The sequence below is a fragment of the Nonomuraea sp. ATR24 genome (genome assembly GCF_041950485.1).
Taxonomy (GTDB): domain Bacteria; phylum Actinomycetota; class Actinomycetes; order Streptosporangiales; family Streptosporangiaceae; genus Nonomuraea; species Nonomuraea ceibae.
This window is the reverse complement of sequence record NZ_JBGNUU010000032.1, coordinates 1-56,063: the sequence shown is the minus strand read 5'-3', so window position 1 is coordinate 56,063 and position 56,063 is coordinate 1. Positions and strand designations below refer to the sequence as shown.

The 56,063-nt window shown below is 72.8% G+C and carries 51 protein-coding genes (1 of these 51 running past the window's edge); 24 read left to right on the top strand and 27 right to left on the bottom strand.

Annotated elements, in window-relative coordinates:
- On the bottom strand, window positions 1-353 hold the beginning of the coding sequence (locus ACBI99_RS42945; RefSeq protein WP_375075090.1) for a SulP family inorganic anion transporter. The gene continues 1,429 nt to the left of window position 1, outside the view; 353 of the gene's 1,782 nt are visible here — the first part of the coding sequence; the start codon lies at window positions 351-353; its stop codon lies off the left edge, out of view.
- A 105-nt stretch (window positions 354-458) separates the two neighbouring features.
- Between ACBI99_RS42945 and ACBI99_RS42940 the strand changes: the two genes are divergently transcribed.
- Genes ACBI99_RS42940 through ACBI99_RS42930 form a run of 3 tightly spaced genes read left to right on the top strand, consistent with a single transcriptional unit; the run spans window position 459 to window position 3,966 of the window.
- Window positions 459-1,118 carry a GAP family protein gene (locus ACBI99_RS42940; RefSeq protein WP_375075089.1) on the top strand — a complete coding sequence of 220 codons (660 nt, stop codon included), beginning with the start codon at window positions 459-461 and terminating at the stop codon, window positions 1,116-1,118.
- Window positions 1,115-2,755: a SulP family inorganic anion transporter gene (locus ACBI99_RS42935; protein ID WP_219508372.1), complete on the top strand. Its 1,641-nt coding sequence runs from the start codon at window positions 1,115-1,117 to the stop codon at window positions 2,753-2,755. Before ACBI99_RS42940 ends, ACBI99_RS42935 begins: the two co-directional genes overlap by 4 nt.
- A gap of 20 nt (window positions 2,756-2,775) precedes the next feature.
- Window positions 2,776-3,966, top strand: a complete 1,191-nt coding sequence (locus tag ACBI99_RS42930; protein WP_357583898.1) for a DUF2254 family protein — start codon at window positions 2,776-2,778, stop codon at window positions 3,964-3,966.
- A gap of 3 nt (window positions 3,967-3,969) precedes the next feature.
- On the opposite strand, the gene ACBI99_RS42925 is transcribed toward ACBI99_RS42930, so the two are convergent.
- The 3 genes from ACBI99_RS42925 to ACBI99_RS42915 all read right to left on the bottom strand — a co-directional run bounded on the left by ACBI99_RS42925 (window position 3,970) and on the right by ACBI99_RS42915 (window position 8,042).
- Window positions 3,970-5,769: an alkyl/aryl-sulfatase gene (locus ACBI99_RS42925; RefSeq protein WP_375075088.1), complete on the bottom strand. Its 1,800-nt coding sequence runs from the start codon at window positions 5,767-5,769 to the stop codon at window positions 3,970-3,972.
- Window positions 5,770-5,820: 51 nt separating this feature from the next.
- On the bottom strand, window positions 5,821-6,936 hold the full coding sequence (locus ACBI99_RS42920) for an AI-2E family transporter (RefSeq protein ID WP_246645645.1): 1,116 nt from the start codon (window positions 6,934-6,936) through the stop codon (window positions 5,821-5,823).
- 98 nt (window positions 6,937-7,034) lie between these two features.
- Window positions 7,035-8,042: a DUF389 domain-containing protein gene (locus ACBI99_RS42915; RefSeq protein WP_375075087.1), complete on the bottom strand. Its 1,008-nt coding sequence runs from the start codon at window positions 8,040-8,042 to the stop codon at window positions 7,035-7,037.
- A gap of 63 nt (window positions 8,043-8,105) precedes the next feature.
- On the opposite strand from ACBI99_RS42915, the gene ACBI99_RS42910 reads away from it, so the two are divergent.
- From ACBI99_RS42910 to ACBI99_RS42895, 4 genes are all read left to right on the top strand, one after another.
- Window positions 8,106-8,396 carry a hypothetical protein gene (locus ACBI99_RS42910; protein WP_375075086.1) on the top strand — a complete coding sequence of 97 codons (291 nt, stop codon included), beginning with the start codon at window positions 8,106-8,108 and terminating at the stop codon, window positions 8,394-8,396.
- A 47-nt stretch (window positions 8,397-8,443) separates the two neighbouring features.
- The gene (locus tag ACBI99_RS42905; protein ID WP_375075085.1) at window positions 8,444-11,197 is read left to right on the top strand and encodes an FAD-binding and (Fe-S)-binding domain-containing protein; all 2,754 of its coding nucleotides are present in this window, start codon (window positions 8,444-8,446) and stop codon (window positions 11,195-11,197) included.
- A 70-nt stretch (window positions 11,198-11,267) separates the two neighbouring features.
- A complete protein-coding gene (locus tag ACBI99_RS42900) occupies window positions 11,268-11,543 on the top strand; it encodes a hypothetical protein (protein WP_375075084.1) in 276 nt (91 codons plus the stop codon).
- Window positions 11,509-13,281, top strand: a complete 1,773-nt coding sequence (locus ACBI99_RS42895) for a hypothetical protein (protein ID WP_375075083.1) — start codon at window positions 11,509-11,511, stop codon at window positions 13,279-13,281. The genes ACBI99_RS42900 and ACBI99_RS42895 overlap by 35 nt, the downstream gene beginning before the upstream one ends.
- A 4-nt stretch (window positions 13,282-13,285) precedes the next feature.
- Here ACBI99_RS42895 and ACBI99_RS42890 read toward each other — a convergent pair whose 3' ends face one another.
- Complete coding sequence (locus ACBI99_RS42890; protein ID WP_375075082.1) at window positions 13,286-14,458, bottom strand: alpha/beta hydrolase family protein; 1,173 nt, start codon at window positions 14,456-14,458, stop codon at window positions 13,286-13,288.
- 96 nt (window positions 14,459-14,554) lie between these two features.
- Window positions 14,555-15,196, bottom strand: coding sequence for a TetR-like C-terminal domain-containing protein (locus tag ACBI99_RS42885; RefSeq protein WP_219508381.1), 642 nt, complete (start codon window positions 15,194-15,196; stop codon window positions 14,555-14,557).
- Between the two features lie 83 nt (window positions 15,197-15,279).
- On the opposite strand from ACBI99_RS42885, the gene ACBI99_RS42880 reads away from it, so the two are divergent.
- Complete coding sequence (locus tag ACBI99_RS42880) at window positions 15,280-16,458, top strand: DUF418 domain-containing protein (protein ID WP_375075081.1); 1,179 nt, start codon at window positions 15,280-15,282, stop codon at window positions 16,456-16,458.
- 5 nt (window positions 16,459-16,463) lie between these two features.
- Here ACBI99_RS42880 and ACBI99_RS42875 read toward each other — a convergent pair whose 3' ends face one another.
- The 4 genes from ACBI99_RS42875 to ACBI99_RS42860 all read right to left on the bottom strand — a co-directional run bounded on the left by ACBI99_RS42875 (window position 16,464) and on the right by ACBI99_RS42860 (window position 20,259).
- Window positions 16,464-16,967, bottom strand: coding sequence for an MBL fold metallo-hydrolase (locus tag ACBI99_RS42875; RefSeq protein ID WP_375075080.1), 504 nt, complete (start codon window positions 16,965-16,967; stop codon window positions 16,464-16,466).
- Window positions 16,967-17,296 carry a hypothetical protein gene (locus ACBI99_RS42870; protein ID WP_375075079.1) on the bottom strand — a complete coding sequence of 110 codons (330 nt, stop codon included), beginning with the start codon at window positions 17,294-17,296 and terminating at the stop codon, window positions 16,967-16,969. Before ACBI99_RS42870 ends, ACBI99_RS42875 begins: the two co-directional genes overlap by 1 nt.
- A gap of 19 nt (window positions 17,297-17,315) precedes the next feature.
- Window positions 17,316-18,857, bottom strand: coding sequence for a beta-N-acetylhexosaminidase (locus ACBI99_RS42865; RefSeq protein ID WP_375075078.1), 1,542 nt, complete (start codon window positions 18,855-18,857; stop codon window positions 17,316-17,318).
- A 97-nt stretch (window positions 18,858-18,954) separates the two neighbouring features.
- Entirely contained in the window at window positions 18,955-20,259 is a 1,305-nt protein-coding gene (locus tag ACBI99_RS42860; protein WP_375075077.1) for an MFS transporter, read from the bottom strand.
- Window positions 20,260-20,328: 69 nt separating this feature from the next.
- Between ACBI99_RS42860 and ACBI99_RS42855 the strand changes: the two genes are divergently transcribed.
- On the top strand, window positions 20,329-21,561 hold the full coding sequence (locus ACBI99_RS42855; RefSeq protein WP_357583879.1) for a hypothetical protein: 1,233 nt from the start codon (window positions 20,329-20,331) through the stop codon (window positions 21,559-21,561).
- Window positions 21,562-21,598: 37 nt separating this feature from the next.
- Here ACBI99_RS42855 and ACBI99_RS42850 read toward each other — a convergent pair whose 3' ends face one another.
- The gene (locus ACBI99_RS42850; protein WP_375075076.1) at window positions 21,599-22,429 is read right to left on the bottom strand and encodes an MBL fold metallo-hydrolase; all 831 of its coding nucleotides are present in this window, start codon (window positions 22,427-22,429) and stop codon (window positions 21,599-21,601) included.
- 46 nt (window positions 22,430-22,475) lie between these two features.
- Here ACBI99_RS42850 and ACBI99_RS42845 point away from each other — a divergent pair, with 46 nt between their 5' ends.
- Window positions 22,476-22,904, top strand: coding sequence for a MerR family transcriptional regulator (locus tag ACBI99_RS42845; RefSeq protein ID WP_219508386.1), 429 nt, complete (start codon window positions 22,476-22,478; stop codon window positions 22,902-22,904).
- Here the strand turns inward: ACBI99_RS42845 and ACBI99_RS42840 are convergent.
- Window positions 22,871-23,746 (bottom strand): siderophore-interacting protein, encoded by an 876-nt coding sequence (locus ACBI99_RS42840; RefSeq protein WP_375075075.1) that lies wholly within the window; start codon window positions 23,744-23,746, stop codon window positions 22,871-22,873. The genes ACBI99_RS42845 and ACBI99_RS42840 overlap by 34 nt on opposite strands.
- A gap of 42 nt (window positions 23,747-23,788) precedes the next feature.
- A complete protein-coding gene (locus ACBI99_RS42835; RefSeq protein WP_375075074.1) occupies window positions 23,789-24,172 on the bottom strand; it encodes a hypothetical protein in 384 nt (127 codons plus the stop codon).
- Window positions 24,173-24,258: 86 nt separating this feature from the next.
- Here ACBI99_RS42835 and ACBI99_RS42830 point away from each other — a divergent pair, with 86 nt between their 5' ends.
- The 4 genes from ACBI99_RS42830 to ACBI99_RS42815 are packed head-to-tail and all read left to right on the top strand — an operon-like array spanning window position 24,259 to window position 27,636.
- Window positions 24,259-25,491: a serine hydrolase domain-containing protein gene (locus ACBI99_RS42830; RefSeq protein ID WP_375075073.1), complete on the top strand. Its 1,233-nt coding sequence runs from the start codon at window positions 24,259-24,261 to the stop codon at window positions 25,489-25,491.
- A gap of 9 nt (window positions 25,492-25,500) precedes the next feature.
- A complete protein-coding gene (locus ACBI99_RS42825; protein WP_375075072.1) occupies window positions 25,501-26,238 on the top strand; it encodes a class I SAM-dependent methyltransferase in 738 nt (245 codons plus the stop codon).
- Window positions 26,239-26,296: 58 nt separating this feature from the next.
- Window positions 26,297-27,031 carry a MerR family transcriptional regulator gene (locus ACBI99_RS42820; protein ID WP_219508391.1) on the top strand — a complete coding sequence of 245 codons (735 nt, stop codon included), beginning with the start codon at window positions 26,297-26,299 and terminating at the stop codon, window positions 27,029-27,031.
- Window positions 27,031-27,636 (top strand): hypothetical protein, encoded by a 606-nt coding sequence (locus tag ACBI99_RS42815; protein ID WP_375075071.1) that lies wholly within the window; start codon window positions 27,031-27,033, stop codon window positions 27,634-27,636. Before ACBI99_RS42820 ends, ACBI99_RS42815 begins: the two co-directional genes overlap by 1 nt.
- Here ACBI99_RS42815 and ACBI99_RS42810 read toward each other — a convergent pair.
- The 8 genes from ACBI99_RS42810 to ACBI99_RS42775 all read right to left on the bottom strand — a co-directional run bounded on the left by ACBI99_RS42810 (window position 27,633) and on the right by ACBI99_RS42775 (window position 38,687).
- Window positions 27,633-30,158: a glycoside hydrolase family 9 protein gene (locus tag ACBI99_RS42810; RefSeq protein WP_375075070.1), complete on the bottom strand. Its 2,526-nt coding sequence runs from the start codon at window positions 30,156-30,158 to the stop codon at window positions 27,633-27,635. The genes ACBI99_RS42815 and ACBI99_RS42810 overlap by 4 nt on opposite strands.
- Window positions 30,159-30,297: 139 nt before the next feature.
- The gene (locus ACBI99_RS42805; protein WP_375075069.1) at window positions 30,298-31,449 is read right to left on the bottom strand and encodes a macrolide family glycosyltransferase; all 1,152 of its coding nucleotides are present in this window, start codon (window positions 31,447-31,449) and stop codon (window positions 30,298-30,300) included.
- Window positions 31,450-31,500: 51 nt separating this feature from the next.
- Window positions 31,501-32,001, bottom strand: coding sequence for a hypothetical protein (locus ACBI99_RS42800; RefSeq protein WP_219508394.1), 501 nt, complete (start codon window positions 31,999-32,001; stop codon window positions 31,501-31,503).
- Between the two features lie 52 nt (window positions 32,002-32,053).
- Entirely contained in the window at window positions 32,054-33,277 is a 1,224-nt protein-coding gene (locus tag ACBI99_RS42795) for an acyl-CoA dehydrogenase family protein (protein WP_219508395.1), read from the bottom strand.
- A gap of 9 nt (window positions 33,278-33,286) precedes the next feature.
- A complete protein-coding gene (locus ACBI99_RS42790; protein ID WP_219508396.1) occupies window positions 33,287-34,264 on the bottom strand; it encodes an ABC transporter ATP-binding protein in 978 nt (325 codons plus the stop codon).
- Window positions 34,254-36,131 (bottom strand): dipeptide/oligopeptide/nickel ABC transporter permease/ATP-binding protein, encoded by a 1,878-nt coding sequence (locus ACBI99_RS42785; protein ID WP_308125903.1) that lies wholly within the window; start codon window positions 36,129-36,131, stop codon window positions 34,254-34,256. Before ACBI99_RS42785 ends, ACBI99_RS42790 begins: the two co-directional genes overlap by 11 nt.
- A complete protein-coding gene (locus ACBI99_RS42780; protein ID WP_357583861.1) occupies window positions 36,124-37,062 on the bottom strand; it encodes an ABC transporter permease in 939 nt (312 codons plus the stop codon). The genes ACBI99_RS42785 and ACBI99_RS42780 overlap by 8 nt, the downstream gene beginning before the upstream one ends.
- Entirely contained in the window at window positions 37,059-38,687 is a 1,629-nt protein-coding gene (locus ACBI99_RS42775) for an ABC transporter substrate-binding protein (protein WP_219508398.1), read from the bottom strand. Before ACBI99_RS42775 ends, ACBI99_RS42780 begins: the two co-directional genes overlap by 4 nt.
- A 102-nt stretch (window positions 38,688-38,789) precedes the next feature.
- On the opposite strand from ACBI99_RS42775, the gene ACBI99_RS42770 reads away from it, so the two are divergent.
- Window positions 38,790-39,416, top strand: a complete 627-nt coding sequence (locus ACBI99_RS42770) for a TetR family transcriptional regulator (protein ID WP_219508399.1) — start codon at window positions 38,790-38,792, stop codon at window positions 39,414-39,416.
- Here ACBI99_RS42770 and ACBI99_RS42765 read toward each other — a convergent pair.
- From ACBI99_RS42765 to ACBI99_RS42755, 3 genes are read right to left on the bottom strand one after another with little or no spacing between them, the layout of a single operon-like run.
- A complete protein-coding gene (locus ACBI99_RS42765; protein WP_219508400.1) occupies window positions 39,413-40,327 on the bottom strand; it encodes a rhamnogalacturonan acetylesterase in 915 nt (304 codons plus the stop codon). The two genes, ACBI99_RS42770 and ACBI99_RS42765, sit on opposite strands and share 4 nt — an antisense overlap.
- A gap of 10 nt (window positions 40,328-40,337) precedes the next feature.
- The gene (locus tag ACBI99_RS42760) at window positions 40,338-41,825 is read right to left on the bottom strand and encodes a long-chain fatty acid--CoA ligase (RefSeq protein WP_375075068.1); all 1,488 of its coding nucleotides are present in this window, start codon (window positions 41,823-41,825) and stop codon (window positions 40,338-40,340) included.
- Window positions 41,822-43,192, bottom strand: coding sequence for a CdaR family transcriptional regulator (locus ACBI99_RS42755; protein ID WP_246645652.1), 1,371 nt, complete (start codon window positions 43,190-43,192; stop codon window positions 41,822-41,824). Before ACBI99_RS42755 ends, ACBI99_RS42760 begins: the two co-directional genes overlap by 4 nt.
- Window positions 43,193-43,383: 191 nt before the next feature.
- On the opposite strand from ACBI99_RS42755, the gene ACBI99_RS42750 reads away from it, so the two are divergent.
- From ACBI99_RS42750 to ACBI99_RS42730, 5 genes are read left to right on the top strand one after another with little or no spacing between them, the layout of a single operon-like run.
- Window positions 43,384-44,142 carry an ABC transporter ATP-binding protein gene (locus ACBI99_RS42750; protein WP_219508402.1) on the top strand — a complete coding sequence of 253 codons (759 nt, stop codon included), beginning with the start codon at window positions 43,384-43,386 and terminating at the stop codon, window positions 44,140-44,142.
- Window positions 44,139-44,849, top strand: a complete 711-nt coding sequence (locus ACBI99_RS42745) for an ABC transporter ATP-binding protein (protein ID WP_375075067.1) — start codon at window positions 44,139-44,141, stop codon at window positions 44,847-44,849. The genes ACBI99_RS42750 and ACBI99_RS42745 overlap by 4 nt, the downstream gene beginning before the upstream one ends.
- Before the next feature lie 2 nt (window positions 44,850-44,851).
- Window positions 44,852-45,733 carry a branched-chain amino acid ABC transporter permease gene (locus tag ACBI99_RS42740; RefSeq protein ID WP_219508404.1) on the top strand — a complete coding sequence of 294 codons (882 nt, stop codon included), beginning with the start codon at window positions 44,852-44,854 and terminating at the stop codon, window positions 45,731-45,733.
- A complete protein-coding gene (locus ACBI99_RS42735) occupies window positions 45,730-46,749 on the top strand; it encodes a branched-chain amino acid ABC transporter permease (protein WP_375075066.1) in 1,020 nt (339 codons plus the stop codon). The genes ACBI99_RS42740 and ACBI99_RS42735 overlap by 4 nt, the downstream gene beginning before the upstream one ends.
- Before the next feature lie 4 nt (window positions 46,750-46,753).
- The gene (locus tag ACBI99_RS42730) at window positions 46,754-48,040 is read left to right on the top strand and encodes an ABC transporter substrate-binding protein (protein ID WP_375075065.1); all 1,287 of its coding nucleotides are present in this window, start codon (window positions 46,754-46,756) and stop codon (window positions 48,038-48,040) included.
- Window positions 48,041-48,162: 122 nt separating this feature from the next.
- On the opposite strand, the gene ACBI99_RS42725 is transcribed toward ACBI99_RS42730, so the two are convergent.
- Window positions 48,163-48,432: a MerR family transcriptional regulator gene (locus ACBI99_RS42725; protein ID WP_219508417.1), complete on the bottom strand. Its 270-nt coding sequence runs from the start codon at window positions 48,430-48,432 to the stop codon at window positions 48,163-48,165.
- Window positions 48,433-49,126: 694 nt separating this feature from the next.
- On the opposite strand from ACBI99_RS42725, the gene ACBI99_RS42720 reads away from it, so the two are divergent.
- From ACBI99_RS42720 to ACBI99_RS42710, 3 genes are all read left to right on the top strand, one after another.
- On the top strand, window positions 49,127-49,465 hold the full coding sequence (locus ACBI99_RS42720) for a YciI family protein (protein WP_219508407.1): 339 nt from the start codon (window positions 49,127-49,129) through the stop codon (window positions 49,463-49,465).
- A 37-nt stretch (window positions 49,466-49,502) separates the two neighbouring features.
- Window positions 49,503-50,669, top strand: coding sequence for a sigma-70 family RNA polymerase sigma factor (locus tag ACBI99_RS42715; protein WP_308125904.1), 1,167 nt, complete (start codon window positions 49,503-49,505; stop codon window positions 50,667-50,669).
- Between the two features lie 116 nt (window positions 50,670-50,785).
- Window positions 50,786-51,217, top strand: a complete 432-nt coding sequence (locus tag ACBI99_RS42710; protein ID WP_219508408.1) for an ester cyclase — start codon at window positions 50,786-50,788, stop codon at window positions 51,215-51,217.
- Between the two features lie 57 nt (window positions 51,218-51,274).
- Here ACBI99_RS42710 and ACBI99_RS42705 read toward each other — a convergent pair whose 3' ends face one another.
- Together ACBI99_RS42705 and ACBI99_RS42700 are read right to left on the bottom strand one after the other, a co-directional pair.
- Window positions 51,275-52,774, bottom strand: a complete 1,500-nt coding sequence (locus ACBI99_RS42705) for a M28 family metallopeptidase (RefSeq protein ID WP_375075064.1) — start codon at window positions 52,772-52,774, stop codon at window positions 51,275-51,277.
- A 162-nt stretch (window positions 52,775-52,936) separates the two neighbouring features.
- Window positions 52,937-54,406: an alkaline phosphatase PhoX gene (locus ACBI99_RS42700; protein WP_357583848.1), complete on the bottom strand. Its 1,470-nt coding sequence runs from the start codon at window positions 54,404-54,406 to the stop codon at window positions 52,937-52,939.
- Window positions 54,407-54,496: 90 nt separating this feature from the next.
- On the opposite strand from ACBI99_RS42700, the gene ACBI99_RS42695 reads away from it, so the two are divergent.
- Window positions 54,497-56,063, top strand: a 1,567-nt coding sequence (locus ACBI99_RS42695) for a DUF4434 domain-containing protein (protein WP_375075063.1), incomplete at its 3' end; no start/stop codon positions are given.

The following is a 56,063-nucleotide window of genomic DNA, read 5'->3' as shown; positions in this document are numbered from 1 at the left end:
CGGATCGCGTACCCGATCGTGAGGAAGGCGGCGATCAGCAGGGCGAGCTGGGCGGACACGAGGGCGGGGTCGCCGCCGGGCACGGTGGCGAGCGCGCCGGCGACGACGATGGCGACGGACGACTCGGGGCCGACGTTCAGGAAGCGGGCGCCGCCGAAGAGCGCGTAGCCGATCATCGCGCCGAGCGCGGTGTAGAGGCCGGCGGCGGCGGGCAGGCCGGCGAGCTGGGCGTAGGCGAACGCCTGGGGCACGAGCACCGCCCACAGCGACAGGGCAGCGAGCAGGTCCGGGCGCAGCCAGGCCCGCCGGTAGCCGCGCAGGGCGGCCCAGCCGGGCATGACGGACAGGTTCACCCGGTTCCTCCCCCTGGTCGGGCTCCCCTGGTTCCTTGCCAACGGCAGGGCAAGGGAAAGCCTGGGAGAGCATCGTTCCTGCTCAAAAGGGGTACGCCAGGCCGCATGGGTGGGGTGCTGGGGGAGTTGCTGCCACTCGCGCTGGCCGTGGCGATCAGCCCGGTGCCGATCATGGCGGTGATCCTGATGCTGCTGGCGCCGCGCGCGGGCGGCACGAGCGCGGGGTTCCTGGCGGGCTGGGTGGGCGGGATCGCGGTGGCGACGGGGGTGTTCGTCGTGCTGGCGCGCACGGTGGGGCTGTCGGCAGGCTCGGGGGAGCCGTCGGCGGCGGTCTCGTGGATCAAGCTGGTGCTCGGCGTGCTCATGCTGGGACTGGCCGGCAAGCAGTGGCGCTCGCGCGGGCGGCCCGGCCTGCCGGGCTGGATGAAGGCCGTCGACAGGCTCACGCCGGTGAAGGCGGCCGGGCTGGCCGCCGCGCTGGCGGCGGTCAACCCGAAGAACCTGATGATGTGCGTGGCCGCCGGCGTCACCATCGCGCAGGGTGCGGTCCATGAGATGGCGCTGCTCGTCGTGTTCACGCTGCTGGCCGCGTGCAGCGTGGCGGTCCCGGTCGTCGTGTACGCGGTCGCGGCCGAGCGGATGCGGGCGCCGCTGGACCGGCTCAAGAGCTGGCTGGAGCGGGACAACGCGACGGTGATGTTCGTGCTGCTGCTGGTCATCGGCGTGGTGCTGATCGGCAAGGGCCTGGGCGGGCTGCTGCCGTGACGTGGTTCGCCGCGGGCATCAGCCGGCCGCTGGACTGGCCGAAGGAGATCACCGCCGGGGTCACGCTGGCGGCGCTGGCCATCCCGCTCAACATCGGCTACGCGCAGATCGCGGGACTGCCGCCGGTCGTCGGCCTGTACGCGGCGATCGTGCCGATGCTGGTGTTCGCGCTGTTCTGCTCCTCGCGGCAGCTCGTGGCCAGCCCGGACGCGCCGATCGCGGCGCTCATCGCGTCGCTGCTGGCGGCGATGGCGGTCCGGCCGGGCAGCGCGCAGTACGTCGAGCTGGCCTACGCCCAGGCGCTCGTGTGCGCCGGGGTGTTCCTGCTGTTCTTCGTGTTCAGGCTCGGGTTCCTGGCCGACTTCCTGTCCGAGCCGGTGCTGGTCGGGTTCATCGCCGGGCTGGCCGTGGAGATCCTCACCAGCCAGGTCGAGAAGATCCTCGGCGTCCACACCACGGCCGACCGGTTCTTCCCGGAGCTGTGGGAGATCATCACGAGGATTCCGCAGGCCGAGAAGTGGAGCGTGGTCATCGGCCTGGCGACGGTGGCGGTGATCGTCGTGCTGCGCAGGTTCGCGCCGGCGCTGCCCGGGCCGCTGGTCGCGCTGGTGGCAGCGACGGCGGTGGTGGCCTGGGCCGGGCTGGACAAGCGCGGCGTGTCGGTGCTCGGCGACGTGCCGTCCGGGCTGCCGCTGCCGCACTGGCCGTCGATCACGCTCGGGCAGTGGGCGGGGCTCGTCCCCGGCGCCATCGCGATCGCCGCCGTCACCCTGGCCGACGGCCTGCTCACCGCCCGCCGCTACGCCGAACAGCGCGGCTACCGGCTCGACGCCAACCAGGAGCTGCGCGCGTTCGGCCTGGCCAACGTCGCCGCCGGGCTCACCCAGTCGATGACGGTCGGCTCCAGCGCCTCGCGCACCGCCGCCATGGACGCCACCGGCTCCCGTTCCCAGGTGCCCAGCGTGGTGTGCGCGCTCGTGGTGGCCGTCCTGGTCGCGTTCTTCTCCGGGGTGCTCGCGTACCTGCCCAACACCGCCCTGGCGGGCATCGTGGCCGTCGCCGTCGTCCGGCTCATCGACGTGCGCAAGCTGGCCGAGCTGTGGCGGCTGCGCCGCTCGGAGTTCTGGATCGCCGTCGTCTGCCTGCTCGGCGTCCCGGTGCTCGGCTCGCTCACCGCCGTCGTCATCGCCTTCCTGCTGTCGGCCGTGGACGTCGTACGGCGGGCCGCCCGCCCCAGCACGGCCGTCCTGCGTCCCGGCGAGCAGGGCCGGTACGTGCGCGAGGAGGATCACCGGGACGGGGACGGCGAGGCCGGGCCGCTGACCGTCTACCGGTTCGAGAGCCAGCTCTTCTTCGCCAACGCCGCCACCTTCAAGGCCGACGTCGAACGCCTCGCCGAGCGGGGCGCCCGGTGGATCGTGCTGGACGCCGAGGCCATCCCCGACGTCGACACCACCGGCGCGCAGGCCCTGCGGGACACCGTCGCCCTGCTGGGCGAGCGCGGCGTCACCTTCGCCGTCTCCCGCGCCACCGCCGGGCTGCGCCGCCTGCTCACCCACTACGGCCTGACCGAGCTGACCTACTACGACTCCAACGAGGCCGCGGCCGACGCCTTCCGGGAGAGCTCAGCCCCATGAGGTCGCCGGAGAGTCCCGCAGTGCTCACACGCAAGGGGGAACGCGTGCCCCCGGCCCTCTTCCGGCGTCCCCGGCGGCGGCTGCGGGCCGGCGTGGTCCAGGTCGGCTGCGCAGGGGCCGGGCTCGCCGCCGGGCTGATCCTGCCGAACCTGCCCCCCACGGTGCCACTGCCCACCAAGGACGCCACCGGGGCGCTGTTCACCATCGGGTTCGGCGTGCTCGGCCTGGCCAGCGTGATCTTCTCGCTGCTGTTCCTGGTCATGCAGTTCGCCGCGGGCACCTTCAGCCTGCGGCTCACCCTGTTCCGCGACGATCCGACCGTCTGGCGCACCTTCGCCTTCGCCGTCGGCGTCTTCGTCTACACGATCACCGCGGCCCTCGCCGTCGCTCACCGAGGCGCGGTCTCGCTCAGCGTGCCCCTGCTGGCCGTGCTGCTCGCGCTCGTCGCCGCGCTGCTCATGCGCACGGTGCAGATCCGCGCCTTCATCTCCATCCAGCTCGCCCCCTGCCTGAACGTGATCAACCGGCGTACGCGCCGGGTCGTCGACGTCGTCTACCGCAGCCCCTACCGGGCAGACCGCGAGCCGCTCGACCTGCCCGCCCCGGTGTCGTCGATCCTCTGGCGGGGCAGGCCGGCCCGGCTCCAGGAGGTCGACGTGGCCGCGCTCGTCGCCCTCGCCGCCCGGCGCGAGGCCGTCATCGTGCTGCGTGCCCCCATCGGCGCGCAGCTCTTCGACGGCGACCCGCTCGCCGACGTGCACCACCACGCCGTGCCCGAACGGCTGCTGCTGCGCCACGTGCTCACCGGGCCCGAACGCGCCTTCGCGCAGGACGCCGCGTTCGGGTTCCGGCTGCTGGCCGACATCGCGCTCCGGGCGCTCTCGGCGGCGGTCAACGACCCGGTCACCGCCGTGCAGGCCCTCGACCACGCCGAGGACCTGCTGCGCCGCATCGTGGGCAAGGCGCTCGACGTGGGGTCGGCGGCCGACGCCCGCGGCCGGGTCCGCGTGGTGATCCCGCTGCCCTCCTGGGAGGACTACCTGCGGATCACGTTCGACGAGCTCATCGCCACCGCGCGCAGCCCCATGGTCCTGCTGCGGCTGCGCGAGCTGCTGCGCGGGCTGCAAGAGGAGGCGCCGCGCCCCCGCAGGGACGCGGTCGCCGCCCGCCTGAGCCGCGTCGAGGCGCGCCTCAGGCGGCGGAGCGGCTGACGCTCACGGCGTCACGATCGCGAACGCCGGAGTCGGGTCGTCCAGTACGGCGGTCAGGCGGTTCAGCGCGTTCAGGTCGCCCTCGTGCCGGATGCCGTCGGCCGGCCCGCCGGTCAGCAGGCCCAGCAGGTCCCGCTTGGTGAGCGTGAGCGTCAGGTCCACCGGCCGGGACGGCGGATCGGCCTGGTGGATGAGCACGCCGTTGGACAGCGCGGTCCGGTGCCGCCGGTCCAGGTCCGTCAGGTGCCAGTCGATCGCCAGGCTCTCGTTCCACGCCTTCGGCCCGTCGACGCGGATGGCGATGGAGTCGAAGACCTGCTCCAGCGACAGGGCCTGGAGCATCTCCGGCGAGGTGGTGTCGAGGTCGGGCGGCACCACGCCGGAGGTCAGCTCCCGGGCGGCGACCAGGTAGAAGTTTCGCCAGGTGCCGTTCTCGGAGCCGTGGCCGAGCCGGGTGTAGACCTCGGCGAGCAGCTCGCGCGCCTGCCGGTCGCCGTCGTCGGCGAACACCGCGTGGTTGAGCAGCGTGGCAGCGAAGCGCAGGTCGCCCTCGTCGACGTAGCGGCGGGCGTACGACAGGACGCCCTCGCGCCCGCCCATGCACTCGACGTAGCGGCGGGCCTGCTCGACCGGCGGGTGCTCCCACAGGTGGGCCGGGTTGCCGTCGAACCAGCCGAGATAGCGCTGGTAGATGGCCTTGACGTTGTGGCTGACCGAGCCGTAGTAGCCGTGGGTGTGCCACGCCTGCTCCAGGGCCGGCGGCATCCGGATCGCCTCGGCGATCTCGATGCCCGTCATGCCCTGGTTCATCATGCGCAACGTCTGGTCATGCATGTAGGCGTACATGTCGCGCTGCTGGGACAGGAACGTGACGATGTTCTCGCTGCCCCACGTCGGCCAGTGGTGCGAGGCGAAGACCACGTCGGCGTCGTCGGCGAACAGCGTGATCGCCTCGTCGAGGTAGCGCGCCCACACCCGGGTGTCGCGGACCAGCGCGCCGCGCAGCGTCAGGATGTTGTGCTGGTTGTGGGTCGCGTTCTCGGCCATGCAGAGCGCCCGGCGGTCCGGGACGTAGAAGTTCATCTCGGACGGGGCCTCGGTGCCTGGCGTGAGCTGGAAGACCAGCCGCACGCCGTCGATCGTCTCCTCCTGGCCGGTGCGCGTGATGTCGAGCGTGGGCGGGATGAGGGAGATGGTGCCGGTCGAGGTGGTCATCCCGAGCCCGGTGCCGATCTGGCCCTCCGGCGAGCGGGGCAGGTCGGGGCCGTACATGTAGACCGCGCGGCGGTTCATCGCGGTGCCCGCGTAGACGTTCTCCGACACCGCGTGCTCCATGAACCCGGCGGGGGCCAGGATCGGCACGTCGCCGTCGGTGACGCCGCGCACGCCGCCGAAGTGGTCGGCGTGCGAGTGCGTGTAGATGACGGCGGTGACCGGCCGGTCGCCGCGCTGCTCGCGGTAGAGCTTCAGGCCCGCCGCCGCGCACTCGTTGGACAGCAGCGGGTCGACCACGATGACGCCCTCGTCGCCCTCGATCAGCGTCATGTTCGACAGGTCCAGCCCGCGTATCTGGTAGATGCCGTCCGTGACCTCGTACAGGCCCTGTTTGACGCAGAGCTGGCCCTGCCGCCACAGGCTGGGATGCGCGGTGTCCGGGCACTCCCCGTCGAGGAAGCCGTACGCGTCGGAGTCCCAGACGACGCGGCCGTCGGCCGTTCTGATCACCGCGGGGTCGAGCGCGGCCAGGAACCCGCGGTCGGCGGCCTCGAAGTCCGCCCGGTCATGAAAGGGAAGGTCAGCCATGAAAGCGACCTTCCCCCCGGGCGTCCGGTTGCCCGGCCGGAGCCGGTACCTTCACCCACCCGTGGCCATCTCTTGCACCGGCTCTGGCCGGGTCGCCGCGTACGTGTCGACGAGCGCGAACAGCATCGCCACCACGGGGATGGACAGCAGCGCGCCCACCGGCCCGAACAGCGCCGCACCCAGGAGCACGGCCGTGAACGAGGCCGCCGGGTGCAGGTCGACCGAGCGGGCGCTGATCCTCGGCTCCAGCGTCAGGTTCTCCACCTGCTGATACAGGATCGCCCAGCCCAGCGCCACCGCCCCCACCCACGGCTGCGGCGAGGCGAACCCCACCACCGCGGGCAGCGCGATCGAGATGTACGTGCCGATCGTCGGCACGAACTGGGCCACCACCCCCGTCCACACGCCGAGCGCCAGCCACGACGGCATGCCGATCAGCAGGAACACCGCGGCCGACAGGCACCCGTTGATCGTGGCCAGGATGAGCCGGGCCGACACGTACCCGCCGGTCTTCTCGATCGACAGGTCCCAGACGCGGCCGAAGAGCTGCTGCGGCCGGCGCGGCAGCAGGCGCGCGATCCAGTGGCGCAGGCGCGGGCCGTCGGCCGACAGGTAGAAGGCCAGCAGCAGGATGGTGATCAGGTTGAACACGGTCTTCGTCACCGCGCCCAGCAGGCTCAGCACGCCGCCGAGCACCCCCTGGGCGTACTCGGCGGCCTGCTGCGGGGTGAGGTGGATGGAGGCGAGGATGTCGTGCACCCGGTACTGGGTGCCGAGCCGGGCGTTGATCCACGAGATCACGGCCTCGGCGACGGTGGGCAGGTGGCGCAGGAGCTGCGCGGCCTGCTCCAGGAACAGGTTGCCGAACAGCGCCAGGAAGATCAGCGCCGCCAGGATGAGCGCCACCATCATCACCATCGTGGCCCGGCCTCTCGGCATCCATCTCGACAGCCTGCGCACCCCCGGCTCCATCGCCAGCGACACGAACCAGGCCAGCACCACCAGGACGACCAGCCAGCCCGCGTCGGTCAGCACGAAGTGCAGGAAGAACGCCCCCGCGACGAGGACGGCCAGCGCGAGCCCGGCCCGCGCCACGTTCGCGGGCGACAGCACCACCCGCACCGGTCGCGCCCGGTCGGTCCGCGCCGCCCTGCCCGGCTTGATCATGGGTTCCTCCTGGTCGGCTCGCCGCCGTCCAGCCTTTCAAGCGGCGTCGCGGCGCGCGGGTGCGGCGCGTCAGCGGCCCAGCAAGAACGGGTAAATCCTCACGAGTCACCGCCAACCCGGCCGGCCTGGATCGTGCTCCCGCGCGTCGTCTCCACCACGACCGGCACCCCGTCCGGGATCTGCCCGCGCAGCGCTTCGAGCAGGCCGGAGACCGGCGGCAGCTCACCCGGCGTCTGCACCCGGACGCGCAGCTCCCGGGAGACCACGTCCACGCCCGCGATCGACGAACCCGGCACGCCGGAGATCCACTCCGCGGCCACCGCCTTCGCCCGAGCGCTCCACGTCGTCAGCAGCCAGCTCACCACGGTGTTCGCCGACAGCGGGACGACCACCAGGACCAGCAGCGACGCCAGCACCAGCCGGGCCCGGCGGCGGCTGCGCCCCGACTCCGCGACGGCCTCGGCCCCGTACCCCGTCGCTGTGAACACCACGATGCCGCCGAGGATCAGCGCCAGCAGGTTCGACAGGAACAGCACCAGCGCGCCCAGCGCCAGCCAGCCCGCCCCCCGGCCCAGGCACACCCCCACGACCGCCAGCGGCGGCACCAGCGAGATCGCGATCGCCACCCCCGGCAGCACCGCCGCCACGTCCCGCCGCGCGTGCGCCACCGCCCCGGCCAGCCCCGTCGCCAGCGCCGCCACCAGATCCATCAGCTTCGGCGACGTCCGCCCCGCGATCTGACTGTTGGTCAGCAGCTCGTACGAGGCCGGCAGCAACGCCGAGAACACCACCCCGATCCCGACCACCAGCAGCCCGCCGAAGAACACGAACCCGACCGCGCCCTGCCCGCTGTGCCGCACCGTCGCCAGCGCGGTCCCCATGATCGGCGTGGCCAGCGGCGCGATGATCATCGCGCCGATCACGGTGGCCGTCGAGTCCGTCAGCACCCCGGCCGACGCGATCACCGCCGACAGCGTGAGCATCGTCCAGAACGCCGACCGCTTGGCCCCGCTGTCACCCGCCGACAGATCCAGGCTCTCGACCAGATCCTCCAGCGGGCGGCGCTGCGTGTCGGGCAGCACGCGCTCTCGAAGTCCGCTCAGCATGCCCCCGAGTATCCGAGCAGGTCACGCCGGGAACCGACAGCGACACGGCCCTGGACATTGGCCGTGTCCGGTCTGATTCTCGTTCCAGTCGGCTCGTGCGGCCTCAGAGGGCTGTCGGCCGCCTACCTGGCCGACCTGGCGCTGAACGCGGTCTTCGCCGCCGTCGCGTACGGGGTGTGGCGGCTGGTCAGGAACGCGCCGCCGGTCCTCGGCCACCTGTCCGGCATCGCCGCCGTGCTGACGGCCGCGTGGACGTCCCTCATGCTCGGCCTGGCCGCCGCCGGGCTCTCAACCGCCTCTCCGACGCCCGGCAGCTCCGCCGCAGCGGGTACGGCTACTGATCGGCCGGGATAGCGTGTCCCGTTGTGGATCGACATCCGCGCCGATGAGAGAGTACGAACGTGATCGACAGCACCGCCCTCGCCGCAGTGGAGAACGCCGTTCCGGGGATCACCCGCACACGGGCGAGCGACCGGCTGGGCATGGCCCACGACGCCTCCCACTACCTGCTGACCCCGCAGGCCGTTCTCGTGCCGGAGAGCGCCGACCAGGTGGCGGCGCTGCTGCGGACCGGGCTGCCGCTGACGTTCCGGTCGGGCGGGACGAGCCTGAGCGGGCAGGCGGTGAGCGAGCACCTGCTGGTCGACACGCGCAGGCACTTCCGTTCGATCGAGGTGCTCGACGGCGGGGCTCGGGTGCGGGTCCAGCCCGGCGCGGTGCTGCGGCAGGTGAACGCCCGCCTGGCGCCCTACGGCCGCAAGCTCGGCCCCGACCCGGCCAGCGAGTCGGCGTGCACGATCGGCGGCGTCGTCGCCAACAACTCCAGCGGCATGACCTGCGGCACCCACGCGAACACGTACCGGACGCTGGAGTCGATGACGCTGGTCCTGGCGAGCGGCACGGTCGTCGACACCGGCGCGCCCGACGCGGCGCAGCGGCTGCGCGCGCTCGAACCCGAGCTGGCGGCCGGGCTGGAACGGCTGCGCGACCGGATCCGCGGCAACCCGGACTCGGTGCGGCGCATCGAGGCGCAGTTCGCGCTGAAGAACACGATGGGCTACGGCCTCAACAGCTTCCTCGACCACGACGACCCGGTGGACATCCTCGCGCACCTGATCGTCGGCAGCGAGGGCACGCTCGGGTTCGTGGCCGAGGCGGTGCTGCGCACGGTGCCCGCCCACCCGCTCGCCGCCACCGGGCTGCTCGTCTTCCCCAGCCTGCACCAGGCGATGGCCGCGATGCCCGGCCTGGTCGCCGCCGAGCCCGCCGCCGTCGAGCTGCTGGACGCCGAGTCGCTGCGGGTGGCGCAGACCGACCCCAAGGCCGACGACCTCCTGCGTACGCTGACCGTACGCGATCATGCGGCGCTGCTGGTGGAGTGGCAGGAGTCCGACGCCGGCGCGCTCGGCGAGCGCGAGGGCGCGGCCGCCACCGTGTTCGGCGAGCTGGAGCTGTCCGCGCCCGCGCGGCTGAGCAGGGACGCGGGCGGCCGGGCCGCGCTGTGGCACATCCGCAAGGGACTGTACGCGTCCGTCGCCGGGGCCAGGCCGAGCGGCACCACGGCGCTCTTGGAGGACGTGGCCGTCCCGGTGACCGCGCTGGCCGACCTGTGCGACGACCTGGGCGCGCTGTTCGCCAAGCATCACTACGAGCGCAGCGTGATCTTCGGGCATGCGAAGGACGGCAACCTGCACTTCATGCTGAACGAGCGCTTCGCCACCGACCTGCGGCGTTACGCCGAGTTCACCGAGGACATGGTGGAGGCGGTGCTGGGCCGGGGCGGCACGCTCAAGGCCGAGCACGGCACCGGCCGGGTCATGGCGCCGTTCGTGCGCCGGCAGTACGGCGACGAGCTGTACGAGGTGATGCGCGAGGTCAAGCGGCTGTGCGACCCCGCGGGCACGCTCAACCCCGGCGTGCTGCTGACCGACCGGGAGGACGCCCACCTGCGCGACCTCAAGACCGTCGTCACCGTCGAGCCCGAGGTCGACCGGTGCGTGGAGTGCGGCTACTGCGAGCCCGTCTGCCCCAGCCGCGACCTGACCACCACCCCGCGCCAGCGCATCGTGCTGCGCCGCGAGCTCGCCGCCGCCCAGGCCGCCGGTGACCACGCGCTCGCCCGCGAGCTGGAGGAGGAGTACGCCTACGACGCCGTCGACACGTGCGCCGTCGACGGCATGTGCGCCACCGCCTGCCCCGTCCAGATCAACACCGGCGACCTGACCCGGCGCCTGCGCGCCGAACGCCACGGCCGCGCCGCGCGCACGGGCTGGAAGAGCGCCGCCAAGCACTGGGACGGCGTCACCCGCGCCATGAACCTGGCCCTCGACACGGCGGCGAGCCTCCCGCCCGCGCTGCCCGAAGCCGCCAGCGGCCTGGGCCGCGACCTGATCGGCGCCGAGACCGTGCCCCGATGGAGCCGCGACCTGCCGCGCGGCGGGACCCGCCGCCGCGCCGCCCCGGCCGCCTCGCCCGACGCCGTCTACCTGCCGTCCTGCCTCAACACGCTGTTCGCCCCCGCCGACGGCGGCCCCGGCGTCATGGCCGCCTTCCGCCGCCTGGCCGGGCGAGCCGGCATCCGCCTGCACGTCCCCGAACAGATCGCCGGCCTGTGCTGCGGCACCCCGTGGTCGTCCAAGGGCTTCCCCGACGGCCACGACACGATGGCCCGCCGCGTCGCGGACGTGCTCACCGAGGCCACCGACGGCGGTCGCCTGCCCGTGGTCACCGACGCCGCCTCCTGCACCGAAGGGTTCGACAAGCTCGGCTTCCAGGTCGTCGACGCAATCGCGTTCACCGCCGAGCGCATCCTGCCCCGCCTGCCCGAGGCCCGCCGCCTGCCGTCGCTCGCCCTGCACCCCACCTGCTCCTCGACCCGCCTGGGCCTCGACGCCGCCATCACCCGCATCGCCGAGGCCGTCGCCGAACGGGTCGTCGTCCCCGACGGCTGGCAGTGCTGCGCCTTCGCCGGCGACCGCGGCCTGCTCCACCCCGAGCTGACCGCCTCCGCCACCCGCGCCGAGGCCGCCTCCGTCACCGCCGGCGACTTCACCGCCCACGCCTCGGTCAACCGCACCTGCGAGCTCGGCCTCACCCGCGCCACCGGCAAGCCGTACCACCACCTGCTCGAACTCCTCGACCGCGTCACCAGATGACAACGCCGATTGTCACACCCTCGTGAGAGGCTGCGGCATCGACCGGAGAGGCGGTGCCGTGTTAGAGGGTGTGGACAAGGTCCCTTGGGCGAGGATGTGGGCCGGCCGGGAAGACATGCCCGGCCTGCTGCGGGAGATCGCGACGGCGCCCGCGCACGTGGCCACGTCGCCGGTGTGGCGGCTGTGGCACGGGCTGTTCAGCGACCTGAGCGATGCGGAGGTCTACGCGGCGGCCCCCCACCTGGTGCCATACCTGCTGGAGCTGGCCAGGATCGCGCGGCGGCCGCACCGGGAGCTGGGTCCTCGACCTGATGACCGGCATCGCGGCCGCCCGGTCCTACAGTGACCCGTTCCGGAAGTTCGCCACCCGGCCCGGGACCGACCACGCGGAGCTGGCGCGCGAGGCCATGGCGAGCGGCGTCGGGGTGCTCCTGCGGCTGCTGGACGACGCCTCTCCGAAGGTCGTCGTCGAGGTGGCGCGCCTGCTGGTCCGCCTGCCCGGCACCGCCCAGCACAGCCTGCCCGCGTTACGCGCGCGGGGCCGGAAGGGATCGCGGCCGGCGGCCGACGCCGGGGCGGTGGCATGCGTGCTGGCGGTGGCGTGGCTGGCGGCGGCCGACAACAGGGAGTGGTTCGCCGGGCTGCTCGGCGACACCGCCGCGCACGCCGATCTGCGGGCCGCTGCCGCCGCCGGGCTCGCGATGGCCGAGCCCGGGCAGGACCCGGCGGGCCGGCCGGCCGGCGACGCCGTGATCAGGCTGGTCGCCGACGTGGCCGCCGATCGCGGCTCGGCGCTCCGGCGCATCCGGTGGCACGGTGACGGCGTCACGCCCCTCAGTACGGCTCTCGCGCGGGCCGAGCACCTGCAGCGGGCGGTGGCCCGCGACCTGCTGGCCCGCCCGGAGCCGCAGGAGATCGACCACGCCCTGGACCTCGCGAGGGAGGCGATCGAGCACTGGCGGTCCGCGCCCGCCGAGCTGCTGCCGATGGTCGCCCGGCTGGTGCCCGACCTGCCGGCGGCCCCGCCGCGCGGACGCGGCCGGCTGGGAGACTGCGGCCCGCTGGTGGACGCCGTGAAGCTGATCGCCGATGCCGGGGAGGCCGCCGCCGCGCACGCCGACCTGCTGGCCGGGCTGCTGACCGGCGACCCCGCCGAGCCGTGGCCGGACGTCGCCGGCCAGGCCGTGGAGGGGCTGGCCCGGCTCGGCGACGACCGCTGCCTCCCGTGGCTGATCGCCGCCCTCCAGGACGAGCACGGCAGTGATGTGAGCATCCCGGCGGTCCTCCCCGCCATGGTGGCGCACGCCGAAGCGCTCGTTCCCGCCCTGGAGACCTTCTACCGGTTGGGGCGGAACGGCATCCAGCATGTCGAGTGCCTCCGGGCGCTGGCCTCCTGGGGAGCGGCGGCTGCCCCTCTGGCGCCGATGATCGCCGAGGTCGTGACCCAGCGCTACCTGTCCATCGCGCTGCCGCTGCTCGGGGCGATCGGCCCAGCCGCCGCCGAGGTCGTGCCCCAGATACGCGCCCTGCTCGACGAGGACGACGAGCATGACAGGCACCTGGCGGCCTGGGCGCTGTGGCGCACCACCGGCGAGCTGGGCCGGGCGCCGGAGCTGCTCGTCGAGAACCTCGCCCGCTCCGGCGGTCATCACGCGGGTGAGGTCGCGCCGATGCTCGAAGACCTCGGTCCCGCCGCCGGGGCCGCGGTCGCGGTCCTGCGCGCGTACTTCCACGATGCCGAGAACGGCCACCTGTTCGCCCGGGTGGAGATCGCGCGGGCGCTGTGGGCGATCACCGGCGAGAGCGACGGGCTGGCCGCCCCGCTGCTGGAATCCGTCACCGAACGGCCGCTCACGGACCGGGGGTTCCGCCGGCCCGCGTCCGACCTGCTCGCGGTCGACGCGCTGGGCGTGATCGGCGGGGCGGAGGCCGTACCGGCGCTGGAAGCCATCGCGCACGGCCGGGCCAGGGTGACGAGCCGTGACGTGTGGGCCGACGAGCGGCTGCGGCGGGTCGCCCGGCGTGCGCTGGACCGGGCCGGCAGCGGGGCGGGGGCCGCTCTGACGCCCTGGTGGGAGGTGTAGGTCGTCAGGACGGGTTCTGGAAGGTGACTTCCGGGTTGGCCGGGGTGGGGCCGTCGAGGAGGGGGCGCTGCTTGCCGCGCAGGTGCTGGTCGAAGAACGCGCCCACGTACGCGCGGGTGATCTCGCCCGAGCGCTTGCCCGACAGCGGCGCCGAAGGGTCGCTGTGGCCGGCCTGGCCGCCGAGGATGGGCAGGTCGATGAAGGTGAAGTGGCCGGAGTCCGCGACGGTGAGCCAGCGCTTCCAGCCGTCCAGCCGCTTCCAGTCGCGCGGCCAGCTCGTGTCGCGTGCGGTGGGGGAGTGGCCGGCCTGGGTGCCGAGCATGAGGAACGGCCGCCCGCCGAGGCCCCGCTCGGGGACCGGGGCGAAGAACGTCCCGTCCATGTTCACCCCGGCGCGGACGCGGCGGTCGGCGGCCATGACGCTCGCCGAGGCGTTGCCGCCGAGCGAGTGGCCGGCCGCGCCGATGCGCCGGGGGTCGATCGAGCGCTTCCACGCGGGCAGGCTCGTCAGCCGGTCGACGACGAAGGAGAGGTCGGCGGCGCGGCCGGTGGCGGCCTTGGCCAGCAGCTTCTTCTCCGCGGCGTCCGAGCCGGCCCCCTCGATGGTGTCGCAGGCGACGCAGGTCAGCGTGCGGCCGCCGGGGAACGTGGTGCCGAACGACTCGTAGGCGTGATCCACGAGCGCGACCACGTACCCGGTGGAGGCGAGCTCCTCGGCGAGCGAGGTGAGGGTGGCGCGGTTGAGCGTGAAGCCGGGGGAGAGCAGGACGAGCGGGTGCCTGCCGGGGGCGGGGCGCGCGCCGGTGCGGGCGTTGGTGCGGGTGGCGGCGAGGATCTTCGGCGGGAAGCGCTTGTCGAGGTTCTGGCCGCGCAGGAGGAGCTCGGCCTCCTTGAGGGACATGTACGGGGCGGGCTTCCCGCCGCCGCGGGCCGGATAGTACATCGAGACCATGAGCTGCCGGGCTCCCGCCGAGGGCACCCACGGGTCGCGCCGATCCCGGTCGACCAGGTGCAGCGTGTCGCGGCCGACCGCGTACGAGCCGGTGGGCGCGGGGATGGCCAGGCGCACGTCGTCGGCGGCGGGCGCGGCCTGCGCGGCCTGCGCGGTCTGCACCAGGGGCGTCGCGACGGCCAGGGAGAGGAGGAGAGCGGTGGCGTTGCGCCGGATCGTGTTCATGGAAGGGAGCGTACGAAGGCGCACGTCAGCGCCGACATGCGCGAAAGTCCAGAGCGACCCCTGACGAAAGTCAGGGAGTGCTGGGCGTGGGGCTGATCATGCTGGCGGTCGTGGTGTGGCGGCGTCAGCTCGATCACTATCAGAGCTCGGGGCACTGAGGCCGAGCGCGGGCAGGATCGCCTGGTCGACGAAGTCGATCAGGTCGGAGTCGCTCGGCGGCATGCCGTCGAGCAGCCGTTTGACGACGAGCGCCTCGCCGATGTCGGCGACCACCGGGGTGAGGCGGCCGGCGGGGAAGGCGCCGCGCTCGGCGTAGTGGCGCAGCACGGTGCTGGTGAACGTGCCGCCCCGGTGGGCGAACACCCGCTCCTGCAGCGCCTCGGACATTTTCGTCGCGCTCAACGGGTCGGTGAGGATGGCCGCCACGGCGCGTCCGGCGGGGCTCAGCGTCCAGGTGACCATGAGCTTGAGCGCCCGGATCAGGTCGCCGCGCAGGTCGTCGGCGCCGGGGGTCGGCTCCTCGACCGGGTGGGCGTGGTAGAGCGCGTCGAGCAGCACTTCGACGGGGTCGGACCAGCGCCGGTAGAGGGTGCTGCGCGGGGTGGCGGCGCGCTTGCCGATGCCGTCCATGGTGAGCCTGCCGACGCCGACCTCGACCACCTCTTCCAGCACGGCAGTGTGGATGGCGTTGATCAGGTCATCGCCGCGCCGCCGGGTCCGCCCGCTTCGATCGCTCACGTTTGCCCCTTGCTCAGCTACAAGGCTGTATCTTACTGTCCAACATAAGCTACAGTCGTGTATCTAATGCTGAGGGGACACCCATGTCCATCACCGCCCCACCCCCCGTCCAGCAGGCCGTGCCGCTGAGCCGGCGGTCCCTGGCCCCCGACCTCGCGCGCGGCCTCATGCTGCTGCTCATCGCGGTGGCGCACGCGCACATGTACCTGTCCGGCCACCCCGCCGGCTTCCGCGGCTACACCCTCGACGGCGGCCTCCTCGACCGGCTGGTGGCCGGGATCCAGATCCTGCTCGTCGACGGGCGGGCGCTGCCGATGTTCGCCGGGCTGTTCGGCTACGGCCTCGTCCAGCTCGCCGACCGCCAGCTCGCCGCCGGGCGCACCTGGCCGCAGGTGCGGAAGGTGCTGCGCGCACGGAGCCTGTGGCTGCTGGCCTTCGGGTTCTGCCACGCCCTGCTGCTCTTCTTCGGCGACATCCTCGGCGCGTACGGCCTGGTCGGGCTGGTGCTCGTCGGGTTCATCCGGCGCAGCGACCGGGCCCTGTTCTGGGCCGCCGGGATCAGCACCGTGCTGCACGTCGCCGTGCTCGGCCTGTTCGGGCTGCTCACCGTGACCGCCGAGAAGGGCGACACGCCCGCCGCCATGGCCGACCCGATGGAGGCCGCCGTGATGCGAATGATCGGCTGGTCCGGGATGACGCCGACGTACTTCGCCGTCAGTGTCGTGCCCGCCTTCCTGCTCGGCATCTGGGCGGCCCGCCGCCGCCTGCTGGAGCAGCCCGCGGAGCACCGGGCGCTGCTCCGCCGGGTCGGCGTCATCGGCACGCTGATCGCCGTCGTCGGCGCCGTGCCGCTCACGCTGATGGACACCCGGATCTGGGACGCCACGGACGCCATCGGCATCACCGCGTACGCGCTGCACAGCGTCACCGGCATCGCGGGCGGGCTCGCGTACGCCGCCCTCATCGGGCTCGCCGTCGCCGGCCGGGAACGCCACGCGCGCCCGGGGGCGGTCACCCGCGCGCTCGCCGCGTGCGGCCAGTGGTCGCTGACCTGCTACCTGCTGCAGTCGGTGGTCTTCGTCGCGCTCTTCGCACCCTACTTCGGCGGGCTCGGCACCCAGCTCGGCGACGCCGCCGCCTCCGGTGTCGCCGTCGTCACCTGGCTGTTCACCGTCGTGCTCGCCGCCACCCTGTCGCGTACGGGCCGCCGCGGTCCCGCCGAGACGCTGCTGCGCCGCCTGACGTACCGCCGCGTGAGGTAGCCGGCTCAGAGCCCGGGGTGCCAGGCGAACGCGTCACCCCACAGCTCCACCCGCCCCAGACCGGGGAACGGCAGATGGTAGGCGTGGACCGGCACGTTCTCGTCGGCCGCCCAGGCGAGCAGCCTGCGCCGGCTGCGCACGGACCGCTCGGCGTCGTGGTCCCACGGCGTGCGCCAGGCGGGGTGCGCGAGCTGGAGCGAGTCGTAGAACGAGTCGCCGACGCACAGCAGCCGCTCGCCCCGCGACCGCAGCAGGATCGCCGTGTGCCCCGGGGTGTGACCGGCCGCGTCGACGGTGTGGACGTGCGGCAGGATCTCCTCGCCGTACTCCACCTCGCGCAGCCGGTCGCCGAACGCGGCGATCGCGTCCAGAGCCGGGCGGCGGCGCACGTCCGGCAGCGACGTGGCCTCCTTCCAGTACGCCACCTCCGCCGCGTGGGCGAACCCCGACGCCGTCGGGAAGGCGGCCAGGGCGCCGCGCGTGTGGTCCTCGTGCAGATGCGTGAACACTACGGCGGCCGTCTCCCAGGCCGCGAGCCCCGCCTCGGCCAGGCCGTCGGCGAGCCTGCCGTAAAGCGGGCGAGCTCGGGGCCGTAGCCGGTGAAGCCGCGGCCGAGACCGGCGTCGATCACCGCGGTCCCGGCCCCGGTCGCCACGGCCACGCAGTTGTAGCCGCAGGTCAGCGTAGTCCGCCCGGCCGCCGCCGCGCGCAGCTCCCGCTCCGGCACACCGGTGGCGGGGGTGAAGAACTCCGCCAGCGGCGGCTCCCAGGGCGGCCGGGGCTGCCCGTCGCTGATCACCGCGCAGGACAGGTCGCCGACCGTGAAGTGATGGATCACCCCTGAGAGTCTGCCGTGGTCAGGCGCGCCACGGGACCTGGGGCGAGCGGTGGAAGCCGATGCCCAGGGTCTGCCATCTCGGGGCCTGGGCGGCCAGGCGCTCGCGGAAGCTCGCCCAGTCGTGCGTGGACCGGGGGGACCAGGCCAGCTCGGCCACGGCGGGCAGCCTGGGGAAGGCCATGTGCTCCAGGTCCTTCTCGGTCGCGAGCGTCTCGGTCCACAGTGGCGCCTCGACGCCGAGCACCGCCGACTCGGGGACGCCCGCCAGGTGCGTCCCCGGGTCCCAGTCGTAGGCGTCACGCACCTCGATGAGGGCCGCCCAGGTCGTCCCGAGCTTGGTCGTGGCGTCGTACTTCATGTCCAGGTACGTCTTGTTCGCCGGGGACATGATGACCTTGGCGCCGCCCGCGACGGCCCGGGTGACGGTCGCGTCGTCGCTCGTCAGGCCCCAGTACTGCAGGACGCGGCCGGGGGAGTGGCGCACGTCGGGCGCGGCGATCTGGTGCCAGCCCACGACCTTCTTGCCGAGGGACACGGCCATGGGGTGGACCCGGTTGACGAAGGTGGCGAAGTCGGCGTCGGAGGTCGCGTCGGCCTCGTCGCCGCCGAGGTGCACGTACGGGCCGGGGGTGAGCTCGGCCAGCTCTCTCAGGACGTCGCGGACGAAGGTGTAGGTGATCTCCTTTGACGTGCACAGCGAGCTGAAGCCGACCTTGACGCCGGTGTAGAGAGGCGGGGCGACGCCGTCGCAGTTGAGCTCGGCGTAGGAGGCGAGGGCGGCGTTGGTGTGGCCGGGGACGTCGATCTCCGGCACGATCGTGATGTGCCGCCGGGCGGCGTGCGCGACGATCTCCCGGTAGTCGGCCTTGGTGTAGTAGCCGCCGGGGCCGCCGCCCACCTGGGTGCTCCCGCCGTGGGTGGCCAGCCGGGGCCAGGAGTCGATGGCGATGCGCCAGCCCTGGTCGTCCGACAGGTGCAGATGCAGGTGGTTGATCTTGTAGAGGGCGATCCGGTCGAGGTAGCGCTTGACCGTCTCGACCGGGTGGAAGTGGCGGGCCACGTCGAGCATCGCGCCCCTGTAGGCGAAGCGCGGGTGGTCCACGATGCGCCCGGCGGGCACCTGCCACGGCCCCGGCCGCACGCTCGGGCTCTCCACGCTCGCGGGCAGCAACTGCCGCAGCGTCTGTACGCCGTTGAACAGCCCGGCCGGCGTCCGCGCCCTGATCGTCACGCCGCGGGGCGTGACGTCGAGTTGGTAGCCCTCCGGTCCGACGGACGCGGGCGCGCCCTCCAGCCGGAGCGAGATCGCGCCCTTGGGGCGGATCGGCAGGGCGTAGCCGGTGGCCGGGCGCAGGACCCCGGCCAGGTAGGCGGCCACGCCGGCGTCGTCGGATGCGATGGCCGTGCCGGGCCGCAGCGTGAACGCGCCGCGCGCGGGCCGCACCGAGACCGGGGCAGGCACCAGGTCGTGCATCGCCGTGCGCCCGTGGGCGACGATGGCCGGTGGCGGCGCGACGACCGCGAAGGCCAGCAGCAGGGTCCCGAGAGCGAACAGCCTCACCGTGCACCGCCTTGTCAGTAGGGTTAGTCAATAGGAAGCTTTACTAACCGATTCGCTCTGTCAAGACCTGTTTCGCCTCGTGGCCCCCCGTCGCCCGTCAGGCCTTCGCGCGGTCGAGCGGGTGGGCGAGCTCGTCGGCGGGCATGCGGGCCAGCAGGACCGCCGCGACCGCGATCGGCAACGGCAGCAGACCGGCGATCACGAAGGTCGTCGTCAGGCCGATCGCCTCGCTGAGCGGGCCGGCCAGCGCCATCGACACCGGCATGAACACCAGCGACACGAAGAAGTCGAGGCTCGACACCCGCCCCAGCAGCTCGGGCGGGACGCGGCGCTGCAACAGCGTGCCCCAGATCACCATCGGCGCGCTGAACAGCGCCCCGATCACGAACGCGCCCAGCGCGATCAGCCACACGTCACGGGCGACGCCGATCAGCACGAACGGCAGACAGGCCAGGCCCCACATGACGTTCATCGCGGTCAGGTAGCGCCGGGGCAGCCTGCGCGAGGCCATCGCCAGCGAGGCCAACGCCCCGCTGACGCCGAAGGCCGCCATCACCAGCGCGTGATCCTCGGGGCCGCCGCCCGCGCCGTCCTTGACCGCGAACGGGATCAGCACCTCCATCGGGCCCATCACCACGAGGATCATCAGCGAGGCGAAGACCAGCGTGGCCAGCAGCCACGGAGTCCGGATCATGTACGCGAAGCCCTCGCGCAGGTCGATCAGCATCGAGCGCACAGGGTGGCGCGGCTCCTCGTCGGTGCGGTCGCGGCGGATCGGGACCGGCTTCATCAGCAGCAGGAACACCGTCGCCGCCACCTGCGACGCGGCGCCCACGGCCAGCGCGGCGCCGGGGGAGTAGCCGGCCACCAGGATGCCCGCGAGCGCCGGGCCGCCGGCCTGCAGCACGATCGGGCGCAGCGTGCCCTCGATGCCGTTGGCCGCCAGCAGGTGCTCGGCGGGCACGATCGAGGGCAGCATCGCCGAGTAGGCCGGATAGTAGAAGCCGCTGCACAGGCCGCGGACCAGCGCGACCACGGCGAGCTGCCAGACCTGGACGGCGCCGAGCAGCGCCAGCGCGGCGATCGCGGTGGCGGAGACGGCCAGCAGCAGCTCGGTCGTCAGCAGCACCCGGCGCTGCGGCACCCGGTCGGCGATCACGCCACCGAGCAGGACCGTGGCGACCATGCCCAGGGCCGTGCAGGTCGAGACGAGCGACAGCGCGCCCGCGCCGCCGCCCAGCTCGATCACCTGCCACACCATGGCCATCAGCCACAGGCCCTCACCCAGCATGGACGCCGTGAGCGAGCCGGTCAGCAGCCCGTACTGGCCGTGCTGGAAGGGGCGGAGCGGGCCACGCAGCCAGCGCGAGGCCCGCGTGCCGGTGGTGGTCGGTTCCGTCATGGGTCCGACGCTAGCGGGGGCCGCCGACATAATTCCTCGCCGCGCCGCTGCGGCCCTCAAAATAGGGATATGTCGTATCCTCCGCCGCCCCAGCCCGAAGGCGGCACCCCGCCCCACCACGCCCACGGCCCGTCCGGCCCACCCCCCGCCGCCGGCCCGGGCCAGCACGGCACCGCACCGGGGCAAGGACAGCCCGGCCCGTACGGCGGCGCCCCCCAGGGCCAGTCCCCGTACGCGCCCCCGCCCGGCCAGGCCCCCTACGGCGGCTCCCCAGGCCAGTACCCCCCACCGCCGAACCAAGGCCAGAGCCAGGGGCACTACGGCGGGCAGCAGGGCCAGGGGCAGGGGCACTACGGCGGGCAGCACAACCCCGGCCAGTACGGCGGACCGCAGGGCCCGTACGGGACGCCGCCCGGCCAGCCACCGCACGGGCAGCCACCGCACGGGCAGCCCCCTTATGGCCAGCCACCGCACGGGCAGCCTCCGTACGGCCAGCCCGCCTATGGTCAGCCCCCGTACGGACAGCCGCCCTACGGCGCGCCGCAGCCGCCGAAGCGCGGGAAGGGCCTGGTGATCGCGCTGGTCGCGGGCCTGGCGGTGCTGATCCTGGGCGGTGCGGCGACGGCGGTCGTCTACGTGGTGAACAACCGGCCGGACGACCGCGTCGTCGCCCAGCCGCCCGCCGCCTCCGACACCCCCACGGCCCCGGAGACCACCCCGCCCGGCACCCCGGACCCGGCCACGTCCGTCCCAGCGACTCCCGACCCCTCGGCGTCCGCGGCCGAGACCCCGGCCCCGTCCCCCAGCGACACGGCCCGGGCCGAGCCGGGCGCGAAGCTCAACCATGACGAGTTCAAGGACTGGAACTTCAAGCTGAGCGGCGTCTCGTACCAGGCGAAGAAGGTGGGCGGCTGGAACTACTCCTCCTGCGACCCGGTCGACGGCGCCGGCGTGCTGGCCAAGACCAACTGCGACCACGCCGTGCAGGTGGCGTACACGGCGTACGGCGGCGCGCTCAAGGGTGTGCGGATCGTCATGGCGTTCCCGACCGAGGCGGACGCCGAGGAAGCCTCGACGAAGCTGGGCAAGCTGTCGTCGGACGCGGTGCTGTGGCGCAAGGACAGGACGCACGCGAGCTACGCGTACGGCAAGATCCGCATGGGTGATGCCCGGAACGTCGTGGTCGTCACGATCGTCACGGCGACCAAGGCGGCCGAATCCAAGGCGACGAAGTTCCACAACTACTTCCAGGCGGACGCCGCCGGATATTTCCTCTTCCGGGATGACGTATCGGTCGCTTGAGGCCGGGGTGAGGTTGGGGTGCGACCGGTGAGACCGGTCAGTGGCCCCCGCCGGACGTGGCGCGGGCGAACTCCCACGGGTCGTGCGCGCTGATGAGCGTCACCTGGTCGCCGTGGTGGCGCACCAGCTCGCGGAGCCGGGCCTGGGTGCCCAGCCGCAGGTCGTGGTGGACCTCCGAGCTGGTCTGGACGAGGTTCAGGACGGGGTGCGGGTGCGGGTCGGCGTCCAGCTCGCGGTGGTAGTAGTACGCGTCGCCGCAGTGCAGGAGCCAGCGGTCCCCGTCGTGCAGGGCCACGCCGGTGTGCCCCTCGGTGTGGCCGCCGAGCGGGACCAGCCGGATCTCCGGGGGCAGGCCCTCGGCCTGCACGGAGGTGAAGCCGAACCAGTCGTCACCTGAGCCGTCCGGAACCGGGCCGCCGCCCGCGTACGTCACCCAGTCCGGGCCGTGCGCCCAGTGGGCCGGGCGGTAGCGGAAGCTGGGCGCCTGGCGGGTCGCCGCGTCGAGCTCGGCGGCCAGGACGTGCACCTTGGCGGCCGGGAAGTCGGGCAGCCCGCCGCAGTGGTCCACGTCGAGGTGGGTGACGATGACGTGCCGCACGTCGCGGGGGTCGTGGCCGAGCGCGGCGACCTGGCGCACGGCGGTCTCGCGCTCGTCCAGCAAGGGCTCGGCCAGCTCTATCCAGTCGGCGCCGAGGCTGCCGGCGGGGTCGCGCACGTCGGTCAGGCCGAGGCCGGTCTCGACGAGGACGAGCCCGGCGGACTCGGTCTCGGCCAGCAGGCAGTGGTTGACGGCGTGCGCGCCGGGCGGGCCCTGGTAGGTGGGTTCGATGCGGCGTACGGATCCGCAGTTGAGGTGATGGATCTTCATACCGCTAGGGTCTTACTTGAAGCGCGGTTCAAGTCAAGGAGGCGGGATGGACGGCGAACTGCTGGACATCGGCGAGGTGGCCCGACGGACCGGGCTGGCGGCGTCGGCGCTGCGCTACTACGAGAAGCAGGGGTTCATCGCCCCGGCCGGGCGCAACGGGCTGCGCCGCAGCTACCGCCCGGACGTGCTCGACCGCCTGGCGCTGATCGTCTGCGCGCGTGACGCCGGGTTCACCATCGCCGAGATCGCGGGGTTCCTGCGGGCGGCCCCCGGTGATCCGGAGCTGCGCGCCCGGCTGGCGGACAAGGCCGTGCGGCTGGAGGACGACATCGCCCGCCTGGAACGCATGCGCGACGCCCTGCGGCACGCCTCGGCCTGCGCGCACGAGCCCCTGGTGGAATGCCCTGACTTCAAGCGCCACTTCCGGCCGGACGGCGGTGGTCAGTCGGCCTCGGAGCGGCCCTCGCGCCAGTAGCCCATGAACGCGACCGCGCGCCGGTCCATGCCACGGTCGGCCACCAGGTGCCGTCGCAGCCCCTTGATCACCCCGGCCTCGCCGGCCAGCCAGGCGTACAGGGGGCCGGGAGGCCGCTCGTCCTCGGGGACCTCCCACAGGTCGTCGACGTCCACGTCCTCGACGGAGTTGTTGGCGGCCAGCGGGGGCAGCAGCCGGTCGGCGGCGGCGACGACGGCCGGGTGGAGCAGGCTGCCGCGCGGGACGCCTGACCTCGCCAGCCAGGTGATCTTGACCTGGCTGGGCGTCTCGATGTCGAGGGTGTCGGCCTCGTACGGGACCTCCATCAGGGCCTCGCCGGTGCACCCGGCGGGGAGCCGTTCGAGGGTGGCGGCGATCGCGGGGACGGCGGTCTCGTCGCCGGCGAGCAGCACCGGGCCGTTCTCGGCGCGCGGGCGGAAGGCCATGCCGGCGCTGGGGCCGTCGAAGCCGGCGTTCGGGCCGAACAGGAGGGCGGGCGCGCCGGGCCGCACGGTCGCGGCCCAACGGGCGACCGGGCCGCTGTGGCCGTCGTCGTCGTGCAGCGCGATGTCCACGTCGACCTCGCGCAGGTGCGGCCGGGCCAGCCGTACGGTGAGCGTGCGGATGGGGTTGCGCAGCTCGCCGGGCAGCTCGCGCCAGCGCTGATACCAGCCGGGGCCCTTGGGCATGGGGGTCAGGCCGTGCCCGGCCAGCGGCAGGATGAGCTTGATCCGCTGGTCGTAGCCGATGTCGGCGAAGTGTGCCAGGTCGGCACCGCTGAAGGTCACGCGCAGGAACGACGGGCTGAGCCGTTCGGTCCTGCTCACCTCGACCTCGAACATACCAAAAGGCTCCGTCATATTAGGTGAGCCTAACCTAAAACGCTATCCGGGCAAGCCGGTGAGCGGCGCGCTGTCGCGCCACAGGGCCACGTCCCGGTCGCGGGCCGGTTCGGACGGCTGCGGCCAGGTCAGCTTCCCCCGGACCAGTGCCGCGTACCCCTGGCCGGACGGCGGGCGTACGGCGCCGAGCGCCAGGTCGGCGAGGGTCGCGCCGGCGGCCTGCCGGGTGTTCGTGCGCGGCACCAGGCGGCCGAGCGGCGAGCCGAGCAGCGCCCAGGCCGGCCGGATCGCCGGGCTGAAGTTGCGCGACAGGCCGGTGCCCGGCGTCGGCCCGGGCCGCCGAGCACGCCCGGCACGACCCCGCCGTGCACGCCCGCACGCTCGCGGTCGTGCTGGACGGCCTGCGCGCGGCATGACATCCGTCATGTCAGGTCCATGACGGAGCGGACTGGTAGCCCCGTACGCCATCCATAAGGATCAAATCAACACAAAACATCGATCTTGGAGGTGGCATGCGACGCGTGATCGTGGGAGTCGGGCTCGGCGCGCTGCTGGTCGCGGGCGCGGGGACGCCGGCGGCCGCCGAGCGAGGCGGCCTGGACCGGGACGCGCTCGACCGGACGCTGACGGCGATCGAAGCAGCCGGCATGTACGGGACGTACTCGGCGGCACAGGACGGGCGGCAGGCGTGGAAGGGCGCCGCCGGGGTGGCCGACATCGAGACCCGCAGGCCGGTCCGCGCCGACATGCGGCACCGGGTCGGTAGCGTCACCAAGACCTTCACCGCGGTCGCCGTCATGCAGCAGGTGGCGCGCGGCACGATCGAGCTGGACGCGCCGGTGGCCCGCTACCTGCCCGGCCTCGTCACCGACGAGCGCGTCACCGTCCGGATGCTGCTCAACCACACCAGCCACATCGCCGACCACGTGGCGTACGCGTTCCCGTCGCTGTTGCAGGGCTCGACGGCCAGCCTCGACGACAACCGGTTCCGCTCGTTCACCGACGAGGAGCTGGCCCGCCTCGGCCTGGCCGCGCCGCCCACCGGGGAGCCGGGCGCGCTGCCCGGTTCGTACTCCAACACCAACTACGTGCTCGCCGGGATGGTGCTGGAGAAGGTCACCGGCCAGGACGCCGAGCGCTACATCACCCGCCACGTGATCCGCAAGGCCGGGCTGCGCCACACCTCGTTCCCGCGCTCGCCGCACATCCCCGGGCCGCACTCCAAGCTGTACGAGTCGTGGTACGGCTTCATCGACCCGCCGCGCGACTACAGCGTCTACGACATGTCGTGGATCGGCACCGCCGGGGCCGTCGTGTCCACGATGGACGACCTCAACCAGTTCTACCGCGCCCTGCTCGGCGGCCGGCTGCTCGGGGCCGAGCAACTCGCCGAGATGAAGCGCACGGTGCCGGTCGCGGTCGGCGGCGGGGCCTTCGCGTACGGGCTCGGCATCTACCCCGCCGACCTGCCCTGCGGCCGGTTCTGGGGGCACGACGGCGCCGTGTTCGGGTCGATCACCCAGTCGCTGACCAGCGAGGACGGCAAGCGGCAGGTGTCGATCGGGCTGAACCTGGCCAAGTACCAGCGGATCGAGAACGGCACCATCCCGATCCACCCGATCGACGTGGCCGCGGGCAATCACCTGTTCACCGCCCTGTGTGGCGGCGAGGGCGCCACGGCCCGCAGCGCCCAGGCCCCGTTCGTCCCCTTCCAGGCCGACCGGACGCTGATCAAGCGCCAGTAGGTTGGGCGCATGCTCGACTATGACCGTGAGGCGGCCTCGTACGACGCGACACGCGGCGGCGAGGCCAGGGCCGGGGCCGCGGCGGAGGCGATCGAGCGGCTGCTGCCGCCCGGCGCGCGGGTCGTGGTGGACGTGGCGTGCGGCACCGGGATCGTCACCACGCGACTGCGGCGGGCCGGCCGGCTCGTCGCGGGCGTGGACCGGGCGGCCGGGATGGCGGCGGTCGCCGCCTCGCGGCTGCCCGGCGGCGTCGTGCGGGGCGACGCGGCGCGGCTGCCGTTCGCCGGGGGCTCGGCCGACGCGCTCACCATGATCTGGCTGCTGCACCTGCTCGACCACGACACGTCGGCGGCGGTGCTGGCCGGGGCGGCGCGGGTGCTGCGGCCGGGCGGCACGCTGATCACCACCGTCGACAAGACCGACGCCGTCTACAGGGCCGGTGACGAGCGGCTCAGCCGGGCCCGTGACGCGCACGTGCCGCAGGCGAGCGACGCGCTGGACCGGGTGCTCGACGTGGGCGCCGGGTGCGGGCTGGCGATGGCGGGCCGCACCACGTTCGCGGGGGTGGGACAGGGGCGCAGCCCGCGCGCGTGGGGCGACCTCCTCGGCGGGACCGGCCTCGGCTGGACCCGGCACGCCGACCCGGCCGTCGTCGCCGGGCTGCGCGAGCACCTGGCCGGGCTCCCCGGCCAGGACGTCCCGGGACCCGACCCGGTCTACACGCTGCTCGCGCTGGTCAAGGCTTAGGAGGCCGGCGGCCGGGCCGGCTTGACCTTGACGCTACGTCAACGTCTCTAATGGAGGCATGCTGATCGGCGAGCTCGCCGCGCTGGTCGGGGTGTCGACCCGGACCGTGCGCCACTACCACCACCTCGGCCTGCTGCCCGAGCCCGAACGCACCTCGGGCGGCTATCGCGCGTACCGGATGCGTGACGCCGTGCTGCTGGCGCGGGTGCGGCGGCTGGCCGAGCTCGGGCTGTCCCTGGACGAGATCCGCGACGTGCTGGCCGACGACCAGGGCAAGGACCTGCGCGAGGTGCTGCGCGAGCTGGACGACGACCTCGCCAGGCAGCAGGAGGCGATCGGGACGCGGCGGGCGCGGCTGGCGGCGCTGCTGGAGGAGCCCGAGCTGGGCGCCGACTCGGCCGTGTCGCCCGAGATGGGCGAGGTGCTGCGCGACCTCGCACCCGACGGGTCGGCCTTCGCCCAGCTCGACCAGGGGATGCTCGCGCTGCTCGACACCGTGGCCGACCCGGAGGACCGGGAGTGGGCGCTGCGGGCGCTGCGGCCCTTCACCGAGCCCGGGGTGGTCGAGCGGGTCCACGAGATGTACGCCAGGCTCGACGAGATCGCCGGGGCCGACCCCGGCGACTCCCGGCTGCCGGCGCTGGCCGCCGACCTGGCCGCGCACATCCCGGCCGAGCTGGCCGGGGCGATGAGCGGCAGCGAGGAGTGGATGGACCTGGTGTTCGCCGAGCTGACCCCGGCGCAGGCAGTGGTTTTCAGGCAGGTCGTGGCGTTGCTGAAGAAGGAGGGCTGATGGACCGGGTGCGCCGGATCATGGACTTCGACCGGAAGGGGATGGCCAGCCTGGTGCTGTGGGCGCGGCGGCGGCGCGACGGGGTGCCGCCCGGCGCCGTCGAGGTCTCCTACTCGCGGGAGCAGTCGACCACCATGATGGTCTTCGCGTTCGCCATGGCCGTGGAGCTGATCGCCGTCGAGGTGCTGCTCCAGGCCATGGACGTGGACCTGTGGGTGCGGCTGGTCGTGCTGGTGCTGGACGCGTACTCGCTGCTGTTCGTGCTCGCGATGATCGCCGCCTGCGTCACCCGGCCGCACGTCGTCACCGGCGGCGAGCTGCGGATCCGCTACGGCGCGTTCCTCGACGTCCGCGTCCCGCGCGAGCTCGTCGCCTCGGTCCGCCTCGTGCGCAGCTACAACGAGACGGGCCTGGTCACGGTCGCGGACGGGCGGCTCGGCGTGGCCGTGTCGTCGCAGACGAACGTGGTCGTCCAGCTCACCGAGCCGATCACCGTGACCCGGCCGCTGGGGCAGCGGGCCGAGGTCACGGTGATCCGGTTCTTCGCCGACAGTCCCGGCGACCTGGTGGCCGCGCTGAGGTCGGCCGAGCCGAGCCCCGCCTAGCGGCAGCGGCCGCCGTTCAGGTGGAAGACCTCCGGGGCCGGGTTCGGGCCCGGGGTCGCGGCGCCGACGAAGCCGAACGTCACCGAACCGCCCGGCTTGATCCGCGCGTTCCAGCCGAGGCCCTTCGCCGTCACCACCGGGCCCGCCTGCGTGACCTCGGCCGCCCAGGCGTGCTTGACCTCCTGCGCGCCCGGGAACGACCAGCGCAGCGTCCAGCCGTCGATCGCCCGGTCACCGGTGTTCTCGATGACGACCTGGCTGGTGAAGCCGCGCGGCCACGAGCCGTGCGCGGTGTAGCGGACCTCGCAGGAGGCCCCCGCCGAGCGGTCGGCCAGGAAGGACGAGATCCAGGCCAGCGGCGAGTTCCAGTTGATCGTCAGCTCGTTGGTGGCCCAGGACTCGATGTGGTCGATGTAGCAGAACTGCGGCTTGCAGCCCTGGAGCAGCCGCTGCGCCAGCGGGTCCTGGATGGCCGAGTTGGGGCCGCCCGAGAGGGTGCCGCGCGGCGGGTTGGGCAGTGCGGGGTCGAGCTGGCGGGCGTACCAGCGGCTGTGCTGGTTCTTCGACGCCACCTCGCCGTAGCCGGTGACGTACGACTGGTTGAGCGCGTTGCGGCCGAGGATGTAGTCCATGCTCTCGCGGACGGCCGCGCGATACTTCTCCTGCCCGGTCAGGTCGTACGCGGTCGCCAGCACCACCATGTTGTTGAGGATCAGGTTGTTGGACCCCCAGTCGAACGACGGCGGGTCGTACGGCATGCCGTACGGGTGCTCGCGCTGGATCTCCAGATACTTGTCGGCGCCCTCGACGACCGAGGCGCGCACCCGCTCGCGGTCCGGCAGCGCGTTGGGCACGGTCGCCAGGTCGAGGCGGCCGAGCGGCGCGGTGAAGCCCCAGTCGAAGCCGCGCTCGCGCCAGATGTCGCCGGTGTGGTGCGGCGAGGCGAGCACGTACTCCTGGAACGCCTTCTCGCCCGTCGTGATGAACAGCTCGGCGGCGGCCCAGTAGAACTCGTCGCTGACGTCGCCGTCGGCGTAGGAGCCGCCGCCGACGCCGTCGTTCGGGTCGGCGTACTTGTCGGGGTTCGCCACGGCGGCGGCCCAGGCGGCGCGCGCGGCCTTCAGGTTGCGGGCGGCGAAGGCGGCGTCGTACGGGGCGAACAGGCGGGCGGCCTGCGCGGCGGTGGCGGCCAGGTTCAGCGTGGCCGCGGTGGACGGCGGGTGCAGCTCGCGGGGCTGCGGGTCCAGGTGCGGCATCAGCGGCAGCCCGGTCCAGGCCCGGTCGTGGATCTTGTGGTGGGCCATCCCGGCCAGCGTCTCGCCCTCGGGCACCTGCATGCTGAGCAGGAACTCCTGCTCCCAGCGGACCTCGTCGAGCACGTCGGGGACGCCGTTGCCGCTCTCGGGGAGGGTGAGCTGGCCGTCGGTGAAGGCGGCCTTGTCCCGCTCGTAGGCGGCCATCAGCTGGTAGGCGGAGATGCCGCCGTTGACCACGTACTTGCCGTGGTCGCCCGCGTCGTACCAGCCGCCCTTGACGTCGAGCGTGTAGTCGCAGACGCCGGGCTGGCAGGGGACCTTCGTGTCGCCCTGGTTGGGCTCGACGCCCGCGTGACCGGCGGGGCGGCCGTAGCCGGGGCGCAGCTCGTCCAGGATCTCGACGCCGCTGCGCTGGGTGTAGTAGAACTTCAGCGCGTCCACCCGCATGTCGTCATACAGGCCGGGGGCCAGGTCGAACGGGCGGCTGGTCTCGCCGTCGGCCGTGAGCGTGTAGCCCTGGCCGGGCTTGGCGTAGGCGGTGAAGTCGATCGTGTGGACGTTCTGGCCGGAGCTGGCGTCCATGCCGCGCGGGGTGCTCGCGCCGGTGGCGACGGTCTCGCCGGCGGCGTCCTTGAGCTGCCAGTCCACCGCGTCGGTCTTCTCGGTGACGACGGTGGCCTTCTTGGGGCCATCGGGCAGGTAGCCGACCATGTTCACCCGGACGCGCGGGCCGGTGTCGGGCTCGTACTCCTCCGGCTCGGCGCCGCCCTTCAGCGACACGTCGTCCATGCAGAACCTCCAGGGCTCGGCGCTGCCGCCCAGCTGGAAGACGACCTGGGCGTTCGGCAGCGAGACGGGGGCGGTGAAGGTGTAGGAGTAGTCGTTGCCCGACACGCTCAGCTCGGGGGCCGCCGAAAGATACTGCGTCCACGGGTCCACGGGGAGCTGGATGAGGGCCCGGCCGACCTTGGCGGGGGTGGCGGAGGCGGTGAACGAGTAGGCGTACGTCTCGCCCTCGACGAGCGGCAGGTCGTTCTGGCCGATGATCACGTCCCACGGGTTGGCGGTGCCGCCGGGGATGTCGGCGCACAGGCGGCCGGTGTCGAGCTCGGGGGTGACGTTGGCGGTGCCCCACCAGGGGGCGGTGGAGGAGTCGAAGGTGCCGTTGACGATCTGCTCCGGGCCCTCGTCGGCGTGGGCCGGCGTGGCGGCGGCCAAGGGGAGCAGGAGGAAGAGGGCCGCTGCCGCGGCCCGGCGTAGGGTCATGGGGGGTGTCCTTCGGGAGGTTGGGAGCGCTCCCAGGATCTTGCGGCCGAGGCCGCCGCCCCGTCAACGGCCCCTTCTCACCGCCTGTGAAACTTTCCCGCCGCCTGCCTGGCCATCGCCGCGGACGAGCGTGAAACTTTCATCCGGCCATCGCTTCCAGCAGGTCGGCGGCCCGGACGGTGCCGCCCTCGGCGCGCGTCTCCTCGCGCAGCAGCGCCGAACGCCGCGCCACCGCCGGGTCGGTCGTCAGCGCGGTCAGCGCCTCGCGCAACGCCTCCGGGGTCGCCTCGGCCGTGTCGAGTCGCCGGGCCACCCCCAGCTCCACCAGCCGGTCGGCGTTCATGAACTGGTCGACCGCCTGCGGCACGGCGATCATCGGGACGCCCATGAACAGCCCCTCGCTGCTCCCGCCCATGCCCGCGTGCGTGACGAACGCGTCGGCCTGCTCCAGGATCGCCAGCTGCGGCACCCAGGAATGCACCTCCACGTTGCCCGGGATCGGCCCCAGCTCCGCCGGATCGGTGCGCTTGCCGATCTGCAGCACGACATGCCAGCCTGGCAGGTCACCGAAGGCGGCCAGGCAGTTGCGGTAGAACTCCGGCTGCTGCGTGTAGGCCGACCCGAGCGACACCAGCAGCACCCGCTCCGCGCCCGCCGGCTTCGTCCAGCCCTCCCGCGCCCCCAGGCACGGGCCGACGAACGTCACCACGTCCGTGTCGACCTCGTCCGCGTGCGGCTGCATGGCGCGCGGGATCGTCGCGACGCAGCGCGGCGGATGGCCGGAGAAGTCGTCCATGTCGGTCGTCGTCGCCCCGTTGCCGGCCAGCCAGCCGGTGAACTTCGCCCGGTAGGCGTCGGCGCCGGGAAGCTGCCAGATCTGCGCGGCCACGTCGTTGTCGTACTGCTTCCAGGCCACCATCGCCGGGGAGAGCTGCACGATCGGACGGCCCTGCGACTCGGCCAGCGCGCGGGCCGCGTAGGAGCCGATGTCGTACAGGTAGAGGTCGGCGGGATCGCGGTCGTAGACCTCGCGGAGCTGCGGCAGCATCTGGATGTTGTCATCCAGGAACACGCCCATCGCCTCGATCGGGTCGTCCGGCCAGTCGTAGTCGGCCACCGGCAGCGTCGACCGGTAGGCGACCAGCTCGGCGCCGGTCGCCGTGACCACCTCGCGCACCGAAGGGTCGTTGGCGTAGGTCACCCGGTGGCCGCGCGAGGCGAGCTCCCGGATGATCTCCAGGCTGGGCAGGACGTGGCTGATCGCGGGGATGCCGACCATCGCGATGTGCATCCGCCGATCTTATCGGCCTGCCGCCCGGCAGTCCGGCCCGCGCGGCCCGTGTCAGGCGCGCCCGTCACACGCCCGGGGCTTGCGGGGCCGCTCCGGCTTGCCCAGGGCCTTCATCAGCTCCGCCGTGAGCGGCCCCATCCCGTACGTCCTGTCCGACAGGCGCAACGGCTTGTCCCCGGGCGGCAGGACCCGGTTGCCCGAGCACAGCCCCGTGGTCAGCCCCTTCTTCCCCTTCCTGGCGAACACCAGGTAGCGGGTGCCCTTGGCGAACTGGTAGCCGCAGGCCGCGCTCTGCGCCCTGGTGCGCACCTGGGTCCTGACGCCCGGCGACCCCTTGTACACGTGGTCGACGCGGAGCGTGGCCACCACCTCACCGCCGTCCAGCATCGGCTCCACCACGCGCACGCCCGTGGCCGTCGCCGTGAACACGGCCGACGACCCGCGCACCAGCTCCTTCGGCTTCGCCACCGCGCAGCTGCACGCGGCGGCCGGACCGGCGACGCCCACCAGGAAGCCCGCCACCATCACGAGCACGACGAGAACACGACTCATGCCCTCACACACGTACGCCGGCCCGCCTCGGTTCACCCCGGGACGCGCCGCGTCACAGGGGGAGGCCGCCGGTGGCCGCGTTGGTGGAGCCGGTGGAGCGGTAGGCGTCGATGGTGCGCTCGGCGATGCGCATCTGGTGGATCTCGTCGGCGCCGTCGGCGAAGCGGGCCCAGCGGGCGTGCTGGAACATGTGGGCCAGCGGGGTGTCCGTGGAGTAGCCGAGGGCGCCGTGGACCTGGATGGCCCGGTCGACGATGCGGTTAAGGCTGCCCGCGACGAAGTGCTTGGCCATGGACACCTCGGTGCGGAAGTCCTCGCCCTTGTCGATCTTGGAGGCGGCGTGCAGGACCATGAGCTTGCACTGGTAGAGCTCCATGGCGGAGTCGGCGATGAGCCACTGGACGCCCTGCTTGTCGGCCAGCAGCGAGCCGTGGCTGTAGCGGTTGAGCGCCCGGTCGACCATCATGTCGAGCGCGGTCTCCGCCTGGGAGATCCAGCGCATGCAGTGGGCGAGCCGGGCGGGGCCGAGACGATACTGGCCCAGGCGGTGGCCGTTGCCGCGTCCGCCGAGGATCTGCCCGGAGGGCACGCGCAGGTCCTTGATGACGATCTCGCTGTGGCCGGTCGAGCCGTGCATGGTCTCGATCTCGCGGACGTCGTTCCAGCCGTCCTGGGGCAGGTCGATGAGGAAGGCGGTGTTGGCGCCGCGGGCGCCTTCGGGGACGTCGGGCTCGGTCCTGGCGATGAGGATGGCGAAGCTGGCCCGCCGGGCGTTGGAGATGAACCACTTGTGCCCGTTGATGACCCATTCGTCGCCGTCCTGGACGGCGTTGGTGCGGATGAGCGTCGGGTCCGAGCCGGCGACCTCGGGCTCGGTCATGGCGAAGCACGACATCTTGACGCCGTCGAGCAGGGGCCGCAGGTACTTGTCCTTCTGCTCGTCGGTGGCCCAGTGCAGCAGGGTGTGCATGTTGCCCTCGTCGGGGGCCTGGCAGTTGAGCACCCACGGCCCGAGCCGGGTCTTGGCCGCCTCCGACTGCACCATGGCGAGCTCCACGTGGCCCAGGCCCATGCCGCCCCACTCCTTGGGCATGTGCGGCAGCCACAGCCCTTCGGCCTTGGCCTTCTCGCGCAGCTTGAAGATGCCGCGCAGGTAGGCGTCGCGGTCGCTCTCGCGCAGCTCCTCACTGGCGGGGATCACGACCTCCTGGATGAAGGCGCGCACCCGCTTGCGGATCTCCTCGTGCTCGGGGGCGAGGGTGAAGTCGATGGCCATGTCGTTCTCCTATTGGTCGGGATAGTGGCAGGCGACGAAGTGGTCGCCGCCGTTCAGCGAGCGGATCTCGGGCTCCTCCGCGGCGCACCGGGCGGCGGCGCGGGGGCAGCGGGTACGGAAGCGGCAGCCGGTGGGCGGGCTGACCGGCGACGGCGGCTCGCCGGTGATGAGCCGGTCGGCCGGGGGCAGGCCGAGGCCGCCGCCGGGGATGGAGGCGAGCAGCGCCCGCGTGTACGGGTGGGCGGGGCGGGCGACCAGCTCCTCGCTGGGGGCGAGCTCGCACGTCTTGCCCAGGTACATCACCAGGACGCGGTCGCTGACGTTCTTGACCACGGCCAGATCGTGGGCGATGAACACGAGCGTCAGCCCGAAACGGGCCTTGAGGTCCTCCAGCAGGCCGAGGATCTGGGCCTGCACCGACACGTCGAGCGCCGACACCGGCTCGTCGCAGATCACCACCTCGGGCTCCAGCACGAGGGCGCGGGCGATGGAGACGCGCTGGCACTGCCCGCCGGAGAACTCGTGCGGCCGCCGCTCGGCCGCCGTGGCCGGGTCGAGGCCGACGGCCTCCAGGACCTCGTCGACGGCCAGGCCGTCGTGGCCCCACACGCGCGGCCCCTCGGCGACGATGTCGCGGACGCGGCGGCGCGGGTTGAGCGACGAGATCGGGTCCTGGAAGATCATCTGAAGCCGTCGCCGGGTGCGCCGCAGCGCCTCGCCGCGCAGCGTGGTCAGCTCGACGCCGTCCAGCCGCACCGAGCCGGATCGCGGCGGCGGGAGCTGGATGAGCGCCCGCGCGGTGCTCGACTTGCCGCAGCCGGACTCGCCGACGATGCCCAGCGTCTCGCCCCTGGCCAGGTCGAAGCTCACCCCGGACACGGCTCTGACGGTACGGCCGCGCCCGGCGGGGAACTCGACCACCAGGCCGACGGCCTGGAGCAGCACCTCGTCACGCGGGCGCAGGTGCGCCGTCCCGCTACCGGCCATGGCTGTCCGCCCCTTCGCTCTCCGTCATGGTCCTGCCCACCGGGTGCCAGCAGGCATGCAGGTGGCCGCCCTCCGCCACCAGCGGGGGAGCCTGCTCGGCGCACCGGTCGCGGGCGTAGGCGCACCGGGGCCGGAACGCGCAGCCGTCCGGCACGGCGGCCAGGTCGGGCGGCCGGCCGGGGATGACGCGCAGCCGGTGGTGCGCGGGGTCGGTCAGCCGGGGCGCGGCCTGGAGCAGCGCCTCGGTGTACGGCATGCGGGTGCGCTCGAACACGTCGGCCGCGGGCCCGCGTTCGACGACCTTGCCCGCGTACATGACGATGACCTCGTCGGCCCACTGCCGCACCACGGACAGGTCGTGGCTGACGAGCACCACGGCCATGTCGCGCTCCTCGCGCAGCCGGTGGACGAGGCGCAGCACCTGGTCCTGGACGGTGACGTCGAGCGCGGTCGTGGGCTCGTCGGCGAACAGCACGTCGGGCCCGCATGAGAGCGCCATGGCGATGGTGACGCGCTGCCGCATGCCGCCGGAGAGCTGGTGCGGGTAGCGGCCGAGCGTGCGGGCCGGGTCGGGGATGCCGACGGAGGCGAGCAGCCGGGCCGCCTCCTCGCGCGCCTGCCGGCGACTCATGCCCAGGTGGACCCGGAGCGGCTCGGCGACCTGGGCGCCGATCGTGCGGACGGGGTTGAGGGCGGTCATCGGGTCCTGGAAGACGGCGCCCAGCCGGCGGCCGAGCACCTGGCGCATCCGTTCGGGGGTGAACGCGGTCAGCTCGTCGCCCCCCAGGTGGACGTGCCCGCCGCGCGCCACGCCCGCGCCGGGCAGCAGGCCGAGGACGGAGCGGATCAGCATCGACTTGCCGGAGCCGGACTCGCCGACGACGGCCAGCGTCCTGCCGCGTTCGAGCGTGAACGACACCCCGTCCACGGCCTTGACGGGGCCGCGCGGGGTGAGGAAGTGCGTGCGCAGGTCGTCCACCTGGAGCAGCGCGCCGGTGAGCGGCCGGGGCCCGGCGGACGGCAGGACCGCCGGGGCCTGCCGCGTCGGTTCCAGGCCGCTTGGCCGCACGTCGCCGGCGGCCCGCAGCCGGTCGCCGACCAGGTTGAACGACAGCACGGTCAGGAACATCACGACCGACGGCGCGAGCACGACGTGCGGCGCGGTCTCCATCAGCGCCCGCCCCTCGTTGATCAGCCCGCCCCACGTGGGCGTCGGCGCCTGCACCGACAGGCCGAGGAAGGCCAGGCTGCCCTCCGCGACGACGACCACGGCCATGCCGACGAAGGCGTACGAGGCCGCGGGCACGGCGACGTTGGGCATGATCTCCCGCCACAGGATGCGCCGGTCGCGCACGCCCAGCACCCGGGCGGCGAGCACGAACTCCCGCTCGGCGAACGACAGCGTCGCCCCGCGGATCAGCCGCGTCCACGCGGGCACCCCGAGGACGCCGAGGACGACGAGCACGTTGCGCAGGCTGGCCCCGGCGAAGGCGACCACGGCCAGCGCGAACACCAGCGCCGGGAAGGCCAGCGCCACGTCGTTGACCGCCATGATCACCGCGTCGGCGGCCCGCCTGCGGTACCCGGCCAGCACGCCGAGCGGGGCGCCGATGGCCAGGCCGAGGACGACCGCGCCGATGCCCACGCCGAGCGAGACGCGCGCCCCGTGCACGACCCTGCTGAGCACGTCGCGGCCGAGGCCGTCGGTGCCGAACGGGTGCGCGGCGCTGGGCCCGGCCTGGGGCGGCCCGGCCAGCGTCTCGTCGTAGCGGGCGATGGGCAGCAGGTCGGCCAGCACGGCGGCGGCCAGCACGAGCGCGATCCACGCGACGGCGATCCAGAACCCGGCCCCGAGCCGCCTACGCACGCCGGATCCTCGGGTCCACGGCGGCGTACACGACGTCGACGGCGAAGTTGACCAGCACGTAGCCGACGGAGATCAGCACGACGCCTCCCTGAACGGTCAGGTGGTCGCGGGAGAAGATGGAGTCGACGATGAGCCGCCCGATGCCCGGCAGCCCGAACAGAGTCTCGATGATCACGGTGCCGCCGATGAGCGCGCCCATGTTGAGCCCGACGGCGGTGATCAGCGAGATCGCCGACGGGCGCAGCGCGTGCCGCCACAGGATGCGGCGCGGCGACAGCCCGCGGGCGCGGGCGAGCGTGATGTAGTCCTCCTGGAGGGTGGCGATCAGGTCGGCGCGCAGCAGCCGCGCGTACACGGCGAGCTGCCCGCAGCCGAGCGTGACGGCGGGCAGCAGCACCGAGGTGATGTTCCACCCCAGATCCACCGAGATCGGCGTCCAGCCGGTGGCGGGCACCACCTGCCAGGTGACCGCGAACAGCAGGATGAGCAGCACCCCGAGCACGAACACCGGCGTGGACAGCAGCGCGAAGCTCAGCGCGGTCAGCGCCTGGTCGAGCGCCCTCCCGGCCCGGCGCGCGGCGGCGATGCCCACGGGGACCGCCAGCCCGAGCGCCACGACCTGGGCGGCCACGAGCAGCTCCAGCGTGACCGGCAGCCGCTCGGCCAGCTCGCCCGCGACCGGCGTCCGGGTGATGGGCGAGGTGCCGAAGTCGCCGGTGAGCAGGTCGCCGAGCCAGCCCGCGTAGCGGACGAGCAGCGGCTCGTCCAGGCCGAGTTCCTGCCGGAGCCGCGCGCGGGCCTCCTCGTCCGCGCCGATGCCGAGGATCTGCGTGACCGGGTCGCCGGGCAGCAGCGCGAGCATCACGTAGGACAGGAACGTCACCACGAGCAGCACGATCACGAGCCGGGCCAGCCGGTGCAGGACGATCACCGCGGGCTGACCCAGAGCTGCGTGAACGGGTGGTACGGCACGGGCGAGCCGGTCAGCGGCAGCCCCTTCTCGCCGTCGGGCAGCACCTGCTCGCCGATGCCGCGCACCTTGGTCCTGGCCACGACCGCGCCGGTGTCGAGGTGGTCGACGAACACGAACGGCACCAGCTCGCGCAGCCGCTCCTGGACGGTGGCGTACGCCTGCTTGCGGGCGCTCTCGTCCGGGTTCGTCCGGCCGAGGTCGAACGCCTTGCTGAGCTTGTCGTCCCGCAGCCGGGTGAAGTTCAGCGAGACCTGGCCGACGGGCTTGGAGTACGCCTGGTGCATCCAGATGTACTCGCCGTCGGGGTCGGGGGAGGAGAACTGCACCCATACGGTGGCGGCGTAGTTGCCGGTGACCGCCCGGTTGATGAGGTCGGCCTGGTCGGCCTGCTTGATCGTCACGTCCACGCCGGCCTTGCGCCACATGTCCTGGGCCAGCTCGATGCCCTGCATGGTGTTCGGGTCGGGGGTGGAGATGATCTCGAACGCGATCGGTCCCTTCTCCGCCTCGACCTCCTTGACCAGCGCGGTCGCCTTGGCCAGGTCGTAGGCGGGGTAGGCGCCGCCACCGGCGTACCACGGGGAGTCGCGCGACCACGGCCCGTCGGCCGGCTGGGTGAGCCCGCCGCGCAGCGTCTTGATGATCGTCGCCCGGTCCAGCGCGTGCGCGAGCGCCCGGCGCACCCGCAGGTCGTCGAGCGGGGCGACGGCGGTGTTGAGCAGGAACATGTACTCCGGCACCGCCATGCCCCGGGCCCGATGGACGGTGTAGGCGTCCTTCTGGCCGCCGTACTTGGTGATGTCCTCGTCGCGGGTGGTGCCCATGGCGTCGATGCCGCCCGCTTCCAGGGTCTGCGCCCGGGTCTGGCTGTCGGGCAGGATGCGGAACTCGATCTCGTCCAGGTACGGCAGCCCGTCCCGCCAGTAGTCCGGGTTGCGGGTCACGACCATGCGGCTGTCGGGCACGTACTCCTTGAAGACGAACGCGCCGGTGCCGACGGGTTTGACGCTGGCCGTCCCGGGGTCGCGCAGCGACGCGGGCGGCACGATCATGCCGAGCTGGGCGGCCAGGTAGTAGGGGAAGGCCACCCACGGCTGGTTGAGCTTGACCGTGACCGTCATCGGGTCGGTGAGCTCGAAGGACTCGACGGGCACGAGGACCGCGTTGTTGAGCGGGGAGGCCTTCTGCGCCTCCAGGTTGGCCTTGACGACGTCGCCGGTCAGGGCCAGGCCGTCGTGGAAGGAGATGCCGGGCCGGACCTTGATCGCCCACTCGTCGTAGGTCTCGTTCGGGGTGAGCGATTCGGCGAGGTAGGGCTTCCAGTCGCCGTTCGCGTCAACGGTGACGAGGGGTTCGATGACGGTGCCGACCATGCTGTAGCTCTGCGAGGCGAACTGGTCCGTGACGGGGTTGAGCCCGTTGGCGTCGGCGCTGAGCCCGTAGACCAGCCGGCCGCCTCTCTGGGGGCCTGACGGCGCCTTCGACGACGGGTTTTCCGGCACGGCGACGGGCCGTTGCCCGCTGCACGCGACGAGCAGCAGCGTCGCCAGCGACAGTGCCGCGGGCCCTCTCCAGCGTTTCATCGACGCCTCCTCCCGGTCAGCCCCCGAGAGCAATTTCACCGATAGTACTATCGGTGAAATTCGACACAAGCCCCTTGGCTAGAGTTGTCGCCGGAGGTGCCCGTGACCCACACACCGCTCACCAGGAGCGAGGCCAAGGACCTGACCAGGCGCAGGCTGATCCGGGCGGCGCTGGCGATCCTCGACAAGGAGGGCGAGGCCGGACTGACCACCCTCAAGGTCGCCAAGGCCGCGGGCATCGCCCAGTCCACCTTCTACGTCCACTTCAAGGACAAGCAGGACCTGCTGCGCTCGCTCGGCGACGAGGGCGGCGAACGGCTGCGCCGGTCCATGCGCGAGGTCCGGCGGCAGGCGCGCGAGACCCACGACGCCGAACGGCACCGCGAGGCCTTCCGCATCCCGATCGAGGCCATCTGCCGCCACCCCGAGCTGCTGCGCATCCTCCAGCGGGCCCGCCACGACCCGGCCTCGCCGCTGCGCGAGTTCGCCATCGAGACGGCGGCCGCCTACCGCGACCACCACGCCGCCGACCTGGCCGCGCTCGGCTACACCGCCGACGACGAGCGCGACCGGCGGCGCCTGGAGATGATCGCCGAAGGCGTCAACGCGGCCACCAACGCGCTGGCGCTCGGCCACCTCGAAGGCCGCTACCCCGACGTCGAGGAGGTGCTCGACGTGCTCGTCGCGCTGTCCAACGGGGCGCTGCGGCTGCTCAGGTCGGGAGCCTAGGCCGCCCAGTGGGTGGCCGGGAGCAGCGCCAGCTTGTTGAGGGCGGTCGCGACCAGGTCGGCGAAGACCGAAGCGCCGTGCTCGGAGGTGTGGGTGTCGTCCTGCTTCTCCCGCGACAGGTAGAGCGACTTCGACTCCTCCGGGCCCAGTGACTCGACCAGCTCACGGCTGTCGCGGGTGAGGTCGATGAGCGCCACGCCCTGCGCCGCCGCCACCGTGCGCATCTCCGCCGGCAGGTCCACGCCCAGCCCGTTGACGATCAGCCCGTCGAGGTCCAGCCGGGAGCCGGTGAAGCGGCGCCGCACGACCGGCGTCACCAGCACCGGCGTCGCGCCCCTGGCCTCGATGCCGTGCACGATCCGCGTCAGGTTGGAGCGGAACTCGACGGCGCTGGTCTGCTTGTCGTTGTGGCCGAACTGCACCAGCGCCACGTCACCGGGGCAGAGCTGGTCGCGCATCTCCGCCCACATCGCCGGATTGGCCAGGAACGACGCCGAGCTCTCACCCGACCCCGAATGGTTGACCACCGACAGGCCGCGCCCGAAATGGCGAGGCAGCCGCTGACCCCACCCGGTGTAGGGGGCGGTCGCCTGGTCGGTGACCGTGGAGTCGCCCGCCAGGAACAGCGCCCGGCCGCGGGTGCGCGCCAGCTCGATCGCGCGCACCTCCGGGGCCGGGCCGGTGAACGTCAGCGTCAGCCCCGGGCAGCCGTCGCCGTCGTAGCCGTTCTGCTGGCTCTCCGGCGTGCGGACGTTGACGGTGAACGCGTGCCGCGCCGGGCCGTCGCCGGGCGAGGCGATCGCCATCAGCCGGCGGGCCTCGGCCAGCACGTGTGTGGTCGCGCCACCGATCACGACAGACACGTCATAGTGTCCCGGGTCGACGTCGAAGATGCGGATGATCGGTGTCACGGGGTCCCTTTTATCGCCCGCCTGTGCTGAGTGGCAGGGCGATGGCGCGCTTGAGGATCTTGCCGGTCGGGGTAACCGGCAGCTCGTCCACGAACGAGACGTGCCGGGGGTATTTGTAGGCCGCCACCCGTTCGCGGACGAACGCGCGCAGCGTCTCGGCGTCGACAGGCATCCGCAAGGCCACCACGGCGGCGATCTCCTCTCCGAGCTCGGGGTGGGGGACCCCGATCACCGCGGCCTGCCTGACGGCCGGGTGCTCGTAGAGGACCTCCTCCACCTCGCGAGAGTACACGGTATAGCCCCCGCGGATGATCACATCGCGTCGTCTGTCCACCAGGAAGAAAAAACCATCCCCGTCGACCCTTCCGAGGTCCCCGGTATGAAACCAGCCACCCCGGATGGCCTCCGCCGTGGCCGCCGGATTGTTCCAGTAGCCCTTCATCACGTTCGGGCCGCGGATGACGATCTCGCCCACCTCACCGCACGGCACCTCGTGGCCGTCCTCGTCCACGACCCGCATCTCGATGCCGCGCACCGGCCAGCCGACCGAGCCGGGGCGGCGGCCGTCGCCGCTGCGGTTCGTGGCGGCCAGCGCCGAGGTCTCGCTGAGCCCGTACCCCTCGACGATGCGGCAGCCGTAGCGGGCCTCGAAGGCGCGCAGCACGTCCACCGGGAGCGGGGCGCCGCCGGAGACGCAGACCCGCAGCAGCGACAGGTCGGAGACGCCCGGATGGTCGAGCAGCGCGATGTACATGGTCGGCACGCCCTGCAGCACCGTCACCCCGTCGCGGCGGATCACCTCCAGCGCCCGGCCCGCCTCGAAGCGGCGCATCAGCGTCAGCCGCGCGCCCGCGTGCACGGTCGCGTTGAGCGAGCAGGTCTGGCCGAAGGAGTGGTAGAGCGGTAGCGCCCCCAGCACCACGTCGTCGACGCCGAGCGCGTGCATGCGGGCCACGGTGGCGGCGTTGCCGCCCAGGTTGCCGTGGGTGAGCTCGATGCCCTTGGCCCGGCCGGTGGTGCCCGCCGTGTAGTGGATCACCGCGGTCTCGCCGTCGTCGCGCGGGACGACGCCCTCCTGCGGCGGCAGGCCGCGCAGCAGCCGGCGGAACTCGTCGGGGACGACGAAGAACAGGTCGGTGCGGGTGCCGGCGGTGCCCGCCTCGGCGGTCTCGGCGAACGCGTGCCAGGCGATCAGCAGCCGGGCCTGGCAGTCGCCCACGTACGAGGCGATCTCACGTTTTCTCAGCAGCGGGTCGAGCGGGACCACCACGGCCCCGACCCGCAGCACCCCGTAGTAGACGGCGGCGAACTCCGGCACGTTCGGCAGCATGATCGCCACGCGGTCGCCGGGCCCGACGCCGCGCTGCCGCAGCAGCGTCGCGATCCGCGCGGTCATCAGGTCGAGCGCGGCGTAGCTGAGCCGTGTCTCGTCCAGCGTGACGACCGTCCGTTCGCCGAGTCGCTCGGCGGACCTGTGGAGCCGGTCGGCGAGGTTCATGGCAACGACCGTACGCCGGGTGCCCCTCGGTCCTCATTGGTCGCGGTGGCCAGTCTTTTCCCGTCGGGATTGGTGGGGGGCAGCGCGTCCTGGAGCGCGATGGCCACCAGCAGCTCCACGAGGTCGTCGATGCGGCGCAGGCTGAGCCCGGTGCGCTCCTGGATGCGGCGCAGCCTGTACTGCGCGGTGTTGGGGTGGATCTGCAGCCGTTCGGCGGCGGTGCGCAGGTTGAGGTCGGCGGCGGCGAAGGCGCGGATCGTCGCGGTGAGCACGCCGCCGCGCGCCCGGTCCTCGTCCAGCAGCGCGGTGATGCGCGGATCGACCAGGTGGCGCGCGGTGTCGTCGGCGCGCAGCGCCAGATACTGGAACGCGGTGATCCGGGGCAGCGCGGCCACGCCGCCGCCCTCGGGCAGGAAGTCGAGCACCGCGCGGGCCTCCTGGTAGGCCTGCGGGATCTGGGCGGTGCCCGCGCCGACGGTGCTGATGCCCATCGCCAGCACGATGCCCTCGGCCAGCAGCGTCTCGCGCACGGCCTGGAGCCGGTCGCACAGCTCGCCGGCGTCGCCACCTGGGCCGAGCACCGGGATGGCCACGATCTCCGACTGCCGCACCACCGACAGCGTCCGCCCGCCGGGGCCGCCGGACCTGGCGATGGCCGCGCAGGCCGCGTGGCGGGCGTCGGCGCCCCGGTCGGGCCCTCTCGGCACGGCCGTGCGCAGCCCGAGCACGACGGCCACGACCACGAGCAGCGGCGTGCGCGACTCGGGCGCCAGGCCGTGCGCCTGGGCGGCGGCGAGCTGCGGTCCGCGCGTCGGCATCGCCCCGGCCAGCAGCGTCTCCAGCAGGTCGCGGCTCTCGCGCACCGCCTCGGCGGCGGCGTACTGCTGGAACTCCATGTAGGCGTTGGCGGCGTGCGTGCTGGCGAAGTCGCAGTAGCGCATGACCATCGCGGCCAGCGACAGCGCGGCCTCGTGGCCGGCGAACGAGCGTCCTGCCCTGGCCAGCACCGACTCCCAGAAGACCTGCTGGCCGACGCGGAAGGCGTTGATGTAGTCGGCCAGCGGGAGCCCGGCCCTGGCCCGGCGCATGGCGGCCTGCCGGGTGTGGGCGACGTCGTCCGGCGTCACCGTCCGCTCCTCCAGGAGGACGGCGAGCTTGCTGCCGTAGTGGCGCATCACCTGGTCGCGCACGTCGGCCAGGAACTCGGGGGTCTGGGCCGCGTAGGCGGGGATCTCGGCCCGCATGGCGGCCACCGCCGTGTCGGCCAGGTCGTCGAGGTCGGCGAGCAGCTCGGCGAGGATGCGCGCGCGCTCGGCGCGGACAGGCCCGGCGCCGGTGAACGTCTCCATGCCGGAAGCACTGGACATGCCCGGGATGATCCATGCCGGTCGCGGCGCGGTCAACGGGTTGTGACCGGTCCGAGACAGAGCCTGTGCTCCGACGACAACCTTCGCGGCGCAGGTTGGGTCACCGTGCCCAATGCGGTCATAGACGGCCGGATCCTACGCTGACCCCAATTGCAGAACAATCTTCCGCTCGCTGCGCCCCAGGAGGCCGGATGCTGGAAGTACACGATCTCACGGTCCGCTTCGGAGGCATCACCGCGCTGGACGGCGTCGGCTTCTCCGTCGCCGCCGGCGAGATGGTGGGGCTGATCGGACCGAACGGCGCCGGCAAGACCACCCTGTTCAACTGCCTCACCCGGCGCTGCGACGCCGACGGGGGAACGGTCCGCCACGAGGGGAAGGACCTCCTGGCGGTGCCGCCGCACGCCATCGCGGCACTCGGCATCGCCAGGACCTTCCAGAACCTCGGCCTGTTCCCCCGCATCTCCGTACGCGACAACGTCATGGTCGGCGCGCACCACCGGGGCCGCGCCGGCTTCCTGACGGCGGCGCTGCGGCTGCCCGGCGTGCGCGGCGAGGAACGCGGGCTGCGCGCCGAGGCCGACGCCGTGCTGCAACGCCTCTCCCTGTCCCACGTCGCCGACCACCCGGCGGCCGGGCTGCCGTTCGGCACGCTCAAACGGGTCGAGCTGGCCAGGGCGCTCATCGGCCGGCCCCGGCTGCTGCTGCTCGACGAGCCGGTCAACGGGCTCAACTCGGCCGAGGTCGAGGAGTTCGCCGGCACGCTGAGCGCGCTGCGCGACGAGCACGACCTGACCGTGGTCGTCGTCGAGCACCACATGGGCTTCGTCATGGGCACCTGCGAGCGGATCGTCTGCCTCGACTTCGGCAGGAAGATCGCCGAAGGGCCGCCCGAGCAGGTGCAGCGCGACCCCGGCGTCATCGAGGCCTACCTGGGGACGGCGGTATGAGCGAGCTGACGGTCCACGACCTGCACGCCGGGTACGGCGGCGCGCAGGTGCTGCACGGCGTGAGCCTCACCGTGGGCGAAGGCGAGATCTGCGCGATCCTCGGCCCCAACGGCGCCGGCAAGACGACCCTGCTGCGCGCCCTGTCGGGCATGGTCAAGGGACGCGGCAGCGTCCGGCTCGACGGCACCGAGCTGCTCGGCCGCCCGCCCGACGCGCTCGCCCGCCTGGGCGTCGCCCACGTCCCGGAGGGGCGCGGCACGTTCACCCAGCTCACCGTCGAGGAGAACCTCCGGCTCGGCGCGTACGTCCGGCGCTCCGGCGTGGAGGACGACCTGGAGCGCGTCTACACCTACTTCCCCGCGCTGAAACCCCGGCTCAGGCAGGCGGCGGGCAGCCTCAGCGGCGGCGAGCAGCAGATGCTCGCGCTCGGCCGGGCGCTCATGCTGCGCCCCCGGCTGCTCCTGCTGGACGAGCCCTCCCTGGGCCTGGCCCCGCTGGTCACCAGGGAGCTGTTCCACATCGTGCGGGCCGTCAACGAACAGGAGCGGACCACCGTGGTCGTCGTCGAGCAGAACGCCCATCTCGCCCTCGGCGTCGCCCAGCAGGCGCACGTCCTGGAGACCGGCAGGATCGTGCTGTCGGGCACCGCGGCCGACATCCGGGCCGACGAGCAGGTCGCCCAGTCCTACCTCGGATACCGGGTCTAGTCATGGCCGGATTCCTGCAACAGGTCATCGTGGGGCTCGGCACCGGCGCCATCTACGCCAGCCTCGCCCTCGCGCTCGTGCTCATCTACCGGTTCACCGGGATCGTCAACTTCGCCCAGGGCGAGCTGGCCATGTTCTCGGCCTACATCGCCTGGCAGTTCACCGCCGCGGGCGTGCCGTTCTGGCTGTCGCTGGTGCTCGCGCTGGCCGTGTCGTTCGCGGGCGGCATGCTCGTCGAACGGGTGATCATCCGGCCGGTCGAGGGCGCGCCCGAGCTGACCGTGGTCATCGTCACCGTGGGGCTGTTCATCTTCGTCAACGCCGCCGCCGGCTGGATCTGGACGTTCCTCATCAAGGACTTCCCCAACCCGTTCCCGGGCGGCGCGCTGCACGTGGGCGGGCTCAGCGTGGCCTTCTCCACGCTCGGCGTCCTGGCCGTCGTGGGGGTCGTCATGGGGCTGCTCTACCTGCTGTTCCAGCACACCAAGATCGGGCTGGGCATGCGGGCGGTGTCGGCCAACCCCGACTCGGCGCGGCTCGTCGGCATCCGCGTCGGCTGGACGCTCGCGCTCGGCTGGGGGCTGGCCGCCACCGTCGGCGCCGTGTCCGGCGTGCTCGTCGCGCCGCTGCTGTTCCTGGAGCCGAACATGATGGGCGGCGTCCTCATCTACGCCTTCGCCGCCGCCACGCTCGGCGGCTTCGACAGCCCGCTCGGCGCCGTCGTCGGCGGGCTCGTCGTGGGCGTGGCCGAGACCCTGGCCGGCGCGTACGTCACCGCCATCGGGCCCGACCTCAAGGTCGGCGTGCCGCTGGCGATCATCCTCGGCGTCCTGCTGCTGCGGCCCCAGGGCCTGTTCGGGCGAGCGGTGGTGGAGCGGGCATGAGCGAGTCGACGCAGGTGAGCGACCGTACGACCGCCCGCGAGCAGGCCCCGGCCCGTCCCGCGGTGACCCGATGGCGGTGGGCCGCGGCGGCGGCGCTGCTGGCGGCGGCCGTCTACGCGCCCTTCCAGCTCGTGCCGTTCCACGTCTTCCAGCTCACCATGGTGCTGATCTACGCTGTGGCGCTGCTCGGGCTGAACCTGCTCGTCGGGCACGCCGGGCAGATCTCCCTGGGGCACGGGGCGTTCTTCGCCGTCGGCGCCTACACCGCGGCGATCCTGCTCGACCGGTGGGACGCGCCCTACCCGCTGACCCTGCCCGCCGCCGCCCTGGTCGCGTTCGTGCTCGGGCTGGCGTTCGGGGTGCCCGCGATGCGGCTGCGCGGGCTCTATCTGGCCCTGGTCACGCTGGCCATCGCGATCTTCCTGGTGCCGCTGCTCAAGCGGTTCGAGGAGGTCACCGGCGGCTCGATGGGGCTGTCGCTGGCCAAGCCCGCCCCGCCCGCGTGGAGCGGGCTCGCCGAGGACCAGTGGCTGTACTTCCTCGCCCTGGCCGTCACCGTCGCCGCGTTCCTGCTGGCCGCGAGCCTGCTGCGGTCCCGGGTCGGGCGGGCCCTGCACGCCGTCCGCGACGACGAGGCCGCTGCCGAGGTCATGGGCGTGCGGCCGGCGTACTACAAGACGCTGGCCTTCGCGTGGAGCGCGATGTTCGCCGGGATCGCCGGGTGCCTCTACACGTGGGTGATCGGGTTCGTCTCGCCCGACTCGTTCGTGGTCAACCTGTCGATCACCCTGCTGGCCGGGCTCGTCGTCGGCGGGCTCGGGTCGCTGTCCGGCCCGGTGCTCGGCGCACTGTTCGTGATGTTCGTGCCGAGCATCTCCCAGGACGTCAACGAGGCCGCGCCCGGCGTCATCTTCGGCCTCCTCATCATCGCGGTCATGTACGTCGCGCCGACCGGGCTGGCCGGGCTGGCCGGACGCGCCGCGAACTCGATCAAGAAGACCCTCCGGAAGGGGTAACGGCATGCGTTTATCTGCGATCGGCCGCACGGCGGTGACGGCCACCCTGCTGATCGCCGCGGCGGCCTGCGGAGGGCGGGACAGCGGCGGCGGAGACGCCCAGGCCACGGGCGCCACGGGCGGCCAGTGCGCCGGCCAGCAGACCACCGGCATCACCGACACCACGCTCAAGCTCGGCGGCATCTACCCGCTGTCGGGTCCCGCGTCCGCCTACGGCGCCATCCCCAAGGGCATCAAGGCCTACTTCGACTATGTCAACGCCGAGAAGGGCGGCATCGGCGGGCGCAAGGTCGAGTTCGTCGTGCGCGACGACGGCTACCAGCCGCCCAAGGCCGTCGAGGAGGCGCGCCGGCTGGTCGAGCAGGAGCAGGTGTTCGCCCTCTTCCAGACGCTCGGCACCCCGTCCACCACCGCGACCTGGGACTACACCAACCAGCAGAAGGTCCCGCAGGTCTTCGTCGCCACCGGCGCGTCCGTGTGGGGGACCGACACCGCGCACCCGTGGACCATCGGCTGGCAGCCCAACTACGTCTCCGAGGCCCGCGTCTACGCCCAGTTCCTCAAGCAGGAGCACCCGGACGCCAAGGTCGCCGTCCTCTACCAGAACGACGACTTCGGCAAGGACCTGCTCGGCGGCTTCAAGAACGCCATCGCCGGCACCGGCGTCACGATCGCGGCCGAGCAGAGCTACGAGGTCTCCGACCCGACCGTGGACCCGCAGATGCGCAACCTGGCCGAATCCAAGGCCGACGTGTTCCTCAACGTCACCACGCCCAAGTTCGGCTCCCAGGCGCTCGCCGCCGACGCCAAGAACACCGCCTGGAACCCGCTGCACATCGTCAACAACGTCGCCGCCTCCATCACCGTGCTCAAGCCCGTCGGCTTCGAGAACGTGCAGGGCGTCGTCTCCGCCACCTACTACAAGGACCCCGTCGACCCCACCTGGGCCGACGACGCCGAGATGAAGCTCTACAAGGCCAAGATGCAGCAGTACGCGCCCGACGCCGACCCGCAGGTGCCCTACCACGCCTTCGGCTGGGCCGTGGCCAGCAGCTTCCACAAGGCGATGGAGGCCGCCAAGTGCCCCACGCGGGAGGGGCTGCGCGACTCGGTCCGCAACCTGCAGGGGATTCAGGTGGACATGCTGCTGCCCGGCGTGAAGCTGGAGACCGGGCAGGGTGACGGCTTCCCGATCGAGTCGCTGCAGCTCATGCGGTTCAAGGGCGAGCGGTGGGAGCTGTTCGGCGAGGTGATCGACACCCGCAAGGAGTTCGGCCCGCTCACCGGCTGACGCTGCGAGCCGGGGCCGCCGTCTTCCCTCCGGGGCGGCGGCCCCGGGCGGGTGACGGCGTCGAGCCGGTCGGCCTGGTCAGCGCAGTCAGGACCAGGCCACGGGATGACGGCCGCGAGGCGCTAGCGGTTCCGGGCCGCGCGCTCGCGCTCGTACGCGGCGTTGATGCGCAGCGCCTCGGCGAGCTGGTCCTCCAGGATGATGATCCGGCAGGCGGCCTCGACCGGAGTGCCCTGGTCGACGAGCTCGCGGGCCCGCGCGGCCAGGCGAAGCTGGTAGCGGGAGTAGCGCCGGTGGCCGCCACCGGAGCGTTTCGGCTCGATCAGCTTGGCGGCGCCCAGAGCCCGGAGGAACGTCGGGGTGACGCCCAGCATCTCGGCTGCCGCGCCCATGCTGTAGGCGGGGTAGTCCTCGTCGTCGAACCGGTCCTCGGCCGTGTGTTCGGCCGGCTCGGCCGGTTCGGCAATCCTGCCGCGGGCGAGCGTGTCACCCTCGGCGTTCGAACGGCGTTGATCCATACATTCCTTTCCGAAACGCGAACAGGGGGCCCCGGCGCAGGTCGCGCCGGGGCCCCGAAGAGTTCAACACCATCTACCGGCCATCAGGCCGGCTCATCTTTTCCGCATCCACCGCGCTGGGCGGCGGTGATGCGCGGATCGCGGATGCGTGACCGTAGACCACCTTCCTAACTGTGGAACTGCGGTACCCGAGCGGCGAGACTCAGCCGGCAACGGGCGATCCCGATGGCGTCAACACTCCCTTCATCTTTCTCTTCCGGACCTTTGTCCTACTTCACTTGCGGCAGCGCGTCCACGGTCGGGGCCCCTAACCACTGCGCTGGCCCGTCACGTCCGACCTTCTGCCATCCAATACTCCGGGCGGTTCGTCGTGGTGCTTACTGCTGCCGCCCGGCGAATCAGTTCCTTGCGATGTCAGAAAGACTAGCTCGCTCGCCACCAAATGTCTACTACGGCCGTGACAGATTTTCGGTAGCGGCGGAATCGGGAAGTCGGTGGGGCGGTGGGTGTCCCTTCCGGCGCCGCCCGTTCGTCGTGAAGATGGGGAACCCATGCCGCGGAGGATGCGATGCAGTACGCCTTGATGATCTACAGCGAGTCCAGCTACCTGGAGGGGCTGCCGGACGACGAGCGCGAGGCCGCCCACGCCGACTACCGCGCGCTGGCCGAGGACGACCGGTTCGTCTCGGCGGCGCAGTTGGAGCCGGCGGAGACGGCGACCTGCGTGCGCCTGGCGGGCGGCCGGACGCTGATGACCGACGGGCCGTTCGCCGACACCAAGGAGGTGCTCGGCGGGTTCTGCCTGATCGAGGCGGCCGACCTGGACGAGGCGGCGGAGCTGGCGGCGCGCATCCCGGCGGTGCGGCTCGGCGGCACCGTGGAGATCAGGCCGCTGGCCCAGCCCTGACCTGATCGGATCGGATGGATCGGATCGGAGGAGAACGGTGCTGGAGGAGGCGTTCCGCGACGAGTGGGGCCGGGTCGTGGCCTCGCTGGTCGGGTTCCTCGGCGACTTCGACCGGGCCGAGGACGCCGCCCAGGAGGCGTTCGCCGTGGCGGCGCGGACCTGGCCGAGGACCGGGCCCCCCGACTCGCCGGGCGCGTGGCTGGTGACGACGGCCCGCAACCGGGCGATCGACCGGCTCCGCAGGGAGCGCGCCCTGGCCGGGAAGATGCACCTGCTGGCGGAGCCGGAGGCCACCGTGGACGAGGCCGACGACACGTTGATCAAGGACGAGCGACTTGAGCTGATCTTCACCTGCTGCCATCCGGCGCTGCCCTTGGAGGGCCAGGTGGCGCTCACGCTGCGCGCGCTCGGCGGCCTGAACACCGCCGAGATCGCCCGCGCGTTCCTGGTGTCCGAGGAGACCATGAAACGGCGCCTGACCCGCGCCAAGACGAAGATCAGGGCGGCGGGCATCCCGTTCACGGTGCCGGGCGCGCACCTGCTGCCCGAACGGCTCGACGCCGTGCTGGCCGTCCTCTACCTGATCTACAACGAGGGCTACAGTGGCCGCGTCGACCTCGGCGCCGAAGCCATCCGCCTGGGACGGGTGCTGGCCGCGCTCCTGCCGGACGAGCCCGAGACGTACGGGCTGCTGGCGCTGATGCTCATCCACCACGCCCGGCGGAGGGCCAGGTTCGCCGGCGAGCGGGGCGAGGATTTGGTGCTGCTCGACGACCAGGACCGGTCGCTGTGGGACCTGGACCGGATCGCCGAGGGCCGGGCGGTGCTCGACCGGGCGATCGCGCTGGGCGGGCGCGGCGCGTACGTCGTCCAGGCCGCCATCGCCTCACTCCAGGCGCACGAGCGGGTCGACTGGCCGCAGGTCGCCGAGCTGTACCGGCGGCTGGCGGCGCTGACCGGCTCGGCGGTGGTCGAGCTCAACCGGGCCGTGGCGCTCGCTCAGGCCGGCGACCCGGCCGGGGCGCTGTGCGCCGTCGACCGGCTCGACCTGGACGGCTACCTCTACTTCCACTCCACGCGCGGCGAGCTGCTGCGGCGGCTCGGCCGCGACGGCGAGGCCAGGGCCGCCTACCGGCGGGCGCTCGACCTGGCCGTGTCGACCCCCGAGCAGCGGTTCCTCACCCGGCGGCTCGAACAGCTCTGACCCTGTCCCGGCGGCCGCCGCCCGTTCGTCCCCTGGGTAGGAACGCGCTCCCGCGGATCGTGCTCGCCGCGCTCGTCGTCCGGGGGCGGTTCGGCCCTACCGACAAGGAGAACCGCATGTCCGCCATCGCCGAGGCCAACAAGGCCACCCTCCGGCGCTTCCACGACGCCGTCAGCTCCGGGGACGCCGAGTTCATCGCCAGGACGATCGACGAGATCGTCGACCCGGGCGTGCTGATCCGCACGCCGCTGCCGATCCGGACGGAGGGCGTCGAAGCGCTGAAGGAGGTGCTGCTGACCCTGCACAGCGCCTTCCCCGACCTGCGCGTCGAGGTCGAGGACGTGATCGCCGAAGGGGACAAGGTCGTCACCAGGAACACCTGCACCGGCACGCACCTGGGCGAGTACCTGGGCCTGGCGCCCACCGGCCGGTCCGTCACGTACAAGGAGATCCTCATCGCCCGGTTCGCCGGTGGGCGGCTCGCCGAGACCTGGGCGGTCGTCGACGTGGCCGCGCAGATGCGGCAGCTCGGCGTGCTCCCGGGCTGACCGTGCTCCCAGGCTGACCGTGCCCCCGCCGGTCCCGGGACCGGCGGGGGCGGGAGATCACTCGCGGGCGTCCGGCGCCGACAGCACCGCCGTGGTGGCGGCCGGGCGGCGCGGGATGTCCCGCAGGCTGAAGGCGTACCTGGCCGTGGAGTCCGCGATCGCGTCGGAGTTCACGTCCAGGGCCGTCGCGTTGACGTTCGACAGCGTGTCGCACGCCTGGTGGTAGCAGGGGTCGAACGCGACGCCCGCCGTGCCGCCGAACAGCGCGGCCTGCTCGGGCGTCTTGATCTGCTCGGCGCCGGTGAAGATGCCGCCCGACGGGATGCCGACCGCGATGAACGGCCCGTAGTCGGAGCGGCCGTCGAAGTCGGTGCCGATCGTGGGCAGGCGGCGGGCCTCGTAGAAGTCCTCGAACCCGGCCTCGATCTCGGCGGACCCGGCAGGCCCCGCGGGCGCGCCGGTGGCGTCGGAGTCGTCACCGTCATAGAGGAACGTCGCGTGGTTGGGCGAGGCGATCATGTCGAAGTTCAGGTAGAGCCTGATCCGGTCCCGCTCGGCCTGGCTCAGGCTCTCGACGTACTGGTCCGAGCCCAGCAGGCCGATCTCCTCGGCGGCCCAGAACGCGAAGCGCACCTTGTTCCTGACCGGGAAGTGCCGCATCTGCAGCGCGGTCTCCAGGATGGCGGCGCTGCCGGAGGCGTTGTCGTTGATGCCCGGTCCCTCATGGACGCTGTCGAGGTGGCCGCCGACCATGACGACGTTGCGCGGGTCGCCGCCCCGCGTCTCGGCGATCACGTTCTCGTCGGTGCCGAGCGTCAGCGTCGCGTCCACCTTGAGCCTGACCTGCGTGGCCGGCGTCGCCGCCAGCGCCTGGCCGACGGCGAAGTCGGCGTAGACCATCGGCACCCCGGCCCGCCACTCGCCGATGTCCAACGGGTTCGCCTCGGTGCGGCCCGGCTGGCCCTCGTTGAACACGATGATCCCGGACGCCCCGGCGAACCCGGCGAGCCGGATCTTCGTCGCGAACGGGCAGGTGCCGCGCTGGATGAGCGCGATGTTGCCCGCCTGGAAGCCGGCGAAGTCCGACGCCTCGCAGCCGCTGGTCGACGACGGCGCCGGCGACGGCGGCAGTGTCAGGTCCACGCCCTGCACGAGCGCCGTCACGTCCCCGGCGGGCGACGGCTGGAAGGTGTAGAAGTCCTCGTTCGGCGTGTACGAGCCGAGCAGCGGCGGGGAGTTCTCCGTCCAGCCCTCGACGAAGTTGATCGGCTGGAGCGAGACCTTGTAGCCGGCCTGGCGCAGCTTGCCGGCCACGTAGTCGCGGGAGGCGTCGTAACCGGGCGTGCCGGCCGCCCGGTTGCCGCCGTTGGCCGTGGCCAGCGCCTGGAAGGTTTTCAGATGCTTGTTGACGTTGACGCCCTTGACCTTCTTCACCAGCAGCCTGGCGAAGGCGTCGTCCACGTGCCCCCCGGCGTGGGCCGGTGGCGCGAGGGCGAGGGGCACGGCGATGGCCGTGGCCACGGCCAGGGCACGGATGACGCCTTGACGAAGACGCATGATCATTTCGCACTTCCCATGGGACAGCCTGAAGCACCCGTTTCCCCCGAGGCGTGCTGAAGGGAACGTATTACCGCGGTTCCCTGCTGAGAAGCCCCGGCCGGCCCAGGGAATGTGCGAGATTCCGGACAATCCTGCGGTTGACGGCGTGGCCGCCGCTGTCTATAGGGGCCCTCTCCACCAGGGGCCGCGGATCGCGTACGTCCGGCCCGGCGGGTCCAGCGACCGGGTGCCGCCGAGCTGGTTGACGAACAGCACCGAGCCGTCCGGGCTGAAGCACGCCCCCGCGAACTCGCTGTCGTCGGCGATGTTCACCGCGAACTCGAACGGCTCACCGCCGCGCGGGTCCAGCCCGATCAGCCGGTTGACGTTGGTCAGGCCCGGAGCCAGCGGGTGCGGGTCGTCGTCCTCCGACGCGTCGTCCTCGCACAGCACGATGCCGCCGCGCGGGGTGAACGTCAGGTTGTCCGGCGAGTCCAGCTCCTTGCGCCCGCGCGACTCGTACACCAGCACCAGCGTGCCGCCGGTGCGGCCGGGCACGTACTGCCAGACCTGGCCGTAGCCCTTCAGGTAGCCCTCCTCGTCAGGGCCGTCGCCGGTCTTGGCGTCGCCGCCGCTGGTGGAGTTGAAGAACACCGCCCCGTCACCCCACCAGCAGCCCTCCAGCCGGTTGAACTTGGCCGCGCCCTTGGCCAGCCCCTGCTGCGCGCAGGTCGCCGCGCCGTTCTCCAGGTCGGGGTCCGGGTCGTCGATTCGCACCCACTCGACCGGCAGCCGGGCGCCCATCCGCTGGGCCTCGCGGCAGTCGTAGCCGTCCACGCCGACGATCTTGAGCATCTCCAGCACGCCGCCGGCCGACAGATCGCGCGGGTTGCGGGGGCGGAACCGGTAGAACCCGTCGGGCTTGCCCGGATCGTCCTCGGTCTCGTACACGTACCCGGTGTACGGGTCGACGGCGACGGCCTCGTGCGAGAAGCGGCCCATCGCGGTGAGCGGCATGGACGCGGCCGGGCTGCCCGGCTCCGGGCCGTGCAGCGGCACCTCGAAGACGTAACCGTGCTTGCGCTGCCAGCCCTGCTGCGGACCGGCCCACGTCTCCTCGCACGACAGCCAGCCCCGGTTGTGCAGCATGCGGCCGCCCGCGCAGTTGGCGATCGTGCCGTTGAGGCTGACGAAGTGGCGTAACAGCTCGCCGGTGCGCAGGTCCACCTCCAGCGTGGTGGTGCCGGCGACGCCCAGCTCGTCGTAGCGCTGCGAGCCCGGCACGTGCACGCGGCCGTCCGGGTAGCCGGGCGGCGTGCGCACCTCGTGGTTGCGGATCAGCCGGACCGTGTGGGAGCGGGTGCCGGGGAAGGCGGCCATGCCGTCGTGCGCCATCGGCGTCGGCACGCCGTCGGACATCGGCGTGCCCGTCTTGCCGAAGACGACGTAGGAGAATCCGGCGGGCAGGGCGAGCAGTTCCTCCCCGGTGTTGGTGGTGGGGGTGCGCTGCAGCTCGCCGTATCCCGCGTAGCCGGAACGGGGTGAGCGCCGTCCCGCGTCTGCCCAGGCGGCGTGCGCGCCCAGGGTGTTGATGGCGATGCCGCTCGCGAGCACGCCTCCGGTGGTGGCCAGGAAGGACCTACGCCTCATGCATGAACTCCTTGTGAACAAGAGATTTCCACACACTAAACGGATCTTGTGTTCCGGAGGCAGGCCCAAATGATCGCGTAGCCTGGACGGGTGCTCCAGCGGGTCCTGCGGATTGCGGTCGCGCTCACCGTCGTGGTTCTGGCCGTCCTCCCCGACGGCGGAGCCGGTCCCGGCCATGACCCCTGCCCGCCCCGCGACACCCGCGTCGCCGTCTCCTACCCGATCACCGGCTACTGGGTGATCCCGCGCGCCGACCGCTGCGCCACCCGGCGTACGGTCGAGGCCGTGCACGCCGTCGGCGGCGACACGCTCATCACGTTCGGCGCGCGCATCCTGCCCGCCCGGCCCGACGCCCGAGGCCGCATCCCCGCCGTCGCCGGCTGCGTCGAGGACGGCCGCACCTGCTACGAGGCCGCGCGGGCGACCGGCAGGCCCATCCGCCGCGTCTACACGTACGTGACGAGCGAACGGTTCGGCGACGCCGTGCTGCGCTGCCCCGGCCTCGACCGGCGCGTCGAGCACGACGGACGCACCTACTACCGGCTCATGCTCGCCCCCGCCTGCGACGCCGCCGCCTTCGACCTGCTCCTGATCGCCACCGACGGCGACGGCGTCGGCGACCTGCTCACCGAGGCCGCCGCGTACGGCATGGCCGTCATCCCCGGCCTGCCCGTGCCGCCCAAGGACCCCGCCAAACCCTGGCTGCCCGACCTCGCCCACCTGCCGGCGCTCAACGAACTCACCGCGCGCGTCATGGCCGACTACCGGCGCCGCCACGCCGCCTCACCCGCGCTCGGCGGCGTCTACCAGTCGTTCGAACTCGCCATGCGCGACCGCGCCGACGACGACCCCATCATCGCCCTGTACGCCGCCCAGCACGCCGTCGTCGCCGCCGGACTGCCCGGCGAGACGATCATGGTCAGCCCGTTCTGGGACGCCCGGCGCGGGCGTGGCTTCCCGCCCGCCCACGTCGGCAAGGGCCTGGCCGACATCGCCGCCACCCGCGCCGGCGCGCCCATGGCCATCGCCGTCCAGGACGGGCGCGGCGTCGGCAAGGTCCCCGTCCACGGCCCCGACCAGGCCGCCGCCCCCGTCGACGCGCGCCTCGAACCCGTCGTCGGCCGCGTCGCCAACCAGGCCGCCTACTACGGCTCCACCCGCGACTACGTGGCCGCCGCCGCCCGCCACCTGACCCCCGGCGTGGAGCTCTGGGTGAACGTCGAGGTCTTCGAACCCACCCAGGTCGCCGGCGAGTGCGGCCGGGCCAACCCGTTCCCGCTGCGCGGCCGCGCCACCAAGAGCCGCGTCGACGCCCAGGTCGCCGCCGTCGGCCGGCACGCCAGCAAGATCATCTCGTACGGGTGGGACCCGTTCCTGACCTGCCGCCACTCCCACGCCACGCCGTCGCTGGCCGACGACCTCACCGCCCACGGGCAGCGGCCCATCATCGCCCACGCCCGCCCCGCCGCGTACGGCGGCCGCACCGGCGTCCTCGTCGAGGGCTACCACCTCGCGGGCGGCACCCTCACCTTCACCTACCGCCAGTCCGGCGGCGCCACCGCCCGGGTCACCGTCCCCCAGACCTGGCACGACCCGCGCACCGGCGCCGACCCCCGCCTCCCGGACGGCCTCCAGTCCGCCTGGGCCCCCTTCACCC

Bases quoted from the DNA above. Each gene is read 5' to 3' on its own strand.
- ACBI99_RS42725 (WP_219508417.1), bottom strand. From the start codon at position 48,432: ATGGGCGCGGCAGCCGAGATGCTGGGCGTCACCCCGACGTTCCTCCGG.
- ACBI99_RS42895 (WP_375075083.1), top strand. From the start codon at position 11,509: ATGACCGGCATCGCGGCCGCCCGGTCCTACAGTGACCCGTTCCGGAAG.
- ACBI99_RS42940 (WP_375075089.1), top strand. From the start codon at position 459: ATGGGTGGGGTGCTGGGGGAGTTGCTGCCACTCGCGCTGGCCGTGGCG.
- ACBI99_RS42815 (WP_375075071.1), top strand. From the start codon at position 27,031: ATGGACCGGGTGCGCCGGATCATGGACTTCGACCGGAAGGGGATGGCC.
- ACBI99_RS42750 (WP_219508402.1), top strand. From the start codon at position 43,384: ATGCTGGAAGTACACGATCTCACGGTCCGCTTCGGAGGCATCACCGCG.
- ACBI99_RS42890 (WP_375075082.1), bottom strand. From the start codon at position 14,458: ATGAACACGATCCGGCGCAACGCCACCGCTCTCCTCCTCTCCCTGGCC.
- ACBI99_RS42855 (WP_357583879.1), top strand. From the start codon at position 20,329: ATGTCGTATCCTCCGCCGCCCCAGCCCGAAGGCGGCACCCCGCCCCAC.
- ACBI99_RS42805 (WP_375075069.1), bottom strand. From the start codon at position 31,449: ATGCACATCGCGATGGTCGGCATCCCCGCGATCAGCCACGTCCTGCCC.
- ACBI99_RS42820 (WP_219508391.1), top strand. From the start codon at position 26,297: ATGCTGATCGGCGAGCTCGCCGCGCTGGTCGGGGTGTCGACCCGGACC.
- ACBI99_RS42850 (WP_375075076.1), bottom strand. From the start codon at position 22,429: ATGAAGATCCATCACCTCAACTGCGGATCCGTACGCCGCATCGAACCC.
- ACBI99_RS42825 (WP_375075072.1), top strand. From the start codon at position 25,501: ATGCTCGACTATGACCGTGAGGCGGCCTCGTACGACGCGACACGCGGC.
- ACBI99_RS42810 (WP_375075070.1), bottom strand. From the start codon at position 30,158: ATGACCCTACGCCGGGCCGCGGCAGCGGCCCTCTTCCTCCTGCTCCCC.
- ACBI99_RS42700 (WP_357583848.1), bottom strand. From the start codon at position 54,406: ATGAGGCGTAGGTCCTTCCTGGCCACCACCGGAGGCGTGCTCGCGAGC.
- ACBI99_RS42720 (WP_219508407.1), top strand. From the start codon at position 49,127: ATGCAGTACGCCTTGATGATCTACAGCGAGTCCAGCTACCTGGAGGGG.
- ACBI99_RS42915 (WP_375075087.1), bottom strand. From the start codon at position 8,042: ATGCTGAGCGGACTTCGAGAGCGCGTGCTGCCCGACACGCAGCGCCGC.
- ACBI99_RS42760 (WP_375075068.1), bottom strand. From the start codon at position 41,825: ATGAACCTCGCCGACCGGCTCCACAGGTCCGCCGAGCGACTCGGCGAA.
- ACBI99_RS42800 (WP_219508394.1), bottom strand. From the start codon at position 32,001: ATGAGTCGTGTTCTCGTCGTGCTCGTGATGGTGGCGGGCTTCCTGGTG.
- ACBI99_RS42745 (WP_375075067.1), top strand. From the start codon at position 44,139: ATGAGCGAGCTGACGGTCCACGACCTGCACGCCGGGTACGGCGGCGCG.
- ACBI99_RS42830 (WP_375075073.1), top strand. From the start codon at position 24,259: ATGCGACGCGTGATCGTGGGAGTCGGGCTCGGCGCGCTGCTGGTCGCG.
- ACBI99_RS42740 (WP_219508404.1), top strand. From the start codon at position 44,852: ATGGCCGGATTCCTGCAACAGGTCATCGTGGGGCTCGGCACCGGCGCC.
- ACBI99_RS42755 (WP_246645652.1), bottom strand. From the start codon at position 43,192: ATGTCCAGTGCTTCCGGCATGGAGACGTTCACCGGCGCCGGGCCTGTC.
- ACBI99_RS42705 (WP_375075064.1), bottom strand. From the start codon at position 52,774: ATGCGTCTTCGTCAAGGCGTCATCCGTGCCCTGGCCGTGGCCACGGCC.
- ACBI99_RS42845 (WP_219508386.1), top strand. From the start codon at position 22,476: ATGGACGGCGAACTGCTGGACATCGGCGAGGTGGCCCGACGGACCGGG.
- ACBI99_RS42920 (WP_246645645.1), bottom strand. From the start codon at position 6,936: ATGATCAAGCCGGGCAGGGCGGCGCGGACCGACCGGGCGCGACCGGTG.
- ACBI99_RS42730 (WP_375075065.1), top strand. From the start codon at position 46,754: ATGCGTTTATCTGCGATCGGCCGCACGGCGGTGACGGCCACCCTGCTG.
- ACBI99_RS42925 (WP_375075088.1), bottom strand. From the start codon at position 5,769: ATGGCTGACCTTCCCTTTCATGACCGGGCGGACTTCGAGGCCGCCGAC.
- ACBI99_RS42860 (WP_375075077.1), bottom strand. From the start codon at position 20,259: ATGACGGAACCGACCACCACCGGCACGCGGGCCTCGCGCTGGCTGCGT.
- ACBI99_RS42795 (WP_219508395.1), bottom strand. From the start codon at position 33,277: ATGGCCATCGACTTCACCCTCGCCCCCGAGCACGAGGAGATCCGCAAG.
- ACBI99_RS42775 (WP_219508398.1), bottom strand. From the start codon at position 38,687: ATGAAACGCTGGAGAGGGCCCGCGGCACTGTCGCTGGCGACGCTGCTG.
- ACBI99_RS42735 (WP_375075066.1), top strand. From the start codon at position 45,730: ATGAGCGAGTCGACGCAGGTGAGCGACCGTACGACCGCCCGCGAGCAG.
- ACBI99_RS42835 (WP_375075074.1), bottom strand. From the start codon at position 24,172: ATGACGGATGTCATGCCGCGCGCAGGCCGTCCAGCACGACCGCGAGCG.
- ACBI99_RS42840 (WP_375075075.1), bottom strand. From the start codon at position 23,746: ATGTTCGAGGTCGAGGTGAGCAGGACCGAACGGCTCAGCCCGTCGTTC.
- ACBI99_RS42710 (WP_219508408.1), top strand. From the start codon at position 50,786: ATGTCCGCCATCGCCGAGGCCAACAAGGCCACCCTCCGGCGCTTCCAC.
- ACBI99_RS42790 (WP_219508396.1), bottom strand. From the start codon at position 34,264: ATGGCCGGTAGCGGGACGGCGCACCTGCGCCCGCGTGACGAGGTGCTG.
- ACBI99_RS42880 (WP_375075081.1), top strand. From the start codon at position 15,280: ATGTCCATCACCGCCCCACCCCCCGTCCAGCAGGCCGTGCCGCTGAGC.